At 45.1% G+C, this 57671-nt stretch carries 43 protein-coding genes and 1 tRNA gene (1 of these 44 cut by a window edge); 28 read left to right on the forward strand and 16 right to left on the reverse strand.

Going from position 1 to position 57671, the window contains the following annotated elements; genetic code table 11:
* The 4 genes in view from BMX69_RS19430 to BMX69_RS19445 are tightly spaced (at most 16 nt apart) and all read left to right on the forward strand, a layout consistent with a single transcriptional unit that may run on beyond the window.
* On the forward strand, positions 1 to 2009 hold the 3' portion of the coding sequence (locus BMX69_RS19430) for a phosphoenolpyruvate synthase (protein WP_100043276.1). It extends 469 nt beyond the left edge of the window; only the last 2009 of its 2478 coding nucleotides appear in the window; its start codon lies beyond the left edge, outside the window; the stop codon is at positions 2007 to 2009.
* Positions 2010 to 2025: 16 nt separating this feature from the next.
* Positions 2026 to 2898: an ABC transporter ATP-binding protein gene (locus tag BMX69_RS19435; protein ID WP_100043277.1), complete on the forward strand. Its 873-nt coding sequence runs from the start codon at positions 2026 to 2028 to the stop codon at positions 2896 to 2898.
* 9 nt (positions 2899 to 2907) lie between these two features.
* On the forward strand, positions 2908 to 3705 hold the full coding sequence (locus BMX69_RS19440; protein ID WP_100043278.1) for an ABC transporter permease subunit: 798 nt from the start codon (positions 2908 to 2910) through the stop codon (positions 3703 to 3705).
* Between the two features lies 1 nt (position 3706).
* Positions 3707 to 4507, forward strand: coding sequence for an ABC transporter permease subunit (locus BMX69_RS19445; protein ID WP_100043279.1), 801 nt, complete (start codon positions 3707 to 3709; stop codon positions 4505 to 4507).
* A gap of 35 nt (positions 4508 to 4542) precedes the next feature.
* On the opposite strand, the gene BMX69_RS19450 is transcribed toward BMX69_RS19445, so the two are convergent.
* From BMX69_RS19450 to BMX69_RS19460, 3 genes are all read right to left on the reverse strand, one after another.
* Positions 4543 to 5181: a lactate utilization protein gene (locus BMX69_RS19450; RefSeq protein ID WP_054791158.1), complete on the reverse strand. Its 639-nt coding sequence runs from the start codon at positions 5179 to 5181 to the stop codon at positions 4543 to 4545.
* Positions 5114 to 6046 (reverse strand): DMT family transporter, encoded by a 933-nt coding sequence (locus tag BMX69_RS19455; protein ID WP_100043280.1) that lies wholly within the window; start codon positions 6044 to 6046, stop codon positions 5114 to 5116. Before BMX69_RS19455 ends, BMX69_RS19450 begins: the two co-directional genes overlap by 68 nt.
* A gap of 189 nt (positions 6047 to 6235) precedes the next feature.
* Positions 6236 to 7594 (reverse strand): citrate/2-methylcitrate synthase, encoded by a 1359-nt coding sequence (locus BMX69_RS19460; RefSeq protein ID WP_100043898.1) that lies wholly within the window; start codon positions 7592 to 7594, stop codon positions 6236 to 6238.
* Between the two features lie 275 nt (positions 7595 to 7869).
* Between BMX69_RS19460 and BMX69_RS19470 the strand changes: the two genes are divergently transcribed.
* The 5 genes from BMX69_RS19470 (at position 7870) to BMX69_RS19490 (ending at position 12774) form a co-directional block, all read left to right on the forward strand.
* On the forward strand, positions 7870 to 8520 hold the full coding sequence (locus BMX69_RS19470) for a trimeric intracellular cation channel family protein (protein ID WP_054791160.1): 651 nt from the start codon (positions 7870 to 7872) through the stop codon (positions 8518 to 8520).
* 20 nt (positions 8521 to 8540) lie between these two features.
* Positions 8541 to 9242: a TIGR01906 family membrane protein gene (locus BMX69_RS19475; protein WP_100043281.1), complete on the forward strand. Its 702-nt coding sequence runs from the start codon at positions 8541 to 8543 to the stop codon at positions 9240 to 9242.
* A 160-nt stretch (positions 9243 to 9402) separates the two neighbouring features.
* Positions 9403 to 10956 (forward strand): D-alanyl-D-alanine carboxypeptidase family protein, encoded by a 1554-nt coding sequence (locus BMX69_RS19480; RefSeq protein WP_100043282.1) that lies wholly within the window; start codon positions 9403 to 9405, stop codon positions 10954 to 10956.
* The gene (locus BMX69_RS19485; RefSeq protein WP_242941304.1) at positions 10953 to 12071 is read left to right on the forward strand and encodes a sensor histidine kinase; all 1119 of its coding nucleotides are present in this window, start codon (positions 10953 to 10955) and stop codon (positions 12069 to 12071) included. The genes BMX69_RS19480 and BMX69_RS19485 overlap by 4 nt, the downstream gene beginning before the upstream one ends.
* The gene (locus tag BMX69_RS19490; protein WP_025230591.1) at positions 12064 to 12774 is read left to right on the forward strand and encodes a response regulator; all 711 of its coding nucleotides are present in this window, start codon (positions 12064 to 12066) and stop codon (positions 12772 to 12774) included. Before BMX69_RS19485 ends, BMX69_RS19490 begins: the two co-directional genes overlap by 8 nt.
* Here BMX69_RS19490 and BMX69_RS19495 read toward each other — a convergent pair.
* From BMX69_RS19495 to BMX69_RS19510, 4 genes are all read right to left on the reverse strand, one after another.
* Positions 12771 to 13763: a 3'-5' exonuclease gene (locus BMX69_RS19495; protein ID WP_054791161.1), complete on the reverse strand. Its 993-nt coding sequence runs from the start codon at positions 13761 to 13763 to the stop codon at positions 12771 to 12773. The two genes, BMX69_RS19490 and BMX69_RS19495, sit on opposite strands and share 4 nt — an antisense overlap.
* 20 nt (positions 13764 to 13783) lie before the next feature.
* Positions 13784 to 13996: a DUF3006 domain-containing protein gene (locus BMX69_RS19500; RefSeq protein WP_054791162.1), complete on the reverse strand. Its 213-nt coding sequence runs from the start codon at positions 13994 to 13996 to the stop codon at positions 13784 to 13786.
* Between the two features lie 29 nt (positions 13997 to 14025).
* Positions 14026 to 15117 carry a ComEC/Rec2 family competence protein gene (locus BMX69_RS19505; protein ID WP_100043283.1) on the reverse strand — a complete coding sequence of 364 codons (1092 nt, stop codon included), beginning with the start codon at positions 15115 to 15117 and terminating at the stop codon, positions 14026 to 14028.
* A gap of 125 nt (positions 15118 to 15242) precedes the next feature.
* On the reverse strand, positions 15243 to 16196 hold the full coding sequence (locus tag BMX69_RS19510) for a cell wall-binding protein (protein ID WP_054791163.1): 954 nt from the start codon (positions 16194 to 16196) through the stop codon (positions 15243 to 15245).
* A gap of 473 nt (positions 16197 to 16669) precedes the next feature.
* Between BMX69_RS19510 and BMX69_RS19515 the strand changes: the two genes are divergently transcribed.
* The 4 genes from BMX69_RS19515 to BMX69_RS19530 all read left to right on the forward strand — a co-directional run bounded on the left by BMX69_RS19515 (position 16670) and on the right by BMX69_RS19530 (position 21857).
* Positions 16670 to 17533 carry a carbohydrate ABC transporter permease gene (locus BMX69_RS19515; protein ID WP_025230596.1) on the forward strand — a complete coding sequence of 288 codons (864 nt, stop codon included), beginning with the start codon at positions 16670 to 16672 and terminating at the stop codon, positions 17531 to 17533.
* The gene (locus tag BMX69_RS19520; protein ID WP_100043284.1) at positions 17533 to 18348 is read left to right on the forward strand and encodes a carbohydrate ABC transporter permease; all 816 of its coding nucleotides are present in this window, start codon (positions 17533 to 17535) and stop codon (positions 18346 to 18348) included. Before BMX69_RS19515 ends, BMX69_RS19520 begins: the two co-directional genes overlap by 1 nt.
* A 66-nt stretch (positions 18349 to 18414) precedes the next feature.
* Positions 18415 to 19818, forward strand: a complete 1404-nt coding sequence (locus tag BMX69_RS19525) for an ABC transporter substrate-binding protein (protein WP_054791164.1) — start codon at positions 18415 to 18417, stop codon at positions 19816 to 19818.
* Between the two features lie 224 nt (positions 19819 to 20042).
* Complete coding sequence (locus BMX69_RS19530) at positions 20043 to 21857, forward strand: methyl-accepting chemotaxis protein (RefSeq protein ID WP_100043285.1); 1815 nt, start codon at positions 20043 to 20045, stop codon at positions 21855 to 21857.
* A 98-nt stretch (positions 21858 to 21955) separates the two neighbouring features.
* On the opposite strand, the gene BMX69_RS19535 is transcribed toward BMX69_RS19530, so the two are convergent.
* From BMX69_RS19535 to BMX69_RS19550, 4 genes are all read right to left on the reverse strand, one after another.
* Positions 21956 to 22789, reverse strand: a complete 834-nt coding sequence (locus tag BMX69_RS19535; RefSeq protein WP_330387482.1) for an alpha/beta fold hydrolase — start codon at positions 22787 to 22789, stop codon at positions 21956 to 21958.
* 93 nt (positions 22790 to 22882) lie between these two features.
* A complete protein-coding gene (locus BMX69_RS19540) occupies positions 22883 to 23572 on the reverse strand; it encodes a hypothetical protein (RefSeq protein WP_100043286.1) in 690 nt (229 codons plus the stop codon).
* Positions 23556 to 24965: an AAA family ATPase gene (locus BMX69_RS19545; protein ID WP_157724440.1), complete on the reverse strand. Its 1410-nt coding sequence runs from the start codon at positions 24963 to 24965 to the stop codon at positions 23556 to 23558. Before BMX69_RS19545 ends, BMX69_RS19540 begins: the two co-directional genes overlap by 17 nt.
* A gap of 128 nt (positions 24966 to 25093) precedes the next feature.
* On the reverse strand, positions 25094 to 25459 hold the full coding sequence (locus BMX69_RS19550; protein ID WP_054791173.1) for a NusG domain II-containing protein: 366 nt from the start codon (positions 25457 to 25459) through the stop codon (positions 25094 to 25096).
* Between the two features lie 305 nt (positions 25460 to 25764).
* Here BMX69_RS19550 and BMX69_RS19555 point away from each other — a divergent pair, with 305 nt between their 5' ends.
* Genes BMX69_RS19555 through BMX69_RS19600 form a run of 10 tightly spaced genes read left to right on the forward strand, consistent with a single transcriptional unit; the run spans position 25765 to position 36689 of the window.
* Positions 25765 to 27792: an NAD(P)/FAD-dependent oxidoreductase gene (locus BMX69_RS19555; RefSeq protein ID WP_100043288.1), complete on the forward strand. Its 2028-nt coding sequence runs from the start codon at positions 25765 to 25767 to the stop codon at positions 27790 to 27792.
* Positions 27785 to 28771, forward strand: a complete 987-nt coding sequence (locus BMX69_RS19560) for a polyprenyl synthetase family protein (RefSeq protein ID WP_100043289.1) — start codon at positions 27785 to 27787, stop codon at positions 28769 to 28771. The genes BMX69_RS19555 and BMX69_RS19560 overlap by 8 nt, the downstream gene beginning before the upstream one ends.
* A 32-nt stretch (positions 28772 to 28803) precedes the next feature.
* On the forward strand, positions 28804 to 29919 hold the full coding sequence (locus BMX69_RS19565; protein ID WP_100043290.1) for a hypothetical protein: 1116 nt from the start codon (positions 28804 to 28806) through the stop codon (positions 29917 to 29919).
* Complete coding sequence (locus BMX69_RS19570) at positions 29909 to 30982, forward strand: FAD:protein FMN transferase (protein ID WP_100043291.1); 1074 nt, start codon at positions 29909 to 29911, stop codon at positions 30980 to 30982. Before BMX69_RS19565 ends, BMX69_RS19570 begins: the two co-directional genes overlap by 11 nt.
* An 8-nt stretch (positions 30983 to 30990) precedes the next feature.
* Positions 30991 to 32721: a menaquinone biosynthesis decarboxylase gene (locus tag BMX69_RS19575; RefSeq protein ID WP_100043292.1), complete on the forward strand. Its 1731-nt coding sequence runs from the start codon at positions 30991 to 30993 to the stop codon at positions 32719 to 32721.
* Entirely contained in the window at positions 32690 to 33568 is an 879-nt protein-coding gene (locus BMX69_RS19580) for a UbiA-like polyprenyltransferase (protein WP_054791178.1), read from the forward strand. The genes BMX69_RS19575 and BMX69_RS19580 overlap by 32 nt, the downstream gene beginning before the upstream one ends.
* Positions 33569 to 33595: 27 nt before the next feature.
* On the forward strand, positions 33596 to 34180 hold the full coding sequence (locus tag BMX69_RS19585; RefSeq protein ID WP_054791179.1) for a UbiX family flavin prenyltransferase: 585 nt from the start codon (positions 33596 to 33598) through the stop codon (positions 34178 to 34180).
* 35 nt (positions 34181 to 34215) lie between these two features.
* Positions 34216 to 35190, forward strand: coding sequence for an ABC transporter substrate-binding protein (locus tag BMX69_RS19590; RefSeq protein ID WP_100043293.1), 975 nt, complete (start codon positions 34216 to 34218; stop codon positions 35188 to 35190).
* 27 nt (positions 35191 to 35217) lie between these two features.
* A complete protein-coding gene (locus tag BMX69_RS19595) occupies positions 35218 to 35955 on the forward strand; it encodes an ABC transporter ATP-binding protein (RefSeq protein WP_100043294.1) in 738 nt (245 codons plus the stop codon).
* Entirely contained in the window at positions 35952 to 36689 is a 738-nt protein-coding gene (locus BMX69_RS19600; protein WP_054791182.1) for an ABC transporter permease, read from the forward strand. The genes BMX69_RS19595 and BMX69_RS19600 overlap by 4 nt, the downstream gene beginning before the upstream one ends.
* Before the next feature lie 190 nt (positions 36690 to 36879).
* On the opposite strand, the gene BMX69_RS19605 is transcribed toward BMX69_RS19600, so the two are convergent.
* The 3 genes from BMX69_RS19605 to BMX69_RS19615 all read right to left on the reverse strand — a co-directional run bounded on the left by BMX69_RS19605 (position 36880) and on the right by BMX69_RS19615 (position 39978).
* Positions 36880 to 37356, reverse strand: a complete 477-nt coding sequence (locus tag BMX69_RS19605; protein ID WP_054791183.1) for an SAM-dependent methyltransferase — start codon at positions 37354 to 37356, stop codon at positions 36880 to 36882.
* Between the two features lie 116 nt (positions 37357 to 37472).
* The gene (locus tag BMX69_RS19610) at positions 37473 to 38288 is read right to left on the reverse strand and encodes a MerR family transcriptional regulator (protein ID WP_054791184.1); all 816 of its coding nucleotides are present in this window, start codon (positions 38286 to 38288) and stop codon (positions 37473 to 37475) included.
* 124 nt (positions 38289 to 38412) lie between these two features.
* The gene (locus BMX69_RS19615; protein WP_054791185.1) at positions 38413 to 39978 is read right to left on the reverse strand and encodes a methyl-accepting chemotaxis protein; all 1566 of its coding nucleotides are present in this window, start codon (positions 39976 to 39978) and stop codon (positions 38413 to 38415) included.
* A 301-nt stretch (positions 39979 to 40279) separates the two neighbouring features.
* On the opposite strand from BMX69_RS19615, the gene BMX69_RS19620 reads away from it, so the two are divergent.
* The 5 genes from BMX69_RS19620 to BMX69_RS19640 all read left to right on the forward strand — a co-directional run bounded on the left by BMX69_RS19620 (position 40280) and on the right by BMX69_RS19640 (position 46952).
* Positions 40280 to 41368 (forward strand): extracellular solute-binding protein, encoded by a 1089-nt coding sequence (locus tag BMX69_RS19620; RefSeq protein ID WP_054791186.1) that lies wholly within the window; start codon positions 40280 to 40282, stop codon positions 41366 to 41368.
* A 96-nt stretch (positions 41369 to 41464) separates the two neighbouring features.
* Complete coding sequence (locus tag BMX69_RS19625) at positions 41465 to 42565, forward strand: ABC transporter ATP-binding protein (protein WP_100043295.1); 1101 nt, start codon at positions 41465 to 41467, stop codon at positions 42563 to 42565.
* Positions 42562 to 44226 (forward strand): ABC transporter permease, encoded by a 1665-nt coding sequence (locus tag BMX69_RS19630; protein ID WP_025230618.1) that lies wholly within the window; start codon positions 42562 to 42564, stop codon positions 44224 to 44226. Before BMX69_RS19625 ends, BMX69_RS19630 begins: the two co-directional genes overlap by 4 nt.
* Positions 44227 to 44443: 217 nt before the next feature.
* Positions 44444 to 46168: a cache domain-containing sensor histidine kinase gene (locus BMX69_RS19635; protein ID WP_100043296.1), complete on the forward strand. Its 1725-nt coding sequence runs from the start codon at positions 44444 to 44446 to the stop codon at positions 46166 to 46168.
* A complete protein-coding gene (locus BMX69_RS19640) occupies positions 46161 to 46952 on the forward strand; it encodes a response regulator transcription factor (RefSeq protein ID WP_100043297.1) in 792 nt (263 codons plus the stop codon). Before BMX69_RS19635 ends, BMX69_RS19640 begins: the two co-directional genes overlap by 8 nt.
* 209 nt (positions 46953 to 47161) lie before the next feature.
* Here BMX69_RS19640 and BMX69_RS19645 read toward each other — a convergent pair whose 3' ends face one another.
* Positions 47162 to 56983 carry a doubled motif LPXTG anchor domain-containing protein gene (locus tag BMX69_RS19645; protein WP_100043298.1) on the reverse strand — a complete coding sequence of 3274 codons (9822 nt, stop codon included), beginning with the start codon at positions 56981 to 56983 and terminating at the stop codon, positions 47162 to 47164.
* A 481-nt stretch (positions 56984 to 57464) separates the two neighbouring features.
* Positions 57465 to 57541: transfer RNA gene (locus BMX69_RS19650), tRNA-Arg, on the reverse strand.
* Between the last annotated feature and the right edge of the window lie 130 nt (positions 57542 to 57671).

The following is a 57671-nucleotide window of genomic DNA, read 5'->3' on the forward strand; positions in this document are numbered from 1 at the left end:
TTGTCGTCCAAAAAATGGTGGATGCTAAGGCAGCCGGAGTCATGTTTACCGCCGATCCCATCACCTCCGACCGTTTTACAATAGCGATTGAAGCGGTGGAAGGCTTAGGAGAGGAACTGGTATCCGGGCGCAAAACCCCTGTTACCTGGACGGTCAAAGATGGCATAAAGCAAACAAGCGGCGGAAAGCCCTGTCTCACCAAAGAACAGGTAACCGCCCTTGCCGCCCTTGGGAAAAAGATCGAGAAGGAATTCGAAAGCCCCCAGGATATTGAATGGTGTTTTGACGGTATGAAATTCTATATTGTCCAGTCCCGCGGGATTACCACTCTTTACCCCTGTGCATCTACCACGGATGGATTTAAGCGCTGTTTTATTTCCGTCGGCCATCTTCAGATGATGACAGACACCATGCTGCCCCTTGGAATATCCCTTTGGGAATTGATGTCCAAAACCGTGAAGGTTACGGAAATCGGCGGGCGGCCCTATATGGAGATTACCCATAACTTAAACAGTCCCGTGGGAAGGGCTCTGGTACGTCAAAAGCTGTCCAACTCAGATGAACTGATGAACAGCGCATTTAATAAAGTCCTGACAAGAAAGGATTATATCAAATCCATTCCAAAAGGACAAAAAAGCGACTTCGCCATACCAAAGGATGTGGGAAAGTGCATCACCGCAGGATTAAGGATCTACCGGAAAAATGATCCGGCCATCATTGATGGCTACAACCGCCGTATGGAAGCGGCAATCCAAAAGACTAGAAAAGGACTAGCAAAATTATCTGGTAAGGAGATCATCGATTTTATTGTGAGCGACACGGATGATCTGATGAAAGGCCTGTTTGATCCGGAGGGCCTGGGACCGCTCCTGGTGACATTCTTCCTTACAAAGCCGATTGATAAAGCAGGAAAGCTCCTCCTTGGACAGGACAGTATAAGCGTTGAAGTGTCAAAATCCATAAATGGCAACATTTCCTCGGAAATGGGATTTTACGTAAGCCGTATCGCAGATGTTTCCAGTGATTTTCCGGAGGTAGTAAAATACCTTGCAACAGCAGGGGACTCCTTTTGCATTGACGAATTGAGAAAACTGCAAGGCGGGGAAGATGCTGCAAAAGCCTTTGAGGAATTTTTCCTGCGGTACGGAATGCGCTGCCCTGGGGAAATCGACATTGCAAAACCCCGGTTTGCCGAGGAGCCAGGAAAGATCCTCCCCACCGTGCTGGCAGATATAAAGCTTCCCAAGGGCCACGCGGAACAAAAGCTCCTTCAGGGAAAACAGGAAAGCAATGATGCAGTAAAATCCATGGTTTCTACTGCCAAAAAGAAATGGGGAGCCAAAAGAGCCAAGAAGTTAGCAAAGCAGTTATCCTTCTACCGAAACTTTTTAGGGCTTCGGGAATCTCCCAAATATTACTGGATGAAACGGTATTGGGAATACAAACAGGCCATCCTTAAGGAATCCGAAAAGCTTGTCCTCCAAGGCCGGCTAAGAAGTGTGGAAGATGTTTTCTATCTTCACCTTCCGGAACTTGCAAGCCTGTTTGCCGGAGAATATGAACCCGATTATAAAAAGATTGATGCTTTAAAGGCGGATTATGAAAAGTACGCCTCTCTTACTCCACCCCGCCTCATGTTTTCCGACGGAGAAGTGGTGGAAGGAGAATATAGCCGCCAGGTTCCGGAAGGAGCACTGCCCGGGCTAGCCGTATCAGGCGGCGTAGCAGTGGGCCGGGCAAGAGTCGTCCTGGATATAAAAGAGGCAGGGAAAATAGGAAAAGGCGATATCCTGGTGACAAAATTTACGGACCCAAGCTGGACGCCGGCCTTTATCTCTGTTGGCGGACTTGTTACAGAAGTAGGCGGTATGGCAACCCACGGAGCCGTGATCACCCGGGAATATGGCCTGCCCGCTGTTGTCGGTGTGACCGATGCCACAAAACACATCAAGGACGGAGATCAGATCCGCATAGACGGAAACTTTGGATATGTTGAGTTTTTGAAATAAGAAAGGAGAATCACCGGTGAACGCAATTCAAATTAATAACCTGTCCAAAAGCTACGGGGAGCACAGGGGGATTGAAAACATCAGCTTCTCCGTGGAGGAAGGCGAGATATTTGGCTTTATCGGCCCCAACGGGGCAGGGAAATCCACTACCATCCGTACACTTTTGGCATTGATCCGGCCCACCTCTGGCAGCGCAGAGATCTTTGGCAAGGACTGCATCAGGCAGGCTGCAGAAATTGCTAAGGATGTGGGCTATCTGCCCGGTGAATCCGCCTATTACGATAACATGACGGTAAGGGAGCTGGTGCAGTACGCGGCGGATTTGTACGGCGTAAAGGGAGATGAAAGAATAAAAGAGCTTTCCAGGCGCTTAGATCTTGACTTATCCCGTAAAATCGCCGACTTATCCCTTGGAAATAAAAAGAAAGCCGGAATCCTGTGTGCCCTGCTGCACTCGCCCAAACTCATTGTACTAGACGAACCAACCAGCGGTTTAGACCCGCTGATCCAGCAGGAGTTTTTCACCATATTAAAAGAGGAAAACAAACGGGGGGCAACAATCTTCTTCTCTTCCCATGTCCTGTCAGAGGTCCAGAAAATCTGCGACCGCGTGGGGATTTTAAAAGAGGGAAAAATGATCGGCGTACAAAAAATAAGTGAGCTGCGGGCGGGAAGCCATAAAAAAATAAACGTTACCGCTGAGGAAATACCCACAGGGTATTTTGATCTTGGAGGCGTAACCAGCTACCAGCAGGACGGCAATACTGCCACATTCATGTATATGGGGAGTATTGGGGAGGTTCTTGCAAAGCTTTCCGCTTTGCATGTCCGTGATCTTTTCATCGAGGAACCGACGCTGGAAGAAATCTTTATGCACTATTACAGGTGAGGTGAAGAGATGACTGTATTAAAGTATGAACTGAAGCAGTTAAAGAAAAATATCATTATATGGTCACTATCCATGGGCGGACTGATCTTCCTGATGCTGCCGGCTTACCTTGGCTTTATCTCAGGGTCTGATGCTCTGGTGACAGAGGCAATAAAAAACAACCCAATATTTGAAGCTTTGGGAGTCAGCGCCGCTTTCGTAATGACCCCTCTTGGCATGTTCAGCTTTTTAAACAGCTTTGCCATGACAGCGGCGGCAATCCATGGAATGGGCATTGCCTTTTCCTCTCATACAAAGGAATATGCGAACAAATCAGCGGAATTTCTGCTGACGAAGCCTTATTCCCGGAACAAAGTTTTCTGGAGTAAGGTTCTTGCCTGCATGACAGACAGCCTGATCGTAGGAGCCGCCTACACCGCAGGAGCCGGGCTGGCGCTTTTGACCGTCAAGGGCATCCGCATTGATTGGCCTGCGTTTCTGCTTATTGGGATATCCCTTGTGCTGGTTGAGCTGATGTTTGTGGTATTGGGAACAGCCGCAGGAACATTCTTCCCAAATGTGCGGACACCTGTGCTCATATCTTCCTGTGTTATGTTTGGCCTTTTTTGCTTAAGCTCCATGTCAAAGAAGATCCATCAGCCGGCACTGGGCTATTTTACTCCTTTTGCGTTTTTTAATCCGGTGAGCATCACGGATACCGGATTCTACCAGTGGAATTATGTGATGTGGTACGTAGCTCTTGGTGCCGGACTGCTGTATATCAGCTGCAGGACATTTCTTAAAAAGGACGTTATATTCGGAGGCTGACATGAAAATGATCTATTTAAAAGAACTGAAGCTTACGCGGAAAATGCTGATGATATGGCTTGTGTTAATCGTGATGCTTACAGGATTTGCAGCTATAGAATTTATTGTGTTAAAAGATGCCATGGGAGAAATTGCCGCTCTGGCTGAAAGCTTTCCCAAAATCATATTGATTTTATTTGGATTAAATGGAGTGAGAATCGACACCCCCCTGGGCGCTTATCAGTGTATGGTATTCTGGACCAACCTGCTTGCCTTCTTTTATGCGGGATTTTCAGGGGTATTTGCCGTTTCCAGAGAAGAGAGGTTCGGTACAAGTGAATTCTTATTCTCAAAACCCTATAAGCGTTCCACAATTGTCTGGGCAAAAATCTGGGCAGCTGTAACAAACCTTATGGTATTTTCTCTTACCGTCGGAATAATGTCATATTTATGCATCATCCTCCCTCTGGGCGATCTAAGGATAACCGGTACTCATATCATCACAACCCTTGGGATCCTTCTTACCCAAATCGTGCTGTTTTCCATCGGACTTTTCATCTCAGGCCTTACAAAAAGCTATAAAGCCGCAAGCCTTTATACATTGCTAACGGTTGCGGCATTTTATGTGATCAGCTTTGCCCTTGATTATACCGGTATCATGGCTTTTTTAAAGGTACTGACACCCGTAGGTTATTTTAATGTGGTTTCGGTTTCGGAAAACGGATTAAGCCCTTTTTATATCCTCCTTTCCTTGATCATTACTCTGGCCGGTTGTTTCATGACAGTCAGGCTTTACGAAAGAAAAGATCTGCACGCTTCGTAAAAGCGGCTGTAAATATAATAAAGGAACCGGGCTATTTAATAGCCCAGTTCCTCATTAACAAGGATCACTTTAATCCTGTCTTTTATAAATTGGCCTGTAATCAAAACAAAATCATTACAGATCCTCTCCCTGTGTCCGCAGTCAATGCAGCGGCCAAGGGTGGTACAGGGAGTTGACTTGTTGAGACGCTTTGCATCCAGGGGAGCCGCGACCTGCCTGGTTCTTTTTACAGCTGCCTCCACATGTTCCGTTATCTTGTTCGTACCTGCAACAACGATGACCTGCTCTGGCCCGTACAGCATGGGGGCCACCCTGCTTCCATTGCCGTCAATGTTAAAGATCTTCCCGTCCCCGGTAATCGCGTTGGCTCCGGTGATAAACGTGTCTGCCGAAAAATTCTTAAGGTATATCTCCCGTTTTCCTTCCCTGGTAAGAGAAGGATCATACTTATCCAGAAAATCCACATCCCTTTTTCTTAAATCTTCAAACACTCCCGTCTGTTCCAGTGTGACAGAATCTCCGCATCCTACAGTCGTCCCATCCGGGATAAGCCTTCTTAGAAGCTCCAGAAGTTCATTTTTATCCTGAACCAGATAACCTGCCATGTTATTCCGCTCCAGACGTTTTATCAATAAGGGAATGTCCGGCCCGTTTTTTTGTGAATAAAGATCCATTGATTTTTCCTCCAAAGTTAAACATAAGGATCCCAGACAAAATGATTGCGCCGCCGGTGAGTGTCGCCTTGTCCGGAACCTCATGTATCATTAGAAAACCGAAAACACTTGTTAAAAAAGGAGTCAAAAACATATAATTGCTGACCTGTGACGTCTGTTTTGCCTTCGCAAATGCCTTTGACCATGACACATAGGCAATAGCGCTGGAGCCTATTCCCAGGGTCACAACATAGAATATCTGGATTCCGGGGGCATGGACCGCCTCATTTACAGATGACGGAAGAAATATGGCAAGAAACAGCGTACCAAAGAAAATACTAAAGGCGCAGGATTGCAGCGCCTGATAAGTTTTTGTCAACTTTCTCTGCAAAAGATTGTAAATACTGACCAGCAAAGCTGCAAGGAACAGCCAGAACAAGCCGGAATTAATGGAAAATACCCCATTCATCAAGGTCAGTACCAATACTCCGATGAACTGGATCCCAATGGCTGCCCACTGGAAGCCCAGCAGCCTTTCCCTGTAAAAAAAACGGGCCAGAAGCGCGGTAATAACCGGAACCGTGGCGAGAACAACGCTGCCGGTGGAAGCCGTTACCATATTCTGCCCTTTGTTAAAGGCAATCATGTAAAAGAAAAAACCGGTTGCCCCGGAAGCCATGAACCACCAGACATCTCTCTTTTGGGGCAGCCTCATCTTCGTAACGACCACCACCGCAATCAGAGCGAGAGACGCCACCACATATCGGAGGAATCCCAGGGAAAATGGAGAAAAATACTGAAGAGCCAGCTTAGTGAACACATAGGCCAGTGACCAGAAAAAAATGGTTATGGCCGCATAGGGATGAAAACTTTCTTTCCATTTCATTTTTGCACCTTGCCTTTAGCCGTAAATTATAGTTACATTTCTGTTTCCTTATAATTTACCACGGAATTGCCATAAAGAAAAGAAGAAATGAAACGAGATTATGGAATCCTAACGGTAACTATCACAAAAAACAGGGCAGCCTGCTATCAGGCTGCCCAATATAAAATCCATATATATTTCCCGCATGACCTATCGGTCACCCAAAGATTTATACTCTTCTTCCTGCATCACACTGATGTAGGCAGGACGGATGATCTTATCCATGTTGATAAGCTCTTCGATCCGGTGGGCACTCCATCCCACAATTCTTGCGATGGCAAAGATCGGGGTGAATAATTCATTGGGAATATCCAGCATGCTGTACACAAAGCCGCTGTAAAAGTCCACGTTCGCGCTTACGCCCTTATAGATCTTTCTTTCATCTGCAATGACTTGAGGAGCCAGACGCTCGATCATGGAGTAGAGGTTAAAGTCATCCAGACGTCCTTTTTCCTCTGATAATTGCTTAACAAAGCCTTTAAAAATTTCTGCACGGGGATCAGACTTGGAATAAACCGCATGTCCCATACCATATATAAGACCTTTCCGGTCAAATGCTTCCTTATGAAGAAGCTTTCTCAAGTACTTCTCCACTTCCTCTTCATCCTTTAAGTCATGGACTTCCTTCCTCAAATCCTCCATCATTTCCACAACCTTAATATTGGCACCGCCATGCTTGGGCCCCTTTAAAGAGGCAAGTGCAGCTGCAACCACGCTGTATGTGTCCGTACCGGAGGAAGTGACCACATGAGTCGTAAAGGTGGAGTTATTTCCTCCTCCATGCTCCATATGAAGGATCAGGGCCAGGTCAAGAACATGGGCTTCCACCTTAGAATACTTCATATCCGGCCTTAATAGCCTTAAAATATTTTCTGCCGTGGACAGCTTTTCATCCGGCCTGTGGATATACATGCTTCCCCCTCTCTCATAATGGTTAAATGTATGATATCCATAAACTGCCAGCATTGGCATAACGCTGATTAACATCAGACTCTGGCGAAGCACATTGGGAACAGATATGTCACTGGCCTTATCATCATAAGAAGACAGAGTAAGAATACTTCTGGCAAGGCAGGACATCATATCCTGGCTCGGCGCCTTCATAACCACATCTCTGACAAAATTGGTAGGCAGAGTCCGGCTGTAGCCCAGAGTTTTGGTAAAGCGCTCCAGCTGGCTTTCGTCTGGCAGATCTCCGAAAAGAAGGAGGTAGGCAATTTCCTCAAAACCATAACGCCCTTCCCTGACGACGCCGTTTACCAGGTCATGAATGTTATATCCCCGGTAAAACAACTGGCCTTCACATGGGACCTTTTCTCCATTAACGGTCTTGTTTGATAAAATCTTTGATACCTTGGTTAATCCTGCTACAACGCCATCGCCGCTTTTATCCCTAAGCCCCCGCTTTACCTCAAATCTGTCGTAGGCTTCCAAGTCAATTCTTTCGTCATTCAAACAGATATCAGACCACTCTTCCACATTTTTCATAAATTCTTTCTGGTTCATCAGGCACACCTCTTTCTGAAATCAGGTTGTCTAGTTCCACTTTATTCTTCCCATTGGGCTTTCTAAGCCAGCGTCAACCCCTTTCCTCTGCTGCAGAATCTTTCTATCGTTAAATTTTGAACTTTTCAATATAATATAAAATTTTATAAAAAAAAGCAAGATATATTTATGTGTTGTGCCAAGCGCTATATTTGTGAAGGCCTGATATATTGACAAATACTCTTTCAAATCTTATACTTTCCTTAATTTCCCATTGAGGAATGTACCGGAGGTTGTTCATGAAAATAGAATTTTCCCTGTTTTTCTTTATAGAAGTCATAGGAACCATAGCCTTTGCATCATCCGGAGCCATGGTTGCCATTAAAAAACAGCTGGATCTGCTTGGAGTCATTGTTTTAGGTGTCACCACAGCCGTAGGAGGCGGTATGCTAAGGGATATTATCATAGGAAATGTACCTCCTGCCCTTTTTAAAGACCCAATCTATGTATTGCTGGCCTTTATAACGGTTATGCTTTTATTTATTATAGTAAGGCTGAACCAGAAAATCCTGGATGGACGCTCCATTGAAACTTATGAAAAGGTTATGAACATATTTGATGCAATCGGACTTGGTGCTTTTACCGTAGTAGGAATCGATACAGCTGTGCTTTCCGGCTATGGAGATTACCATTTTCTCATCATCTTTTTAGGCGTCATTACCGGAGTTGGAGGAGGCATTCTGCGGGACATTATGGCTGGACAAACCCCCTATGTCCTTAGAAAACATATTTATGCCTGTGCTTCCATTGCAGGCGCTCTCCTTTATGCCTGGCTTTTGAACTGCATTGATGGCAATATCGCCATGCTGATCGGCGCCTGCTCCGTCGTTTTGATCCGCCTGCTTGCAACCCACTTTTGCTGGGACTTACCTACCGCAACAAAAAAATAATTCTCTTAAGGAGGAATTCCATGAACCGTTTGCTTCAAAATACTGCTGGAATCATATTTACCTTCTGCCTTATGATCGTGCTCTTATTTACCTCGGTGGAGGCAGCCGTTTACTGGGTTCCAGGATACTTTGAAAAAGAATATAACAAATATCAAGTGACTCAGGCAGTCTCCATGACAATGGATGATCTCCTTGATGTTACCGGTGAAATGATGTCTTACCTGCGGGGAAAGAGGGATAACCTTCACGTAGATACCACCATGGGAGGCGTAGAACGGGAATTTTTTAATGCCCGTGAAATCGCCCATATGGAGGATGTCCGCGGACTGTTTTTAGGCGCTCTTTCCATACGGAGAGGCTGCCTTATGATTATGGTATTATGCCTCATCATTCTTCTTTTATTAAAGACAAGCTTTACGCGAACCTTTCCCAAAGCCGTGTGCGCGGGAACTGGGATCTTTTTTGTCCTGTCCGCTGTCATAGCTTTCATTATTTCCACAGATTTTACCAGATATTTTATCATGTTCCACCATATATTCTTTAAAAATGACCTATGGGTTCTGGATCCTTCCACCGATATGCTCATTAACATCGTTCCGGAAGGCTTTTTTCGGGACACGGTTGTTCTCATCGGCTTTATCTACCTTTTCTCTATCCTGCTTATCTTAGCTGTCTGTCTTTTTCTTATTGGTAAGGTTAAAAGAAAACATCATGCAGCTTAAATGTAAATCAGCTGGATAAATAGGCATATTCAGCTGGTTTTTTCGTATATAAATACGGGAAAAATAGCAAATAACCTTTACTTGTTACAACAAATAACCTATACTGTAGATTGAAGTATTGTCTGAAACCGAACGAAAGCTTATGGAGAGATTACTCAATATGACTCAATATATAAAAAAGATTTTTATTTTTTTTCTGTGCCTGCCTTTTTTTGTCTCCTCTTTTACCGGGACTTCACTGGGGGCCGCAGACTGGCCTTCCGGCCCGTCTGTTCAGGCACAGGGAGCCATTCTGATGGATGCAGACACCGGAACCGTTCTGTGGGGACAGAACATACACAACCAATATTTTCCGGCCAGCATTACAAAGGTCATGACTGCGCTTATTGTCATTGAAACATGCAGTCTTGACGAAACCGTAACATTTTCCCATAACGCTGTATTTAATGTAGAATCCGGAAGCAGCAATGCCGGGATCAATGAAGGGGACAAGCTGTCTGTCAGGGACTGCCTCTATGCCTTGCTGCTTAAATCAGCCAATGAATCAGCCAACGCCCTTGCAGAGCATGTGGCGGGAAGCACAGAAGCTTTTGCCGATATGATGAACGTACGCGCCAAGGAGCTTGGATGTACCAATACTCATTTTGCCAATCCCAGCGGTTTAAATAACCCGGAGCATTATACTTCCCCCTATGACATGGCCCTCATCGCAAGAGCAGCCTTTAACAATCCTGTTTTTGAAGATATCGACTCCACAACCTTTTATAAGCTTCCGCCTAACTCCATTAATAAAGAAGGGCTTACCATCTATCCTGGTCATAAGATGATGAGAAAAAGCACTCCTTTCTACTATCCGGGCATCATCGGCGGCAAAACAGGCTATACCACACTGGCCGGCAATACCCTGATAACCTGTGCGGAAAAAAACGGGATGAGGCTGGTTACCATAATTTTAAAGGGATCTACTCCCCAGTATTGGACAGATACTAAAAATCTCTTGGACTTTGGTTTTACAAATTTTGTCTCCTTAAAAGCTGCAGATTACGAAAAAACCTATAGTTCCATTACCAGCGATTTAAATTTCAGCGGTTTGTCAATCACCAGACCAGAAGCCCTGATTTTAGATCCTGACAGCAGGATCATCCTGCCTAAAACAGCTGATTTTTCTGATGCAAAGGCGGAACTCAGTTATGATATTTCATCGGGTGACCCTCCAAATTCCATCGCGAAAATAAATTACCGGTATAATGACCGGGTCGTTGGAAGTACCTTTCTGGAGGTGAATGACGCCTTATTCCAGAACAAGGAAGCGGAAACCAGGATCGCCACCGCTCCCCAGGCCGAAGCGTCCTCCGGATCCGGCGAAGCATTAGACCCGTCTGCAGCCCAGACTTCCGTAACTCCTTCCGGAAAACGATCGGAGAAAGAAACGGAAGATTACCGGGAAAAGGCTCTAAGGCCCTTTGAGATCCCTTTAGCCGCCTGGCTGATATTAGGTAGCGTGGGAGCAATCACTGTAATAGGAGGCGCAGCTGCCTTTTTCATATATTGGAAACACAAAGACGCGCAGGATTTCCTTATCAGGCGGGAGCAGCGCATGAAACGCCTTCGGGACTCCGGTGTTTCAGCCGATGAATTCTACAGTATTCTGGAACAAAGGCGCAGTACCTATTCATCAAAACGGAAAAGACGGCGGGGAGGCCGTTTCAAATGACCTTAGATAGCAAGGGGTTTTCCATGAGTAAACAGAAAAAATTATCCAAAAAAGATCTGCTTCGAAATTGTATAATTACCTTTATTTCTCTCCTGCTTGCCACCATCCTCTCCTACATGATGCACATACTGGGAGGATATACTAACAATGTAGGAATCATCTATATGATGGCAGTGGTGGTGATTTCCCGTTATTCCAGCGGCTATATTCCGGGAGTCATTGCCTCCTTTATTAGTGTGATCTGTGTAAACTATGTGTTTACTTACCCATTTATGGCGTTTAATTTTATAATGGAAGGATATCCCGTTACCTTCCTTGCACTACTGGTCATTTCAACCATTACAAGCGCTACTACGACAAATTTAAAGGAACAAAGCCGTATTTTAAACGAACGGGAAAAGTTATTAATGGAAGCAGAAAAAGAGGCCTTGAGAGCAAACCTTTTACGGGCTATTTCCCATGACCTTCGGACTCCTCTCACAGGTATCATCGGCGCCAGCAACACATACCTGGAAAATACAAACACTATGGCTGAGGCAGAAAAAACCAGCCTGGTCTCCAATATCCGGGAAGATGCCAACTGGCTTTTAAATATGGTGGAAAATCTGCTCAGCGTAACCAGGATACGGGATACCGGAGCTCAGGTATTAAAGCGGCCGGAGCCGCTGGAAGAGGTAGCTTCTGAAGCTATTGAACGCTTTCACAAAAGACTTCCTAAATCCATTGTCCGTGTGACGGTTCCTGATGAGTTCATCATGGTTCCCATGGATGCAACTTTGATTGAACAGGTTATCATAAATCTACTGGAAAATGCCGTCTATCACTCCAATTCAACGGATCCCATCAGCCTGTCGATCTTCGTACAGGATGGATATGCCTGGTTTCAGGTCCGGGATCAGGGCGTGGGAATTTCCCCGGAACGGCTGAAGACTTTATTTGACGGTTACACCTCATCGCCCAACAGCAGCTATGATTCCCATAAAGGAATGGGAATCGGGCTTTCTATCTGCAAAGCCATTGTTACTGCCCACGACGGGAACATCACAGCCGCCAATGAAGAACATGGCGCAGTTTTTACATTTACATTACCATTAGGGGAGAATGCTTATGAGTAAGTTTACAATCGTCATGATTGAAGATGAAAAGAATATCTGCAACTTTATTGAAAGTGCATTGGAAAGACATGATTATAAAGTAAATACCGCATACAACGGACGGGATGGGCTGGCTCTGATCAATTCCCTTTGCCCTGATGTGATCCTTCTGGACTTAGGGCTTCCGGACCTGGACGGAATCGATATCATTAAAAGCGTCCGAAGCTGGACTTCGATTCCTATTATCGTCATCTCCGCAAGGACCCAGGAGCATGAAAAAGTGTCCGCTCTTGATTTCGGTGCCGATGATTATATAACCAAGCCCTTTGGAACCAGCGAACTTTTAGCCAGGATCCGTACAGCCCTGCGTCATGGAAGACCTACCGTCAGCACCGTGGATGGTTCTGTCATTCCCACCCCATACAGCAGTGACGGCCTTTTCATTGATTTTGCCAAGCGGTTGGTCACACTGGACGGACATAAGATCCATTTGACTCAGATCGAATATAAGCTGGTTTCCCTTCTTGCGGAAAACTCCGGCAAGGTCCTGACCTATGACTACATTATTAGTCATATCTGGGGACCTTACGCTGACAGCAACAATCAGATCCTCCGCGTCAATATGGCGCATATCCGCAGAAAAATAGAAAATAATCCGGCGGAACCAAAATATATCTTTACGGAAATCGGGGTTGGATACCGAATGAAGGAAAGCGAAATTTAGGAAAGGGGGGAATCCCCCTTCTTTTTATTCTGCTTTCTGGTCTTCGTCTTTTGAACCCGTTTCTTTTTGGTTTCTTCCTTTTTTTCGTAAATCTCACGGACGTCTTCCTCACCCACCAGCCTCATGGTCTTAACCACGTAGATACGTCCGTCATCGCTCCGCCTCATGCGGATTTTGCCTTTTACATTTCCATGCTCAGGACAGGTACCAAGAGCCGTGTAAAACTTCTGGTTCACGGAAAACCATCTGATCTTTTTCCGAAGCATCCGGTTGCACTTGCAGCAGATCAAATCGGTAACGGTTTTATCCTCAATGGCATCCTGCTTCGTCTCAAAGGGCCTTGAAATATATTTGGAATACCCGGGAAACACCAGATATACCTCTTCCTCTTTATTTACCGGCAAGCGGTAATAATCCGTAGACAAATATTCCCGGACCTTATCAAAATCCATTTGGTTCATAACGCGCCCGGTATAATGGGCATCGTCAAGAGCCCGGTGAAAAGGCCGCTCTTCCATGATCTGCAGCTCTAATACTGCAATGTCAAGGGATTGCCTATCCTTGCCGTCCCCATAAAGCAGGCTGTAGAGTTTCTGCACATCATAGTAGAGAAAGGGCTTGGGAAATGGGTTTGGAATTCCGTAAAAAGCAATGTTCCGCTGCAGCTCCGTTAAGTCCATGGAGCCCCAGGTACAAAACACGGCTTCCTCGCCGCACCACATGAGAAACTCCCTTACAGCTTCCTCAAAGTTACAGCCCTCTTCCATCAGAGTCTTTTGATCCATGTGGGTCACTTCTAATATCTTTTCATGAAGCTCGGGATAAATTCGAGGCCTTATAAGCCGCTTAAATTCCTCCACTTCCTCCAGGGCCTCATTAAGCTTTACTGCCCCGATCTCTATAATTTCAAAGGGAAGGTGCTCTACCGTCTCCTCCTTCCCTCCGGCGCTCTGGTTCCATTCCAGATCCAGTACAATATAATTCTTCATAGTTTGCTCTCTTTAATCCTTTATTCAGTCAGCCCTCTCAGCTTTTCACGAATCCTCTGCCTGCGCCTCTCCGTCTCTTCTTTCTCAAGTGTCCACGTCCCTTTAGTCTCTGTAAGGATATCTCCCTCCCTTACACCTTCCGGCAGTTCAGAGGCTTTAACCTTTAACATATCTCCGTTCTCATCCTCACAGATAATTACCGTTTCCCCGATTCTGTCAATGGTATACTTCATAACCTTTTCCCTTCCCTTTCTGTGCCAGGCTAAGGGTTGCAGCTTTGGCACGGCTCATATCCCATCTGTATCAAATTCTCTCTGGAGCCATTATAGGTTTTCCGGTTCTCTTCCTTCATGGAAGCTGCAGACTTGCAGTCCGGCCGGTGAAATTTTTTGGTATTGGTATTTATTACATAATCCTGGTCTGCAGCCGTGCTTTGCGTCCTGTCTCCATCGGTTCCTTCTGTAATTCCAGGGAAAGTAACTTTTAAACCGTCGCTCACTGCCACTATGGTTCCAAGCTGGTCTGTCCGCAAAACCTTAATGTTCCGTTTTTTTAACATATCCAGAATTTCCTTGTGAGGATGGCCATAATCATTATTTTTTCCGCAGGAAATCACTCCATATTCAGGATCAACCAGATCCATAAAGCCTTTCGATGATGAAGTGGTGCTTCCATGATGGGAAAGCTTCAATACATCTGCCTTTAAAGGAAGGCCGTTAGCCACCATATCCTTTTCTGTATCTTTTTCTGCATCTCCGCATAAGACAAAGCTGTTCTTTCCATAAACCAGGCGAAGGCCTATGGACCAGTTATTTAAATTATCTCCATAATCCCGGTTGGGAGCGATGATCTGGAAAGATGCATCTCCTAAGGAGTAGCTTTCCCCTGGCTTTGGAAGGGTTATTTTTAAATTTTTATCAGCAATGGCATCTAACAGGCGTTCATAAACCTTTGTGGTATGTTCTTTCTCCGGTAAAAAGACTTTTTGCACATCAAATTTCCGGATGATCGTCTCCAACCCGCCGATATGATCTGAATGAGGATGGGTTCCGATCACGTAATCCAGTTTCTTCACTCCCTGTTTCTCCAGATAAGAAGCGACTGTCTCGCCCTGGTCCCGTTCCCCTGCGTCTATCAGCATATAATGACCGTCTTTTTCTACTAAGGTGCTGTCTCCTTGGCCCACATCAATAAAATGAACCCTTAGATCTGTCCCCGCCTCATTTCCCATTTCTCTTTGGGTTAATGGGGAAGAGCTTGCAGTTGGGCTGCATCCTGCCATACAAAGGGCCAGGAGGATTGCCGCCGCTATCAATACCCGCTTATAAAATTTTTCTGTCTTTTTCACTGTCATTTCTGTATGCCTCCGCCCTGTTATTATATGATAGAATCTTTAATCCTACAAGTATTTTTCTAATGGTCCGTCTCCAGGCGGTAAAAAAGGCGGACCGCTAAAAGCAGCCCGCCAATTTTTTAATTCTAAGGAAGTTTCGCTCCGTCAGCTCCAACATTAGCCCCATCAGGCGTTATGGTGTTTGCCAGCATCTGCCCTCCTGTGAGATCGCAGTAATACTGTTTTCCGTTCCATGCAACCCAGCCTTTAGCCATATAGCCATTCTCATTGAAGAAATACCACTGTCCTTCGATGTTCTGCCAGGTGCCGACCGGATAACTTCCGTCGGGATTCACATACCACCAGCCGGTTCCGTCCTGTTTCCAGCCGCCGCTGCTTTGGGAGAATGTACGGTTTAGCTCCGCCGCTGCCCCATCAACATAATTGACAGGAGACTCAACCCATTCCCCTTTGTTCTCGGCATTCTGCTTGTTAACCGGACGCACTTTAAACGTGTAGCTTCCAGTTTTCCCCATTAAAAGCCCGAGATCCAGACTCGTCCCCACGGTGGTCTTTACCCCTCCCGTGTTCTTTCCGTCACGGAATACCTTTACTTCATAACTTCCCGCCCCGGCGGCAGGACTCCACACAGCCATAGTTTTAGACCCCCATGCTGCGCTTTCTATGGACTGGGTAAACTCACTGACCTTGGGAAGATCTATGGTCACCGTCAGGGTCTGGCTGAAATCTTCCCTCGCCTGCTTTACGTAGGTTCCTCCATCAATTGTGAAACCGGATTCTGCTACAGAAAAATAATATCCTTCCTGCGCATACAGCTTTACTTCCAACCTTGGTATATCCTGCTCAGACCACTGAAATCCGCTGTTAGTAAATTCGCATTCTCCCACATCGATCTTGCTGTTTTTTGCGGTTATCTCAGCCTGCTGTCCAAAGACAGAACCGCCCGGCATAATATCCGCTGTCACGGTTAAGTTTACTGTTGTGATTTTCTTTCTGGTTGCTGCCATGGAAGTCATGCAGCTAAGCCCTGTTGCCATTGACACAGCAAGCACCAGAGACAAAATTTTCTTACCATTCATAAACAATCCCCATCTTTCTATATCATTTCTGATTGCGGTGCAATAGGCTCATTATACCCCATCCCCGGGCGTTTGTGAATAGCCATTCGGGTTTCGTAAGGTTTTGCGGCTATTCCTGACGGCAGAAGACCGGATCAGCAGCTGGATAATCCACCCAATTTTGAAAAAGCAAGTCAGCCAAAAATCTTAATTGTATACTAAGTATATTTTTATACCTTTATCTCTCAATATTTTTATTAAATTTAATTCATATTTTCACTTGTTCGTTAATAATATATCAAAATATTACTAATTATATGGCTAATTAAGGTAAATATATGTTGCATTATAACAATTAATATGATAAACTAACGTCAATGAAACATTTGCTAGAGAGCAAGAGAAATCAGACGTTACATTTCCGCCATTATCTCTAAGGCGAAATGTAATACTGGTTCTTTTTTTCTTTTTAGGAAAAGGAGGATAATTTTTTCATGAAAAAGAAGCAGTTTTTCCGGGCAATCGAGCCTTATCTGTATTTGCTGCCCGCCATGTTTTTCTTCTCGGCTTTCCTGTTCTGGCCGTTCCTCAAAACCATTTGGCTCAGTTTTGCCATGACGACTCCCCTAGGGGCAGTCTCCTCCTTTGTCGGCCTTGGGAATTATCTTACGATCTTCACCTCCCAGGCCTTTCAAAACAGCCTTCTGGTATCCTTTCAATATGCAGTGATGACAGTCGCCTGCTCCATTGTGATCGGGTTTATCCTGGCCATAATCAGCAATGAGGATATTAAGGGGAAGAATCTGTTCCGGACTGTTTATGCCCTACCCATGGCCATTTCCGCAGCAGCGGCTTCGGTTGTTTTCATGTTCATCTTTCACAGCAGCCTTGGCATCATCAATAAGGTACTGGGAACCCACATCGGATGGCTTACGGATCCCAAATACGCCTTAAGTGCGGTGACCCTTGTGACCGTATGGATGAACATCGGATTAAACTTTATATTCCTGACCGCCGCTTTACAAAGTGTTCCAGTGGATCTCTATGAGTGTGCGGCCATTGAAGGAGCCGGATTTTTTGCCAAGCACAGGCATATTACCATCCCATGCATATCCCCTACCCTGTTTTTCCTTTTGATCATTAACGTCATCAACGCCCTTCAGGCTTATGCTCAGGTCAAGCTGATGACTCAGGGAGGTCCTTCCGGAAGCACCAATGTCATTGTGTACCAGATTTATCAGGAGGCATTTATGAACAGCCGGTTCGGCATGGCCTGTGCGGAATCCATCGTCCTGTTTATAATCCTGATGGTCTTGACATTGATTCAATTCAGACTGGAAAAGAAGGTGACTTATTGATGAAAAACAAACTGGTTAAATATTTACTTTATGCCTTAAATATCCTTTTTGCAGTCATCATTATCTCACCAGTGGTTTACTGTTTTAACGTCAGCATGATGACCATGAAGGAAGTGTTTTCCGGGGGCTTTTGGCCAAAACAGCTGATCCCGGACAATTACATAAAAGCGCTGCAGCTGGCCCCGTTTTTTACCTTCATCAAGAATTCCCTGATCGTTTCCTGTACCGTTACCTTCGGACAGATCGTTACCGGGGCTTTGGCAGCCTATGCATTTTCCATGATGAAATTCCGTGGAAGGAATGCACTGTTTTTATTGATGCTTGCAACCATGATGATCCCAAGCCAGGCCATCATCATTGCAAACTATTTAATCATCTGCGATCTGGGGCTAAAGAACAGCTATACGGCCCTGATCCTTCCAAACGTGGCATCAGCATTTGCAGTATTTAACATGAGACAGGCGTTCCTGCAGCTTCCAATGGAGATAAAGGAGGCAGCGGATATAGACGGATGCGGGAACTTCCGTTTCTTCTGTTTCATTGCCCTTCCCCTTGTAAAACCTTCCATGGGCGCGTTGGGGATTTACACATTCCTTCAAAGCTGGAACCACTATTTATGGCCGCTTCTTGTTACAGATTCGGTGAACATGAGAACCGTCCAGATCGGTCTTGGAATGCTTCAGGGTGCGGAATCCACAGACTTCCGTCCGGTCATGGCCGGGTCCATGATCATCCTCGTCCCTTCGATCCTGGCATTCATGCTGGGACAGAAGCAGCTGATTTCCGGCCTTACCTCAGGTTCCGTAAAAGGGTAAGTATTTCATGCATGCCCTAAGGGCAATGTATAGAGATAAAACTATATCATTTAAAGGAGGATATCTATGAAAAGAAGAAAAAGGTGGCTTGCGGCGATTATGGCTGCTGTCATGTCCATGACTCTTGCTGCATGCGGTGGAAGTGCTACTTCCGGGGGAACCACAGCGGCAGGTTCCACGGAAGCCGCTACCACAAAGGCGGCAGCTGACGCAAAAGCTCCGGCTGAGGGGGGCAAAACAGTCATTACCCTCTGGCATGCTATGGGAGGTGTAAACGGAGAGGCAACCGAAGCTCTGGTTAAAGCCTTTAATGAGTCCCAGAACGAGATTGAAGTAAAAAGTGAATATCAGGGAAACTATGATGACCTGATCACCAAGCTGAAAGCAGCCATGCAGAGCGGCAGCATGCCGGACGTATGCCAGATGTACGACATCGGCACAAAGTTTATGACCGACAGCGGTCATGCCATTCCGGTACAGGATATGTTTGCCTCCACAAACTTTGATCCTTCTACGGTTATGAATATCATCACAAGCTACTATACGGTAAACGGAAAGCAGATGTCCATGCCATTTAATGTTTCCACTCCAATGCTGTATTACAACAAGGATGTTTTTAAGGCAGCTGGTCTGGATCCTGACACCCCGCCCAAAACATTTGACGAAGTATTGGAATTCTCCAAAAAAATCGTGGAAAGCAAAGCAGCTCCTGTGGGCTATGCACAGGCCATCTATGGCTGGTTCTTTGAACAGCAGATCGCCGGCCAGGGAAAATTTTATGCAAACAATGAAAACGGACGGAAAGCGCCGGCAACCGAAGTGGATTTCGTAAACAACGGAGCTGGACTTAAGATTTTTGAAACATGGAAAAAGCTTATGGATTCCGGTTATGCGGATAACTACGGCAGCACCACTGCTGATACCCAGACCGCATTCTTCTCAGGCCAGACAGCCATGATCATTGAATCCACAGCTATTCTTAAAAATGCTACGGCAAGCAGCGACTTTGAGATCGGTACCGGATTTCTTCCAAAGATCGATGCATCTGCTGCCGATGGCGGTGTCATCATTGGAGGCGCATCCCTTTGGATGATGGACAATAAGGATGAGGCGAAAAAGAACGCTGCCTGGAAGTTCATCGAATTTACCACCACACCGGATTCCCAGGCCAACTGGAGTATGTCCACCGGATACTTCGCAGTTAACCCGGAGGCTTATGATACTCCTGCCATGAAGGATTTCATAGCTCAGAACCCCAACTTTACCACTGCCATCAACCAGTTAAAGGCTACCCCTGTCAATGGATACACCGCAGGTGTATTATCCGGAGTAGCAACCGAGTCCAGAAAGATCTTTAACGAAGCAATGGAGAAGACCTATGACGGCACCTATACACCGGAGCAGGCGGTAAGTTTCCTGGCTGAAAAAGTAAATGCAGCCATTGAAAACTATAATTCATCTACAAAATAATGTTCAAAAAGCCTTCGGCACAAAAGCCGGAGGCTTTCTTTTCTCTATCCCTTTCCTTTCGGAATCCTCCTTCTTTAACAGATCATGAAAGTAGTTTGTACAGTTTAAAAAATAACAAGTGAATTCTTATGATTAGCTTTATCGTTCCGATATATTATATAACGCATGACGCAATTTCCAATCCATATACATTCCGGTAAATAAATCGGGAAAGGAACGATAAGATGAAAAAAAAGAATACAAATGCCGATGATTCCGGCAAAGAAGCAGGTTCTCTGATAAAAAACCTATCTGTCGGCAAAAAACTGATTCTAGGTTTTGGCATAATACTGCTGATCATTATAGCATCCACTTCAATATCCGCATGGAACACGAAAAATCTCGGATTCCAGGTGGAACGCTATTACCGCTATACCGTACCAAACTCCAACAGCACATGGACCATGAGATCCGGGCTGGCTTCGGCACAAAAATATCTTCTTCAGGCAATTCTTGACGATAATATCCAGTCTGTACAGGATAGCCTTGCCAGGGCCCAGGAACAGGAAGAAAGCGTTTCCGGCGCATTGGAGACATTTGCAGGCAACCAGTCTTCCAGTGCAAGAGATAACGATATCGCACAGATAAGAGATTTGTTATCAAAGACCAAGTCTGCCAGAGAAGAGATTTCAGGGCTGCTTCAAGCTTCCTCCAAAGGAAACAGCAGCAAGGCCTATGAGTCATATAAAAATAATTATTCACCTGCCATTGATCAGGCCGAAGAAATCCTGTCTGGTTTTTCAACAATCCAGCTGCAGTTTGCTGTTTCCCAAAAGGAGGAAGCGCAGAACTTCATGAAATCAGCCTGGTTTTCCTTTTCCTTGTCGCTGTTGATTTCTCTTCTGTTTACCCTTTTCATCACCATGATCATCAGAAAATCAATTTTGGATCCTGTGAAAGAAATCGAACTGGTTTACAAGGAAATATCAAAGGGAAATTTACAGGCCCAGATTACATATGTAAGCAAAGATGAGCTGGGAAGCATGGCTGAAAACATCAGAAATACAAATGCTGCCATAACCTCCTATATCCGTGACATTACGGAAAAGCTAAATCTTCTGTCACAGGGAGATATGCGTTTTTCCATGGATTTAGACTATGTGGGGGACTTTGAAGCCATTAAAAAGGCAATTATAAAAACCGTTTCCTCTTTAAATCGTACCCTCATTATGATCGATGTTGCCGCACAACAGGTAAATACAGGAACAGAACAGGTATCGGCAGGAGCACAGCAGCTTGCAGCCGGTTCCACAGAACAGGCCGCCTCTGTAGAGGAACTCTCCTCCTCCATTGCAAGCATCACGGAACAGGCTGCAGAAAATTCAAAAAATGTTATAAAAGCAACCGAATATGTGGCTCAAACCAGCCATAACGTTAAAAACGGCGGTGCACATATGAAGCAGCTTACAAAAGCAATGGACAATATCGCCATCTTTTCCGATCAGATAACCAATATAACAAAGGTGATTGAGGACATTGCGTTCCAAACCAATATCCTCTCCCTAAACGCAGCCATTGAAGCCGCCCGGGCAGGAACCGCAGGAAAGGGCTTCTCCGTAGTAGCTGACGAAGTCCGTAATCTTGCTGCCAAATCTGCGGAGGCTGCAAAACAGACAGCGGAGCTGATACAGAATTCCGTAAACGCGGTACAGGAAGGCACTGAAATCACTGAAAAAACCGCTCAGATTCTGGATGATATTGATAAAACCACCGGCTTTATCAATGATATCGTCAATAAGATCAACCAATCGGCTTCTGAGCAGGCCTCTTCCATTGATGAGATCCGCATAGGGCTGGAGCAGGTATCGGCAGTTATACAGGCAAATGCAGCAACAGCAGAGGAAAATTCGGCCTCCAGCGAGGAAATGAGCGCTCAGGCCAATACACTGCGGGAAGAAGTGGACAAATTCCAATTGGATACTGAACAAAAGACAGAGATAAAAAGAACAAAAGAGTATGAATATGAGGCCAGGACGGAATCGTCTTTTGAAAAGTATTAATTAAAACAGAAATCCATAATGCCATATGAAAGGGCGTTGATCTATTAAAATCAACGCCCTTTTTTATGTCCTTAACAATGGTACTGTTTTCCCTTTTTCTAACAATCCACGCTGGCGAATTCGGAAAGAACCTTATTGAATTCGTCCTTTTGGTCATAGAAGGTCGCATGACCGCTGAATTCAAAGGATTCCAGCCTGGAGTTTTTAATGCATTGATGCTGGATCTCACCCAGATCATAAGGGACAACCTGATCATGGATCCCATGAATGATCAGAGTTGGAACATCAATTGCCTCCAGATCCGAAAATAATACCTCTTCGAGCCAGGTATTAGCAATGGCTGCCGTCGCCCAGCCAGCTGCCTGCAGACCAAGCTGGAAAAACCATTGGGAGAACGGATAAGTAATATGCTGGAAGAAAAAAATATCTCCAAAATTATTTAACATGTTGGGACGGTCGGCGTAGGTTCCGTTTATGATTTGAGTTACTACGTCTTTATCAAGTCCATATGGGAAGTTCGGCCGTTTCACAAGGCTTGGCGCTGCAGCAGCGAATAAAGCAAGTCTTGCTACCCCAAAGCCCCTGTGCCTTGCCATGTACCTTATGGCAATCGCCCCTCCGGTGGAATGCCCAGCCAGGGTAATATTCCTAAGATTCAGTACATCAATGACCACTCTGACATCATCGGCCAGCCGGTCATAATCATACCCACAAAACGGCTTATCAGAATCCCCGAATCCTCTTGTATCAATGCCGATACACCGGAACCCCATGGCAGGAAGCACATCAAACTGGTATTCAAAAAGCTTATGGCTTCCCGGCCATCCATGAAGAAATAAAATGGTATTTTCGCAATCCGGATTAAGATCCTCTACGTAGATGTTTACATTCTTTTCAACGGTTATATAGTATCCCATGATCTCGCTCTGCACAATATGTTTATTCTATGTTATTCCCTCTCCTTAACCATCGTTCCGGTTTTTTCAAATAAATACTTAGTGCAGGGCGCAATCAAATTCTTCCTGTTAACCTTCCTTAAGAAGCAGATGGAGATTACAGTGCCGGTGTAATGAATTGAGACCCTGCATAATAAAGTTCCATGTCTCACGAAAATCCCCCGGTACTGCAAAATCATCCGATGAGATAAATGCCTGAAAGCCTTTCTGATCAGAACCATACTTATCTGCAAAAGCATCTGCATAATTTACCTTTTCATCGTCAGTCAGATTCCCATGATTGTTGTGAAGCACATGCTCAAGATTCCGGGAAAAATAAAAAATAGAATACGGAATTTTACCCACTGCGTCGGCCGTACTAAGCCGGTACAGCACCTGGGATTTTCTTAAATTCCGGTCAATGACCCCCTCAGGATCTGCCGATTCGATCCGGTCATCAAAATATCGGATTGTCCCCGTTGAGCTTTTTACAACCTTGTCCGCCGGAATAAACGCCCCGTCAATGTCAACAAGATGAATCACCTTAAGAATGTCTTTTTTATTAAAGCCATACCGTTTTCTTTCCACCTCTATGTGCTCATTGACCGTTTTAACGGCATTGTTGCCTGATACCGACCAGTTGCTTGTCATATCGCCGTGAACCACATGGAAACGGACATCTTCCCTCTGAAATGCTTTTTTAAGAACCGGACTTAATGTCTCCTCGTCAGTGGGCCCTTCAACGATAAACAGGATTACTTTTTTAGTCTTGGCCGCCATCCCTTACCGTCTTTCCGGCACGCCTGAATGCACGGCCAATTTCCACACTGTCTGTCTCTTCATAAATAGCTTCTTTTTGACCGCCCAATATGATGCTCCGCAAATACATATCCCGCAAATTATGATTGCTCTTTATGTTCTGCAGACGGATATACCGGTTGGATGGATTTGTGGTGGAAAATACAATGCTGCTTTTATGAATCATTTCCAATGCCCGCAAGTTATGTGATGTGAAGATCAGCTGCCCCCTCGCACCCTTTTCAAAGACAGAAAGCAGTTCCCCTAAAAGATATTCATATACACCTGCATCCAGTTCATCAATAATCAAACACATGGAAGCATTGTTATAAACGCACATGAGGGCATTAAGAACGGAAATGATCTTAATGATCCCTTCCGACTCATATTTCAAGGGAATTGTAATTTCTCCGCGTTTTGAAATTAATTCGACTCTGTGTCCTTCTTCCCCCCGTTCAAGAAGCTGCTCACCAAAGTCATAAATTCCAATGGAGAGGCCGGGAATCATGGCGTCAAGAACCACATTCATCTCATGAAGGATCTTCCTGGCCATTTCAAAATGTTCTTTACTGATCACTGACGGTTCATCAAGCCTTATAAGCAAATCACCTTTTGCGATCCTTTCACCGAGATCCAGGCGGAACGCAAACGGGATCATGAAATCCATACTGATTGCTCCTGCACGGGCATTGGAAATTACGAACAGGTTCATGCCTGCATATTGATAAAGGGATTGGATGATATAAGCATAATCCTCAGACGCGCCTTCAGAAGCGGATAAAAATACCCCCCTGCCTTCCGGTCCGAAGATAAAAGAAACCAGATCTTTCCGGGCAATTTTCTTTGCAACGCTTAAATTTACTTTATTTTCATCATTCTCCCGTATTAAATCTTCCAGCCGGTATTTTGGCGTAAATGTTGGCCCTTCTGAATGCAGTCCGTAATCGATCAAGGCTTTTTTGCTTTCAAACTTTTCTCCGGTCCAGGCTGCGGAACAGAGGGCTTCGTGTTCTATCTCGAACTCACTTTTGGAAATCCTTTTTAACTGGACAGAATATTCAGCCATGGTTTTTTTACTGTCTGTCTGGATTATAAACTTAACGGTAATTGTACAGGTTTCCATGTCTTTGGAAATATAATGAACCACTTCCCTGGACAGGGGCCGCCCCGTTAGTAAAGTCTGAACGAACTCCATTGCTTCAATAACCGCGGTTTTCCCTGAACCGTTCTGGCCATAAATGCCGAGAATGTCCGCTGTTTTTGAGAAATAATCCTTATTCCCTGCAGACGGCATTATAATTCTGCCATACTGGGTATTCTTAAATCCTTTTAATTCAATCTCACTTACGCGAACCATCGTCTGAACCACGCCCATATCAGCTCCTTCCCTGATCCCCAGGATCATTTAGCCCCTAAAACCTGTAATTATTTTTACATAACGATACATTTTATTCCGATATTGGATATGATTCTCCAGAAACAGGAGATATATTCGGCGATTCCTTATTCTTCCCCTTCGATTGTGACTACCACCCGATTAGGCAGGCAGACAATCAGTTCCCCGCTTCTGTGGATCTTGCCCGTGCGGACACATACCTTATCAGGGCAGGAAGCATCCGTAATGCTGGCATAACCGTCTTTAATGATCAGATGATCCGTACCGCCATACCCATCAATAACCATGTCAGCATCTTTATGAAGATCCAGGGTTGCCACTATTTCGCCGTCTACAGTGACCACCACCTGCTCCGCCGGCTTTCTGTTTTTGACATAAAATATCCCTGAGAGCAGTCCTGATATCACCAGAATGGCAGCAATCAGGATCAGCTCTCTCCTTTGTATTACTGTTAATTTTTTTACAAACTTCATCTGTTACCTCTTATTTCTCTTAAATGTAATATCCTGAGATTTCATTATAACATAACAGTCTTGTTTATAAAATAAAAATTAGTCTAAAATCATTATAGAACACCTTGTATTGCCAGCCCGATTTGGATATCCGGAAACGAATGACCGGCTCCTTTTGACAGGCAATTCTCTATCTATGTAATAAGTTACAAAAAGTGGAAAAAGTGATCGATTTGCGATAAAATTATGGTAAAAATCATTCCCTTATGTTATAATAATGTCAAAGTGGCATTTTGCGTGCCGCTATCATACAAGGAGGGGAAGACTTGAAAAGAATAGTAGTGTTAGGTGCCGGTTATGCCGGTATTTTAACTGCCAAAAAATTGGAAAAAAAATTCCGCAAGATGAAGATGGAGGACGAGGTAAGTATCTCCATCATAGACAGGCATCCGTTCCATACCATGCTAACAGAACTTCATGAAGTGGCCGCTGGAAGGGTAGAGGAAGACAGTATCCGCATCAGCCTGAAAAAAGTATTTGCCGGAAGGAATGTGGAAATCATTACTGACACCATCAGTCATATTTCCATTGAAGAGAAGAAATTGACGGGAAACAAGGGCGAATACGATTATGACTATCTAATCCTGGCCGCAGGCTCTAAGCCCACCTATTTCGGTGTGGAAGGTGCAGAGAAGAATTCTTATAAGCTTTGGTCTTATGAAGATGCTGTTTTATTAAAAGAACGGATTCACCATGTATTCCGCAAAGCGGCCTGTGAACCGGACGAGGCAGAAAAACGCCGCCTTTTGACGTTCTACGTCGTAGGCGCAGGTTTTACCGGTGTGGAAATGGCTGGAGAACTGGCAGAATATGTGCCCTTCTTATGTGATGAGTATGAAATAGAACCGTCTCTCGTCTCCATGTACAACGTAGATGTTTTAAAGCGGGCAGTGCCCATTCTTCCGGAAAAGCTGTCCGGCAAGGTAGAAAAGCGCCTGACAAAGATGGGCGTAAAGGTAATGATGGAAACCGGCGTGACCGCCATTGGCGAGGATTTCATCGAACTGAATCAGGATGGAAGGAAAAACCGTTATCCATCCGGTACAACCATCTGGACCGCCGGTATTGAAAGCGCAGATATTACAGGAGAAGCGGCCAAGACGCTTGAATCCGTAGGGCGCGGAAGAATCCAGGTAGATTCTTTCTTAAGAGCCAAAGACCACGAAGAAGTTTACGTAGTCGGTGACAACATGATGTATGTACCTCAGGGAGAAAATGCACCTGTTCCCCAGATGGTAGAAAACTGTGAGCAGAGCGCTCATACAGCCGCCCATAATCTGGTATGTGCCATTGCTGGTACCGGAGCGATGGAGGAGTATAAACCGTCCTTCCATGGCGTTATGGTTTCTGTAGGAGGCCGCTACGGAGTGGCACGGGTAGGACTTCCCAATCTCATGTTTAACCTGTGTTCCTTCTTTGCCATGCTTTCCAAGCATTTTATCAATGTTATTTATTTTATTCAGGTATTGGGTTGGAATAAAGTGTGGAGCTATGTGTGCCACGAATTCTTTACCGTACGCAACCGCAGAAGCTTCCTGGGAGGCCATTTCTCCAACAGGACTCCAAGCTTCCTGCTGATGCCGCTGCGTGTATGGCTGGGTGCCGTATGGGTATTTGAAGGCGTTATGAAGATTGTTGAAGGCTGGATGGATCAGCCCATGCTGAGCGGATTCTTTGGAGGAGCCAATCAATTCTTCAATAACATTCTGGCTCCCTACGGGATCAGCGGAATCGGAGGAGCAGTTCCTTCGGCTGATGCGGTCTCCAGTGCAACTTCTGCTGCTGCAGATGCGGTAGCCAGTGCCACTGGTGCTGCTGCTGGTGCTGCAGATGCAGTTTCCAGTGGTGTAGCAGTTTTCTCCTATCATATTTTAGGATTAATCGACGCTACCCTTGTCAGTTCCAAAGGCATTTCCCATTCGACTCTGTCTGATTATGCCTTTAAACTGGATTTTGCTCCTATGAACTGGTTTGTGAATACTGTGATCCTGCCTAACGGCGGACTTCAGCTGTTTATGCAGCGCGGTATCGTAATCGCGGAGATCCTGATCGGTCTTGCTTTAATGGCAGGATTATTCAACTTCCTTTCCTCAGCAGCCTCCCTGGTGCTTCAGTTCATGTTTGTGTGCACGACTGGTCTTTACTTAAACACGTTCTGGATGATTTTCGCCGGTATCGCAGTGTTAGTCGGCGGCGGCAGAACCCTTGGCCTTGATTATTATTTCATGCCCTGGCTTAAGAAAAAATGGAGAAAACTTCCCTTTATAAGGAAGTGGTATTTATACAATGACTAATAGAGAATTGTTGGAGGATGCAGACAGCCTGAGGTATGGTTTTGAAGAGGCCTTCCAATTAATGGCATCGGCTGTGGAAAAGCATTTATCTTCAGCGCCTCCTGTCATCAGGACTTATACGGCCCATCTGGCAAAGTCCACAGGTAAATTCATCCGTGCTTATGGGCTGATGGCCTGTTCCATGGATGAAGAGGATAAAGTTCCTGCAGATGCCATTACCCTGGCTTCTGCAGTGGAACTGCTGCATTTGGCCACCCTGGTCCATGATGATGTAATCGATGACGCTGATACAAGGCGGGGGATCGATACGCTTCAAAAGAGATTTGGCAAAAAAGCGGCGGTCATTTGCGGAGATTACCTCTTATCCCTGGCACTTAAACTGGCGGTTTCCATTCCTAAAAGAAAAGAATACGAAGCCCTGGATATGTCCAATTATCTATGCAGAATCTGCATGGGAGAATTACGCCAGGAAATCAACAATGGGAACCTGGATCTATCCGTTTACCGCTATCTAAGCATCATCAAAGGAAAAACAGCGGCGCTTTTTGAAGCATCCTTTCACGGCGGCGCCATGCTGTCCACAACGGATGAGAGAAAATTACGCATGTACCGTAAGGTCGGCAATGATGTTGGCATGATTTTTCAGCTCATGGATGACTGTATTGATTATGAGATGGATGAAAATGATGCTAAGAAAAACGTCCGGTCCGATTATGAAGAAGGAGTTGTCACCTTGCCTCTCATTCATGCCATGAAACAGGATGAGAACTTTTTAATGCAGGTTAAAAACGGCCTGGTTTCCGCGAAGGAACTCTATGACAGAGTTTTGGAAGCCGGCGGAACCGCTTATACAAAAGCAATGGCTGGCAGATACTATACAAAAGCAGTAAGCACCATCGGAGCACTTAATTTATCCGAGGCCAAGATGGCCAGGATCATGACCGTGGTGGATAAATCTTATTATGGTATTAAAAAATAAAATATAAAGCAACATAAGGAGGAGTTTTAACTATGAAAAAACGTGTTTTAGCTTTAGGCTGCGGTCTTATGGCGGCAGCAACTATCCTGGCAGGGTGTTCATCTAATTTAAAACAGGCACCAACTACTGCAGCACCGACAGAGGCAGCAACAACAGAAGCACCTACCACACAGGCTGAGGCCACCACAGAAGCTGCAAAGACTGAAGCAGCAGGCGGCGCTCTCTCTACCGGTTATGCAGCAATTTCTTCCATCGGCAAATCCACAGATGCTGGCGAAAAAGATGGTCTTGCAGAAGTAGATACCATGTTCGCAGCTGTATTAGTAGATGGCAGCGGTAAGATTGTAGACTGTAAAATTGATTCCGTTCAGACCAAAGTGAATTTCTCCAAAGAAGGAAAACTGCTTACAGATCTTGGTACCGTTGTGGAATCCAAGAATGAGCTGGGAGAAAAATATGGTATGAAAAAAGCTTCCGGTATCAGCAAAGAGTGGAACGAGCAGGCTGATGGCTTTGCTAAGTATGTAATCGGAAAAACTGCCGATGAAGTAAAAGGAATTGCCGTTTCTGCAGATGGTGTTGCAGATGATGCAGACTTAAAGGCTACCATTACTGTTCATATCGGAGACTTTATCAATGTTGTTGAGCAGGCTGTTGCAAATGCTAAGAGCGCAGGAGCTCAGACAGGCGACAAGCTGGGTTATGGTATCGTAACAGGCATCAGCAAGTCCAAAGATGCAGCTGCAGATGCTGACGGCGTGGCTCAGGCATATTCTACCTACACAATTGCAAGCTTTGGCGCAGACAGCAAGATTACAAGCTGTGTGATTGACGCTTCTCAGGTCAATGTAAACTTCGACGCTGCCGGTAAGATCACCAGCGACTTAAAAGCTGCTGATTTCAAGACCAAGAATCAGTTAGGTGAAGCCTATGGCATGAAGAAAGCTTCCGCAATCGGAAAAGAATGGAATGAGCAGGCTGCTAGTTTCGCAGCTTATGCAACTGGCAAAACAGCCAGTGAGATCACAGGTCTTGCAATTGATGAAAAAGAAGGTGCTCCTACTGATGCCGACTTAAAAGCCAGCGTAACTGTTGGTATTGGTGACTTCCAGGCAGGCATCTCCAAGGCAGAAGCTAATGCAAAATAAAAAAGTTATAACTTTTATAATGATTGCCGGAACTCTGGCAGCGCTTACTATGGCGGCGGTTAATACCGCCGCCATAGGAGCTAAAAAGGATCAAAGATTTCACGCCGAGTTCCTGAAACTCTTCGATACCGTCACCCAGATCGTCGGATATGCAAAGAATAAAGAGGAATTTACCCAGATTGCCACGGACGTTCATGATGAGCTGGAGACGTACCATGAGCTATATGATATTTACAATGATTATGACGGTATAAACAATATTAAGACCATCAATGATAATGCCGGTAAAAGTCCCGTGAAAGTCGATCAGAAGATCATCGATATGTTAAAGGTTGCGGAAGAAGCCTATGAAAAAACAGACGGCAAAGTAAATGTAGCCATGGGAAGTGTTCTGTCCATCTGGCACGACTATCGCACAAAGGGCATAGATAACCCGGAGACCGCCCAGGTTCCCCCTATGGACAAACTGAAAGAGGCAGCCCTACATACGGATTTCTCAAAGGTCATCATAGATGAAGATGCCTCCACCGTATACCTGGAGGATCCTGAAATGCGCTTGGACGTGGGGGCCATTGCAAAAGGCTACGCCACGGAACTGGCAGCAAGATCTCTGGAAGCCAAGGGGATTGACCATGTTCTTCTCAGTGTTGGAGGCAATATCCGTGCCATCGGTATCCGGGGAGACGGAAAGCCCTGGAAGCTGGATATCCAAAATCCGGATCTTGACAGTGATAAAAAGTCCATTGATACTTTGGATTTAGACGGCTTTTCTCTCGTCAGCAGCGGTGATTACGAAAGGTATTACATTGTGGATGGGGTGAAATATCACCACATTATCGACCCTGAGACACTGATGCCTGCAGCATACTTCCGGGCAGTCTCCGTTGTTTGTAAGGACTCTGGCTGGGCAGATGCGCTGTCTACCGCTATATTTAACATGTCCTATGAAGAGGGACTGGCTATGATCGAAGATATGAAGGGTGTTGAAGCGATGTGGGTTCTGCCGGATAGCACCATTAAAACCAGCAGCGGCTACGAAGCGTTCCGCAGCCATGACCGTTAGGAGGCCATATGTCATACCGAGGACTACAGGATTTTATTCATAAATTGGAAGAGAGAGGGGAACTGATCCGGGTGACGGAGAAAGTATCCCCTCTCCTGGAAATAACAGAGATTACAGACAGGGTCTGCAAGTCAGAAAGTAATGATGGCAAAGCGCTTTTGTTTGAACATGTGGAGGGCTCTCCCTATCCGGTGCTGATGAACGCCTTTGGCACCGATAAGCGGATGGCCCTTTCTCTTGGAGCGGATAACTTAGACGATATTGCAGCGGAAATAGGTGCCTATCTGGATTTTGGGAATTATACATCGCTTTTAAAGCTGATCTCCTTTTCGCCAAAGCTCCTGCGCCTGTTATGCTGCTTTCCTTTCAGGAGCCGTTTTCATGTCAAAAGGCCCAGCTGCCAGGAGGTTATAGAGAGGGAACCAGACTTAGAGCAGCTGCCGGTTCTGCATTGCTGGCCTCATGACGGAGGGCGTTTCTTTACACTTCCCCTTGTTTTTACAAAATATCCTGATACAAAGCTTCAAAACATAGGCATGTACCGGATGCAGGTGCTGGATTCCAAGACAACGGCCATGCACTGGCAGAAACACAAGGATGGGGCCGGTATTTACGAAGCATACAGAAAGAAGGGCTGTCCTATGCCCGTATCCGTTGCACTTGGATGTGACCCGGCTGTGACATATGCTTCCACAGCTCCTCTTCCGCCGAAACTGGATGAGATGATGCTGGCCGGATTCTTAAGAAAAAGGCCGGTAAAAATGGTGAAATGCATTACCAACGATCTCTATGTGCCGGAGGATGCAGAATTTGTACTGGAGGGCTATGTAGATCCTCAGGAAGAACTGGTCTGGGAAGGACCTTTCGGTGATCATACCGGATATTATTCCCTGGCGGACTGGTATCCTAAATTTCATGTTACAACGATTACCCGTAAAAAACATCCTGTCTATCCTGCCACCGTAGTGGGCAAACCTCCTATGGAAGACTGCTATATGGCAAAGGCTACAGAACGCATCTTCCTTCCCGTATTAAAGACAGCGATTCCCGAGCTGCAGGATATCCATTTACCATTTGAAGGAGTCTTCCATAACTGCGCAGTGATATCGGTGAAATCATCCTATCCGGGAGCTGCCAGAACTGTCATGAACGCCATATGGGGCATGGGACAGATGAGAACGGCAAAGATGATCGTGGCGGTCGATGAAACCATAGATCCCTGTGATGCGGCAGCTGTCTGGCAGGAAGTCTTGCGCTACGCCCATCCGGAGGAGGATTTTGTAGTCAGCAAAGGGCCGTTAGACGCTCTGGATCACTCTTCCGATTATCCATTGTATGGCGGACGGCTTGGTATAGATGCCACCAGCAGAGGGAAAGAAGCCTTTACAAAAGGAGCACTTGAAATCGTTCCTATCAGCAAGGAACAGCCCTGGGGAGGAAGGAAAAAAGCCCTTTCCATGCTGGAAGAAAAAAAGGCTTCTCTCATTTTAGTTGTGGACGAGGATGTAGACCCGTCAGATCATTCCACAGTCATGTGGCGGGTATTTAATAATATCGACGTTACCAGAGATATGTTTACGGATGGCAGGCGGGCGGCTTTCGATGCTACAAGAAAGCGTCTGGAGGAGGGACTTTCCCGTCCCTGGCCGGAAGATATCGTGATGACGGATGAAATCAAAAATAAGGTGTCAGCGAAATGGAGTGCTTATGGGATTGATCATAGGAAAAATAGTAAATAAATTAAATGAATACGGGAAGCTGGTCATGTTCAGCCATACCATCTTTTCCCTGGCCTTTGCTGCAGTGGCCCTGCTTGCTGTTTCCGGCGGCCTGCCGGATCCAAAAGTCGTATTCTGGGCTGCCCTAGCCTTTTTAAGCGCCAGAACAGGTGCTAATGCCTTAAACCGGGTAGTGGATGCCAGGATCGACGCCAAAAACCCCAGAACAGCAAGCCGCCAGATTCCAAAGGGACAGATCGGAAAAAAAGAAACCCTGGTCCTGGTGGCAGCCTGCTTTCTGGTTATGGTATTCAGCGCCTCCCGTTTAAACCTGCTATGTCTCCTCCTTTCCCCTCTGGCTTTGTTCCTGATGACAATCTACTCCTACACGAAACGATTTACCTGGACATGCCATCTGGTTCTGGGTATCACATGCGCCTGCGCTCCCGTAGGAGCCTGGCTGGCGGTAACGGGGAAGTTTTCCCTGATACCGCTTTTCTTTGGTGCTGCCAACTGCCTATGGACTGCGGGATTCGATATTATCTACGGCTCTCAGGATTATGAATTTGATAAGGCAAACGGACTCCATTCCATTCCTGTGCAGTTTGGCGTGAGAGGCGGGTTATGGATCAGTACCCTGTTCCATGTGGCTGCACTGCTTTGCCTGTGTATTGCCGGAGTACTGCTCTATCCCCAGTTTGGTGTGCTCTATGGAACCGGCCTGGGGATTATCGCGGTTCTTATGGTGATTCAGCACCGGCTGGTATCACCGGATCATCTGGAAAATGTCAATATTTCGTCCTACAGCATCAGCCAGATCACCAGTATCGTGCTTCTGGTCTTCGGAACTCTGGATGTATACTTATAACGCAATGGAAAGGGAAAGAGACAGACTATGAAACAATATGTAGTTGGAATTACAGGCGCCAGCGGCAGCATTTACGGCCTTCGGACAGTAGAAGCCCTGCTGGAAGGCGGAGCCAGAGTACGGCTCATCCTGACGGGAACAGGGGAAAAGGTCTTAGCCTATGAAACCGGACGGGAAGCTGGTGAATGGATCGATGATTTTAAGAAACGTTTTAGAAATCAGCTTATCCTGGAAGATAACAACGATCTGTTTTCCGCTGCAGCCAGCGGTTCCCATCTGACAGATGGAATGATTATCGCACCATGCTCCATGTCAAAGCTGGCCCACATTGCGGCAGGAATTACACCGGATTTAATGACCCGGGCTGCCGATGTGGCGTTAAAACAGCGGCGTCCTCTGGTGTTAATGCCCAGGGAAACGCCCCTGTCCCAGATTCATTTGAAAAATATGCTGACTCTGGCAGAGTGCGGTGCATTTATCGTTCCTGCTATGCCGGCCTTTTACCAGAAGCCAAAATGTCTTGACGACATGGCGGATTTTATGGCCGGCCGGGTACTTGATTGCCTGGGGGTTGAAAATCGCCGGTACCCCAGATGGAGAGAAGAAGAATAAGAAATAAAGCGAACGAATAAACCTAAGGAGAATTTATGAAAAAATCAGAAAAAAGTGCTAAGAAACATTATTTATTAGGCCGCACGGGAATTCTTGCGGCATTGTTTGGCTGTACAGCGGCGGTTATCCTGGGCGGATGCGCCGCCAAAGAGAAGACACCCGTGGATAACACTGTTCATTTAGGTGTCATGTATTCTTCCGATATTGTCCCCCTTACCATCATAACGGAACAGGAGCTTGACAAAAAGTACGGAGTCCAATTGGATATGCAGGTATTCTCTTCTGCAAAGGACCGGGATGCTGCTCTTCAGGCAGGGGAATTAGATGGGGTGTTTACGGACTTCATCGGCCTGTGTATGTATCAGAATGCGGGACTTGACGTAAAAGCAACCGGATGCACTGACGGAGATTATGTGCTGCTGGCAGGAAAGGATACTGGAATCACTTCCCTGGAGAACGCGGCGGGAAAAAGCATTGCAATCTCGGAAAACACGCTGATCGAATATTCCCTGGATTATATTTTAACGAATGCCGGGTTAGTTGATACATATTTGGACAAGCAGGTGGTACCGCGGATCCCAGACAGGCTTGAAATGCTGCGAAACGGCAAGATCGATCTTGTTCTTCTGCCGGAACCATTCTCCACTCTGGCGATCAAGGATGGCGCGGTAGTTCTTGGGAGTGCCAATACTGACGGACTGTATCCGGCCGTATCTGCATTTACAAAGAAAGCCATTGATGAAAAATCCGATACCATAAAAAAGATGTATCAGGCATACGATGAAGCAGTTGATTATCTGAATACCACTCCGTTAAAAGAGTATGAAGCCACGATCATCAAGGCGGCAGGCTATCCGGAAGAACTCACCGGAAATATTAAGCTGCCGGACTATCGGAAAAATGAACTGCCAAAAGCGGCTGACTTACAGGCAGCTGTGGAATGGGCAGCTAAGAAGGGATTATGCAGCCCGGATTTAAAGCCTGATGAACTGGTGGGTGAATTGAAATAGAGACTTAAGAAGAACGGAGGGAGCCAGATGCTGAAAGTAAAAGATATCTCTGTCACATATGGGAAAGGCGGGATGAATAAAATCATTGACCAGATGTCCTGGCAGCTGGAGACCGGAACGGTCCTGGCTGTTGCAGGTCCCTCCGGCTGCGGAAAATCCACCATGGTTCACGCACTGGCAGGTATACTGCCTTATACGGGCTCCATCACCCTGGATGGTAACGGGCTTGACCCCAAAACGTGTTCTATCGGGCTGATCCCTCAAAACTATGGGCTGCTGCCCTGGAAGACAGTAAAGGAAAACTGCCTGTTTACAGCCAAAATCCGTGGAAATACCCATGACCTGGAGATGCAGCTTTCCAGCCTGTGCAAAGACCTGGGGATTGACGGGCTATTGGAACGTTATCCAGGTACATTAAGCGGCGGCCAGGCGCAGCGTGTGGCTCTTGCAAGAGCCTTTCTTATGAATCCGGAGCTTCTCCTGATGGACGAGCCTTTCGCTGCACTGGATATTGTGGCGGCTCTTGCTGCAAGGGAACTGTTTCTGAGGGTCTGGAAGGAAAAAAAGCCCACTGCAGTCATAGTCACCCATCGGGTGGAAGACGCCCTTTACCTTGCCCATAATATCGCAGTTATGAAACGGGGCGGCGGCTTAAATTTTTTCTGTGAAAATCCATGGCAAGGTGTAAAACGTCCCTCAGAAGCAGCATATGCTGAGCTTGAACAGCAGATCACGGAGAAAATCATAAAGGCGGATGAGATATGAGAAAAAAAATGTGGGTCTTTATAAAAGGCTTTTTACTTGTAAATTTACTCTGGTTCCTTCTCGCTGCCCTTCTGTCCACCTCTGTGCTTCCAGGGCCGCTAACGGTCTACTACAAGTTCAGCCAGGTAATAAACGGAGGGCTTTGGCTTCATATAGGAGCCAGCTTAGGCCGTGTAACGGCAGGCCTAATCCTTGCCCTCCTCATCGGCGTACCTGTTGGAATCCTTATGGCCTCCTCTGCCATCGCCAGCCGCGTTCTTCACCCTCTGGTGTACTTTTCCTACCCGGTTCCCAAAACAGCGCTGCTTCCGGTCTGTATGCTGCTTTTAGGGCTTGGCAATGGCTCTAAAATTCTCATCATCGTCCTGACCACGGTATTCCAGATCATTGTGGCTGTCCGGGATGCGGCGGAGCATATTGATCAGGGAATTTATTATGTGGCAAAAAGCGCGGGCGCCCGCAAACGAAGTATCTTAAAGGATATTACCCTGCCTGCGGTGCTGCCGGAGCTGTTCACCAGCATTCGGATTGGAACAGGAACATCCTTAGCCATCCTTTTAATTGTAGAAGCTTATGGAACCCGCTGGGGGATGGGCTACTACATTCTGGACGCATGGTCCAGGATTAACTACATTCAGATGTACGGCGGCATTGTCATCATGTCGGTGGTAGGAGCAGCATTATTCTGGATTTTGGATGGAATTCAGTGGGCGTTGTGCAAGGGAACGAAGTAACGCTTAAACTTATTATCAGCTTCTGAGATCTGCCGCAGGATATTCGGTATCCTGCGGCTTTTTTCATGCCCTGCCCGCCCCTTTTCCGCCCGTTCCATTGGACTGAATTTGCTGCGAACGTAATTGCCATGCCGTTGGAGCAGGCTAAATTCAGCCCATACCATGGTGTGATTCTGTTTGCAGCGGTATGTTAAAAATTAAATTCATCTTCCCAATGAAAGGTTCCTGATTCCTCCAAACTCATGGGCCAGTGGCAGCACCAATCTGGTACACTGGGAGTTTCCACCCTGTCCAGGCTCGGCGTATATGGCTTTATATCAAGTACAGGTGTGCCATCATTCGCATCAATATACGCAATTTGAATAATGCCCGTTTCATAATCTATATGAATAACTTGTGCGGTTGACAGTGCAATCGGATTAGGGCGAACTGGCGATCTTGTAGCGAATATACCCATTACTGCAGGAGATTTTTTATAAGGTTGCGAGGTTTCAATGGTATTCCTCATTTGCTCGTTATCAAAGTCGCTGAACCACCAAATAACACTAAGATGGCTGAACCCATCTAACGCCTGCAAGGCGGGAATATACTTCGGTTCAAGCTCAATGAACATTCCATCTTCGTTGACATTGATTTTACCAATAGGGGTTACATGAAAATTTTGCATCGTACGTTCCTCCACATTTTTTTATTTTACCTGTAAATCCAATGTAAACCCTCACATCATGTGAGAGTCAATATGAAAAAAAGCGTCCTGCAATTATTTTTGCAAGACGCTTTTTGCTATATTCTTTCCAGCGGGATTTGTATTTCAGTCAGGTATTTATCGGGGCATTCCTCATTCCATGGTCCACAGTGAACAATTTGCCTGCTTTGCCCGATCATTTTATACTGGTTATGTTCCTGCAGCCAGCTTGCAAAAGCAAGAAATGCCCCCGCAATATTTTCAAAAGGTCCATAGACCATCATACAAGCCATATTGGGAACGGGTTCCGTATTACGAAACACAAACCCGTTTATATTTTCCCCCATCCGGGCCACAGGCGCACATATTTCCATATCTACATCCTTTTCTCTGTAATCCCTATCATGATATATGGTAAAAGTATCGCTCGAAACAGGAATGTTATTTTTATCTGCAAAGGCCGACATTTCTTTCCACAACTGCCCCTCTGCATAATAATCGGGAACAATGCGTCTTAAAGAAAATACCTGATAACTGGGAATGGATTTAATCGAAACATTATAGTTTATTGCCATCTTTTCTCTTAGAATATCATTCTTAGCTAACTCAATTTTTGATAGTTTCTCCTGTTCTGCTTTAATTACATTCTCGATTTCCAGGCGCTTATCTTCAAGCAGCTTTGAAATAAACCCATCTTCCCAATGATTAAGGGCAATCGCAATTTCAGAAACATTAAAACCTAAATCCCTCAAGAAGATTATTTTATTCAAAGCGGGAATCTGCTCCGCAGCATATAACCTGTAATTGGTGAACCGATCGGTTGCCGCAGGCGTTAGAAGACCTGCTTCATCGTAATACCTTAACATACGGATTGATACTTGCGTTAATTTAGAAAACTCGCCTATTTTAAACATTCGACCACCTCTATATTGAAATTATATCGTGTATATCCTTAAACTGCAAATAAATACACGACTGAAGTAAATCCAATAAAAAAGGCATTCTGCCGGTTGTCAGCAGGACGCCTTTTTATATCAATCACATTCTCTTTAAGGTAAACTGATTCGCCAGACCGCTGAGTACCTTTGCCTGCGCAGACAGCTCTTCGCTTGCAGCGGCGCTCTCCTGAGCGGTTGCTGAATTGGATTGTACCACTGCGGAAATCTTATCCACACTGTCAGTGATGTGGGATACAGAAAGGCTCTGCTCTTTAGAGGCCGACTGGATCTCCCCGATACCTGCTGCAATTTCTCTGGCATCCATTAAAACAGTGCTTAATATCGTGGCCATGGAATCCGTTAAATCCTTACCCGTTTCAACCGATCTGACAGAAACGTCTATAAGTTCCGAAGTGTTTTTTGCCGCCAGCGCACTCTTTGCCGCCAGATTCCTGACTTCATCTGCCACTACGGCAAATCCCTTTCCTGCATCACCTGCTCTTGCTGCTTCTACAGCCGCATTTAATGCCAGGATATTGGTTTGGAATGCAATGTCCTCTATGGTTTTGTTAATCTTAATAATTTCCTCTGAATTTTTCTGGATCCCTTCCATAGCCTGTAGCAGGTGCCGCATCTGCTGCTCACTCTCATCAAGGCTCACACCCATTGTCTGGGCTTTGGTGTTAAAAACACTGGCGTTTTCCGTAGTATAATCTATTTTTGTTACAATGGTTTCTACTGCATGGGATAAATCATCAATCGCGCCGTTCTGCTCTGCAGCTCCCACAGCCAGAAGCTGGGAACTTGCCGCAACATGCTCTGCGCCTGCAGATACCTGCTCGGAGGTCTGGTGCAGCTGGTCCAGGGTCTCTGAAATCTGCGCGGTAAACGTTTCAATGGAGTGCCCGATATTGGTAAAATCTCCAATATACTGCTGGGAGGGCAAATCAAAATTCCCCTGTTCCATCTGCTTCATGGAGTCTCCAATGCGGGAAATATAGTCGGACAGCGTGTTAATGGACATTCTCATGCTGTTTGCCAGCATCCCCAGTTCATTCGTTGATGTATAATCGATCTCGCTCTGTAAATCACCCTGTGACAGGCGCTCCATTCCATTTTCCAGGGTTTTTACCGGAATCAGGATTTTTCTGCGGATGATCATCAGAATAAAGTAAATGGAGATCAGATTGATTACCAGGGTAATGGCGCTTATAGCCTTAAGCTTTATAATTCCCTGGGCGGAGTATTTTTCAGCCTGAGAAACAGCGGCATTGCTTTTGTTAAAAAGCTCCTCACTGTTTTCCAACAGCTTTTCATTCTGTCTATCATTTAAAAGAGGCAGGATCTGCTCTTTCCAATATGTACGGATCTCCTGCATCTGTGAAACCAGCTCTTTGTCTCTTGGCACTGGAAGCCCAAGCGCTTTGTCGCCTGCGATGATTCCATCCATGGCCTTCTCTACCTTAGCGATCTGCTCTTCCACCGGCTGATCAAGTAAATGAAGCTTCATAATGCGCTGTGTTGCACCTCTTACAACACCGCAATAATTTACAATCGTTCCGTTGCTTTGGTTTTGGTCCAAAAACAGAAACATCAGGCCAGTACTTAAAATGCTTAGAATTGCGAGGCAGGCCATTATGTTGTATATAAGTTTCTTAATGCTCACGTTTTTATCTCCTTTAAGATTAGTAAATGCGTTATTTAGCAGACAATCATATGACACTCCTTGGCTATAAAATATTTGTCATATTTTGTCAATTATGGAGATATCTTACTCTAAATAATATAGCTAGTCAAGCAGATTACGAACCCGCATAAAGCGAGCCTATATTAATAACAACAATCATTCATAAGTTGTGTATTTTACACCTTTGTGTGATATTGTCGGATTTACATTTCTGACCCCCACAGCTAAAATGTAATTATCAGATAAACCAGTGAAACACCAACAGGGAGGAGAGAATCACATGAAGAAAACAGTAAAAATTTCAGCAGTCTTATTAGCCATGGCATTGGCAGCTACCGGCTGCAGCTCCGGGAAACCGGCAGATAACAGCACGGCGGCAGATACCGGAAAAACCGAAGCCGCCGCTCAGACAACAGGGGAGGAAGATCCTGTTCTGGTCGTTTATACCGCCCGCGGCGAATCCTTAAACAATGCCGTGATTCCTGAATTTGAAAAAGACACCGGCATTAAAGTAGAGGTGGTCGTCGCCGGAACCGGAGAGCTGTTAAAGAGAGCTCAGTCAGAAAAAGCCAATCCGCTTGGCGATATCTTCTGGGTCGCCGACCAGACCATGTTATCCGCATCCAAAGACCTGTTCATGGAATATGTATCTTCCGAAGACGGCAACATGATCGATGCTTTCAAAAACACCACCGGTTATTTTACCCCTGCATTTGCAGATCCAACTGTCATGATCGTAAACAAGGACTTAAAAGGCGATATGAAGATCGATGGATTTGAAGATTTATTAAATCCTGAATTAAAAGGAAAAATTGCATTCGGCGATCCTGTAAACTCCAGTTCCGCATTCCAGTCATTACTGGCTATGCTTTACGGTATGGGCAAAGACGGCGATCCCCTTTCAGACGAAGCATGGGCCTATGTAGACAAGTTTATCGCGAACTTAGACGGCAAGATGTGCAACAGCTCCAGCCAGGTATATAAAGGCGTGGCTGAAGGGGAATATGTGGTCGGCTTAACCTGGGAAGATCCTGCTGCCAACTATGTTAAGGAAGGTGCCGCAGTAGAAGTTATATTCCCGGTAGAAGGAGCCATCTTCCCCGGAGAATCCGTACAGATTCTAAAAGACTGCAAGCATCCGGAAAATGCAAAGAAATTTGTAGATTACATGCTGTCTGAAAAGATTCAGAATGCAGTCGGTTCCACACTGACCGTAAGACCGCTGAGAAAAGACGCCACTCTGGCTGACTATATGAAACCTCAAAGCGAGATTAAATTATTTGATAACTATGATGAAGGATGGGTAGCAGAACACAAATTAGAGATCACCAATCTGTTCAGTGAGCACATGGAAACATCTATGGATTAATTAACTTCATCGATCCAAACAAAAGACTGCCTGAGACTCAGTCAGGGGCAGTCTTTTTGTACCAAAAAATACGGATTACGTTAGGAGACAGAAATTATGGGAGTAGCTATCAGTATAGAAAACGCAGTAAAACGATTTGGAAAAGATACCATTATCAATGGATTATCCCTGGATATTAAACCTGGAGAGTTCTTCACCCTGTTAGGGCCATCCGGCTGCGGCAAGACGACCCTGCTTCGAATGATCATAGGCTTTAACAGCATCGAAGGCGGTGAAATCAAGGTAGACCAGAAGGTAATCAACAACATCCCCACCAACAAACGAAACATGGGTATGGTCTTCCAGAACTATGCCATTTTTCCTCACATGTCAGTCAAGGACAATGTGGCTTTTGGACTGAAAAACAGAAAAATACCTGCATCACAAATCGATGCCCAGGTGGATGAAATCTTAAAAATTGTTAAAATTGATCATTTAAAAAATCGTATGCCCGCCAAGCTGTCAGGCGGCCAGCAGCAGCGAGTCGCCTTAGCGCGTGCCATCGTCATCCATCCCGAAGTTCTTCTGATGGATGAACCGTTGTCAAACCTGGATGCGAAACTTCGTGTGGAGATGAGAAATGCCATTAAGCGGATACAGCAGCAGATAGGCATCACCACCGTATATGTAACTCATGACCAGGAGGAGGCTCTGGCTGTATCAGACCGGATCGCAGTCATGAACGGCGGTGTTATCCAGCAGATCGATACGCCTAAGAACATCTACCAGCGCCCTGCAAACCTGTTTGTATCTACCTTTATCGGCTTATCCAATATCCTGTCCGGCATAACATCGGTGAAAAACGGTGAAACTTCCATTCAGATTCAGGATTATACCGTTCCTATGGATCATTTAAGCAATGAGGTAAAAGACGGTCAGAATATCAAGGTATCCGTTCGCCCCGAAGAATTCATCATCAATCAGGCAGACGGCGACGGCATCCCTGGGACAGTAAAAAGCAGTGTATTTCTTGGCATTACCACCCATTATTTTGTTACCCTGGCAAACGGCCAGGAAATTGAAGTCATTCAAAATTCCGATATCTGGGATATCATTCCGGATGGCTCTGACATCCGTCTTGCTGTACAGCCTCAAAAGATCAACGTTTATACCGAAGACGGAAATAAAAATCTTGTGGTTAGGAGGGATCAGGTATGAGATATGCCGGCGAAAAGAAGTTCAATATCTGGGTAGCTATGGCACTGGGGATTCTCGGCCTTTTTCTCATCTTCGTAGTCTACCCCTTAATTCTGATATTATATAAGAGCGTGCTGTCCGAGGATGGTTCCTTCAGTCTTGCATATTTCGGTAAATTCTTCGCCAGAAAATACTACTGGAGCACCCTGGTAAACAGTTTTAAAGTCACCATTGTTTCCACCCTGCTGGCGGCTGTTCTGGGTCTGGTTATGGCATATGTTTTGCGAAGTGTACGAATCAGAGGAAGTAAGTATTTAAATATCCTGATCGTCATGTCCTATCTTTCTCCACCATTTATCGGAGCTTATGCCTGGATCCAGTTACTGGGGCGCAATGGATTTATCACCAAAATCTTAAATGATCTGTTTCATGTGAAGTTAAACGGCATTTATGGATTTGCAGGAATTGTACTTGTATTCTCTCTGCAATCCTTTCCACTGGTTTATATGTATATCTCAGGCGCTCTTAAGAACCTGGATAACTCCTTAAATGAAGCCGCTGAAAGCCTGGGCTGCAGTGCTATGCAGAGAGTGGTTCAAGTGATCGTGCCACTGGTCATGCCCACCATGCTTGCCAGTTCCTTACTGGTGTTTATGAGAGTCTTCTCCGACTTTGGTACCCCTATGCTGATCGGTGAAGGTTATAAGACATTCCCGGTTTTGATGTACAGCCAGTTTATGGGCGAGGTCAGCACCGATGACCATTTTGCTGCTGCTCTCTGCGTCATTATCATCGGCATCACCCTGCTGTTATTTTTCTTCCAGCGCTATCTGGGAAACCGATACACCTATTCCATGACCGCACTAAAACCCATGGAAGCAGAACATTGCACTGGTCTTAAAAATGTATTATCCCATTTGTTTGTATACCTGGTAGTCCTCATCGCCATTCTTCCGCAGCTGACCGTTATCTTCACTTCCTTCCTGGCTACCGGAGGAGGAAGCGTATACACCGGAGGCTTCTCGCTTGATAACTACCGAAACACACTGTTTTCCAAGAATAACAACGGTGCTATTTTCAACACCTATTTATTCGGACTGTGTGCCATCGCTATTGTTGTGGTGCTGGGAATATTGATCTCGTACCTGACTGTACGAAAAAAATCAATATTAACTAATATCCTTGATACGGTCACTATGTTCCCCTATATCATACCAGGCTCTGTACTGGGTATCTCATTTTTATATGCTTTTAACACAAAACCGTTTCTCCTCAGCGGCACCGCCCTCATTATTGTCATCTCACTGTCCATCCGGCGTATGCCCTATACCATCCGTTCCAGTACTGCCATCATCGGACAGATCAGTCCCAGTGTGGAGGAAGCCGCCATCAGTCTGGGCTGTTCAGAGACGAAGTCATTTGCAAAAATTACAGTTCCAATGATGATGTCCGGTGTATTATCCGGCGCCATTATGAGCTGGATCACTTTGATCAGTGAGCTGAGTTCATCCATCATACTCTATACCAGCAAGACCCAGACGCTTACCGTAGCTATATACGCGGAGGTTATAAGAAGCAACTTTGGTAATGCTGCTGCTTACTCTACTATCTTAACTCTGACCAGTATTCTATCGCTGCTTTTATTCTTCAAACTAACGGGCAGCAATGATATCAGCATTTAGCGAAAGCAATGAGCAGTGGGAAATAAGTCATGAAAAGATTTTCGTTGTGCTTGCACATAAGAAAATCTTTTCATGACTTATTTCATAGGGCGAATGCCCGTTATCTCATAAAACCGCAGGTTTTATGAGATACACTGCGGACTTATGATATAATACCTATAACCCCACACGCTATCCCCCCCTCAGCCATCACCAACATACAATCGGAGGCCCCCTCATGAAAAGTAATCAGTACAAAGACTATATCAAAAAATCCTTTATGAAATACGCACTATCCATCATCTCACTATTATTTGTGCTGGTGCTTTTATTCCTACTAATCAATGTACAATGGATAATCTCCGGTCCAAATAAAAGAAATCACATTCACTTATCCGGCATCCTGGATCAACAATTCCTTCTCTATCAAAAAGGACTGACCGAACTCACCCAAAATCCGGATCTTCAGACCGCACTAAACAGCACAGACCCTGCCGACATCACCGCAAACAACCGGCTTCTTTATGACTTTACCAACTCCCAGACCATCCGTTCATCATTTACACTCTTAGACCAGAATGGACGCATCGTCAGCAGCAACCTATTTGCCGGCAACCAGGAGATTTTCCATGAAAGTGATATCTTTCGCCGAATGACCAGTCAGATGCAGGAACAGCCCGAAAAGATCTTCACACTGCCAAGCCGGTTAAACTATGCCAATGAACAGGCAGGGGATTTAATTCTTGGCAAAGCTGTGATAATGGACGGCACTCTTACCGGCTACCTGTTTTTTGACCTGCTGGATACCTATCTTTATGAGATCATCCGCGAATATCCTCTGGATGATGTTATCATCACGGACCGATATGACAATCTTATCTTTTCTATCAGCCGCCAGCAGACTGACCCCATAGACAAATACCCTTCCGGAAAATACCGGATGGACTGGCAGGAAGGAAGTGTGGTAAAGGTCAATGGAAAACATTATCACATTCAAAAAAGCTCACTTCCCGGGAGTTCTTTAATCCTATATACACTGGTTTCCACTGAATATCAAAAAGATCTCCTGTTTTACGGCATTGTATTCATGCTCATTGTAGGCATCCTACTGGTCATTATTTCATTGCCTGTAACCGAACACATTACCCAGAAAAACCTTCTGGCCATCAATGAGCTCCAGAAATCCATTGAACAGATGGGAAAAGGAAATATGGACTATCAGCTCCGTTCTAAAGTATTTGATGAATTCCAGAAGCTGGATGATGCATACCGCCACATGGTAATACAGCGGGAAGAGCTGCTGAAATATAACAGTGAACTGTCCGAACGAAAACGGACCATGGAAATCAAGCAATTAGAAGAACAATTTAACCCTCATTTTATTTTCAATGTGATGGAGACCCTAAGGTATGAAATTATGATTGATGCGGCAAAAGCCTCTGATATGGTTCAGTCCTTCGCCAGACTCATGCGCTACAGCATCTATTATGGCAGCACCATAGTCTCCCTCAGAACGGATATTGAATATATCAATGATTATCTCCTGTTACAAAAAATGCGCTATAACCGACGCCTAAAATATCATATTGATATTCCGGAGGAACTGCTGGAATACCGGATTCCCAAGCTGCTGCTGCAGCCGGTTGTGGAGAATTCCCTGGTTCACGGCATGAAAAATACCCACTCCATCTCCATTACGATCACAGGCCGAGTGCATGGAGACCTCCTGGAGCTGTGTGTGGAGGATGACGGAAGCGGGATTGATGGAGAACGCCTTGCCAGTCTGCGGGCCGGACTGGAATTGGAGGACGGATATAAGGAGCATATTGGTCTCTATAATTCCCATCGTGTTGTCCGTCTGTTATATGGTCCTGGATACGGTGTGACCATCGAAAGCCAGCCAGGTTCCGGCACACGGGTCACAGTAACCATGCCGGCAGATATGGAGGATTATTATGTATAAGGTTCTACTTGTAGAAGATGAAGATATCATCAGAAAAGGTCTGATGTTCATGGTAAATTGGCAGGAAATCAACTGCGTAGTCGTAGGCGAAGCCATAGACGGAGTCGATGGCATCCAAAAGATCAAAGACAATGAGCCCGACATCGTAATTGTAGATATCAATATGCCCATCATGAACGGTCTGCAGATGTTGGAAGAAAGCATTAAAGAATACGGTTATGAAGCCATTATCGTATCCGGATACAGTGAATTTGAATTTGCAAAAAAGGCGATCCGCCTTGGCGTCACAGAATATCTGTTAAAACCCGTGGATTTTACAGAACTTTATGATGCGATTCTTAAGATAACCGAGAAACTGGAAGCGAATACACGAATAAAGGGATACATCCGGCAAATCGATCTGGAGAAGAAAAAGCTTGGCATATTAGAAACAGATATTTCTGAAACCGTCACCTTCAAAAATAAATATGTGAGCTCCATGGTAAAGTATATCGAAGAGCATTATTCTTCCCGTCTTTCCTTAACCGATTTAAGCGAAGTATATAATCTTTCCTGTACCTATCTGAATACGAAATTCAAAAGCGAGACCGGCTACACCTTCAATGATTTTTTGAACCGTTACCGGATGCAGAAAGCTGTGGAACTTCTGAAATCAGATCAATATAAGGTATATGAAATTGCTGAGATGGTGGGATTTTCTGAATATAAGTATTTTATTAAAGTGTTTAAGAAATATATAGGCTGCTCTCCTGCTAAATTTATGGAGGCAGGGGATGGGAAGTAATAGTCCCTATCTCCTACTGCCGTTTCCATAGGAAAACGGACCACAGAAAATTCTTCCGTGGTCATATAAAAAAATATTCGCTTAGGGTACACCTTGAATTTAATTAAGCGTAATGAAAACAGGACAGAACCAACCGATTCATCGGAAAGTTCTGCCCTGTATTTGTTTATAATTTACTTGCCGGCTGCTTGAAAACCAAAGCCTTTCTTTTACCGGTTCTCCCTCTTGTTCCTGCTGCTTAATGCCGCATAAGCAGCCAGCAGGAATCCTGACAATAATGCCACAAGTCCCTGTACATGCATTTTGTCTCCTGTCTTCGGCAGACCTGCTAATGGAATATTGCCGTCATCAATTATCAGAAGGCTGGTTTCTATGTCATTCTCAACCGGTAAATTTGATAATGGTACCGCATCAGGAGTGATTGTCACAAAGTTATCACCCGGGCCGCCCGGTACAAAGGGACGTTTCGTGTTCGGAGAGGAGCCTCCGCTGTTACCGCCTCCTCCGCTGTTACCGCCTCCACTGCTTACATAGGTCACTGTCAGTCTGCCTGCAACGTAGGTGATCTCATAATTCGCGGTTACATCAAGGTCTCCGGATGTGATCACCGCATCGCTGGCAATATTGTCACTGCTGCCAACCGACTTCTGAGCTCCTGTCAAGAGAACGCTTTTTAAACTATGGCCTTCTGCCAGCTGTCCATGGGTGATCTTAGCAGCATTGGCACTTAGATCAGTTCCATCATACCTCTTTTCCGCACTATCCGCAGTAATGGTAACAGGTCTTCTGTTAATTGTTACGGTACCTTTCACTACATCTGTTTCTGCATAGTTTGGATTTTGGGCTTTTACATATACAAAGTAAGTTCCTGCATCTGTAAAGGCCGGCTTTTTCTCGCTGAATGTTACCTGATCCAAAGAGTATAATAAGGTGGACCCGGCTTTTATCGCTGCTGCATCTTTTAAGCCGTATGCGTGGCCGTCATAGGTCACTGCCTGCCCGGCAACACTTACTCCGTTGTTATTCCCAGCATAGATCTTCAATTCCCCGTTAATAACAGTAACCTTGTAGTTTTCATTTGCGTTATAAGCTGCTGTTAATGTTATCTGATCAGAGGCATCTTCTTTCTTTTGGTCTGCCTCAAGCCTGTGATAACGAATGGTCCCTAAGTCCCCTTCCGCAACCAGACCATCAGCCTGACCGGTAAACTCCGGATCTGCCGTACCATATTCCTTGCTCTTATTGTCTACCCGGATGGTTATATCCTTTGCTGCCACCCTGATGATTACGGCTTTCGCTTCCAGATCCACGTATCCAGACCTCGTTGCCTTTATCTGGACAGTTACAAATCCTTCTGATACATTGGTTACGCTTGGCGGGGTTTCCGTCCACTCGCCGTCTCCTGTCTTGTAGAATGTCGTGTAACCAGGTGCATTCTCCAGCGTCGAACCTGCCTCATGAGGAGCTCCGTCATATTCCCAGGTACCGCCTGTTCCTGTTAAGGAAGCATTTAAAAGCGATGCTGTCCTGATCTCAAAGTCTCCATTTTTCGCAGTAACAATATAGTTGCTATTCTCTGTATACGCCGGTACAATGACATCCGGATAGCTTCCTACCGCCTCAGCTTCATTGCTTCTTATGTAAGCGATATTCCCCAGATCCATCTGGCTGATCAGACCCTCCACCGTTCCAGAGAATTCAGGATCTGCATCATCATAGTACTTAAATGCATGATATGCTGTGATAAATGCCTCTTTTGCATTTATTTTCAGCGTCACATCATCTGCAGTCAAATCCTCGTAACCGACTCTCGCTGCTTTTACAGATACTGTTACCATTCCGTCTGATACATTGGTCACACTTGGCGGTGCGGTACTCCATTCACTGTCACCGGTCTTGTAATACATGGTATAGCCATCGGCATGATTCAATAAGCCCTTTGCTTCGTGGGCAGCTCCATCATAAGTCCATTCGCCGCCTTCCGCTGTAAGGACTGCTCCTTCCATGGTTGCCGTCCTAATCTCAAAATTGCCCTTCACAACGGATACGGTATAGTTCTTATTTTCTGTAAATACTGCTTCCAGAACTCCCGTGTATACAGCCACATCGTTCTCTTTGTTTGTTCTGATATAGCTGATTGATCCCAGATCTCCTTCATTTACAAGGGGATCTACGGTTCCTGTAAAGATTGGATCCGGCTGATCATAAAACCTGGAGCTGCTATTCACATGAATGGCAATTGCCTTGGGAATGATCTGAAGTGTTACATCATCTGCGATCAGATCCTCATAACCGTTTCTCATTGCTTTTACAGATACCGTCATTAGCCCTTCCGATACATTGGTCACACTTGGTGGTGTGATGCTCCAGTCGCCCTCACCAGCTTTGTAATAAATGGTATAGCCATCTGCATGATCCAATAAACCTTTTGCCTTATGAGCCGTTCCGTCATAAATCCACTTGCCGCCTTCCGCTGTCAGTTTAGCACCTTCCATGGTTGCCTTCCTGATCTCAAAATTCCCCTTGGAAACAGTAACTGAATAATTGGGATTCGCCTCGTACCTGGCATCTAAAACTTCCTCATAATTCCCTACATCTTCCGCCTGATTTGTTCTCACATAGCTGATCGTCCCCAAATCTCCTGCATTTACAAGCTCCGGTCCCGGTCCGCTAAAAGCCGGGTCATCGCTGCCATAATATTTCCAGGCATCTGCTATGGTAATGGTCACAGCCTTGGGAATAATCTTTATTTCTACCGGATCTGCGGTAAGAGTCTCATATCCGTTCTTTACAGCCTTCACAGATACGGTTACAGTACCTTCCTTAACGTTGGTTATGCCTGGAGGTGTTGTCGTCCACCCTTTATTTCCTGCCTGGTAGTAAATTAAGTAGCCGTCCGCATTCTCTATGCCGGCAGTTATTGCATGTAAATTTCCGTCATAGGTCCATTCACCGCCTGCAATAGTTACTTTCGCTCCTTCCACGGAAGCTGTTTTAATTTCAAAGGTTCCCGGAATTACGGTTACTTCATAGTTGGAGTTCTCTGTGTATTTTGCATTCAGAACTCCCGGATATACATCGACTCCTTCTGCATCATTGATTCTCACATAGCTGATTGTTCCCAGGTCACCGTCTGTCACAAGGCCACTTAAATTTCCTGTGAACGCCGGATCCGGCTGGTCAAATGGTTTGGAAGCATCTTCTACGGTAATGGTGACTGCTTTTGGAGTGATGCTTAAGGTTACTTCGTTTGATACTAAGTCCTCATATCCGGTCCTTGTTCCTCTGGCAATCACTGTCAGGGTTCCATCATCTACATTTTCTACACTTGGAACATCCTCGGACCAGTTCTCACCTTTGTCTATACTGTATTCGATCTTGTATTTCTGCAGTTTTGTCAGGATCCCATCGAATCCATCCAGCGATGCCTTGTGAGCCTTTCCATCATAGGGCCAGCTTCCGCCTTTTATTTTTAAAGTCACATCCAGATCCTTGGCTAACCGGATCTCGAAATCGCCTTTTGTAATGGTTACGTTGTAGTTACTATTTGAAGTGTATTGAGCATTTAAAACCTCTTGATATTTACCTACTCCCTCGTCATCATTGGTTCTGATATAACTGACTGTACCTAAGTCTGTTTTGTTTACAAGACCGCTTACCTTACCGTCAAAGACCGGATCCGCCAAATCAAAGTATTTCCAGTTATTATCTACCTTTATGGATGCTTCCTTCGGTGTTATCCTGATTATGACTGGTTCTGCTTCCAGAGTCACATATCCCGTTCTGACTGCCTTTACATAAACGGTTAATGGACCATCGGATACATTGGCTACTCGTGGTGGTGTTTCTGTCCATTTACCATCTCCCAGCTTATAGAAAACTGTATACTCAGGCGCATTCTTAAGCTCTGCTCCTGCTGCATGAGAAGATCCGTCATACACCCACTCTCCTCCGATTCCTACTACGGAAGCGTTTGGAATTGATGCTGTCTTGATTTCAAAGCTGCCATATTTCTCAGTTACAATGTAATTGTCATTTGCAGTATAGGCCGGTACGATTACATTTCCATAAAATGCTACGCTTTCTTCCCTCTCATTACTTCTTATGTAAATGACCTTTCCAAGATCATTCTGGTTTATCAAACCATCCACCGTTCCGGTGAATACAGGATCCTTTTCACCAAAGTTCTTGGAGGAATTATCTGCAGTGATGGTCACTGGCTTTGCATTGATCTTAAGAGTTATATCCTTTGATGACAGGGGCTCATAACCGGTTCTTTCCGCTTTCACGGATACGGTAACCAGTCCATCGGATACATTCGTCACGCTTGGTGGTGTGGTACTCCAGTCACCATTTCCAGCCTTGTAATATACGGTATAACCTTCAGCATTGGTAAGCTTTGCTTCAGCCGCATGAGAGACTCCGTCATATACCCAATCGCCACCGACTCCTTCTACGGAAGCGTTGGGAATCGATGCTGTTTTAATTTCAAAATCACCCTTTGTAACGGTTACGGTATAGTTGGAATTCTCTGTGAATGCTGCGTCCAGTACTCCCGGATATTTCTTTACATCTTCACCATTACCGGTTCTCACGTACTTGATTTCTCCAAGATCTCCGGCATTTATAAGGCCGTCTGGCATTCCGGTGAATGCAGGATCTGCCTCTCCATAGAATTTCCAGATACTATCTACCTTAATGGAAGCTTCCTTGGGATTGATCTTAAGAGTCACATCATCTGCAGTCAGGTCTACATAACCTCTCTTTACTGCCTTAACAGATACGGGTACCGTTCCCTCGGACACGTTGGTCACGCTTACAGGTGTCATGCTCCAGTCGCTGTCTGCGGTTTTGTAGTAGATGGTATAACCGTCCGCATTCTTTAATAATCCTTTTGCTTCATGGGCCGTGCCATTATAGATCCACTCGCCGCCTTCTGCCATCAGTTTGGCACCTTCCATGGTTGCCGTCCTGATTTCAAAGTTTCCTTTAGAAACAGTAACCGAATAATTGGGATTCACCTCGTACCTGGCATCTAAAACTTCCTCGTACTCCCCTACATCTTCCGCTTGATTTATTCTCATATAGCTGATCGTCCCCAAATCTCCTGCATTTACCAGTTCCGGTCCGGTTCCGCCAAAGACAGGGTCATCGCTGCCATAATATTTCCAGGCACCTTCTACGGTAATGGTCACAGCCTTGGGAATAATCTTTATTTCTGCCGGCTCTGCGGTAAGGGTCTCATACCCGGGCTTAACGGCCTTCACCGATACGATTACGGTTCCTTCCTGAACGTTTATTATGCCCGGTGGTGTTGTCGTCCACTCTTCATTTCCTGTCTGATAGTAGATTACGTAGCCGTCCGCATTCTCTAAATCAGCGGTTATTGTATGCAAATTTCCGTCATAGATCCATTCACCGCCTACGGCATTTACTTTCGCCCCTTCCACGGAAGCTGTTTTTATTTCAAAGGTTCCCGGGATAACGGTTACTTCATAGTTGGAGTTCTTTGTGTACTTTGCATCCAATACTCCCGGATATACATCGACTCCTTCTGCGTCATTGGTTCTCACATAGCTGATTGTTCCCAGGTCGCCCTCTATCACAAGACTGTTTACATTTCCTGTGAACACCGGATCCGGCTGGTCAAACGGTTTGGAAGCATCTTCTACGGTAATGGTTACTTCTTTTGGAGTAATGCTCAAGGTTATTTCATTTGATACTAAGTCCTCATATCCAGTCCTTGTTCCTCTGGCAATTACTGTCAGGGTTCCATCATCTACATTTTTTACACTCGGAATATCCTCGGACCAGTTCTCACCTTTGTCTATACTGTATTCAATCTTGTATTTCTGCAGTTTCGCAAAGATCCCATCGAATACATCCAGTGATACCTTGTGAGCCTTTCCATCATAGGGCCAGCTTCCGCCCTTAATCTTTAAATCCACATCCGGATCCTTGGCTAATTTGATCTCAAAATCTCCTTTCATGACAGTTACGGTGTAATTGTCATTTGGGGTATAGTTCGCATTTAAAACCGCTTGGTACTTACCCACTCCCTCTTCAGAATTGGTTCTGGAATAAGTGACCGTACCTAAGTCTGCGCCATTAATAAGCCCGCTTACCTTACCATTAAATTCAGGATCCGGCTGATCAAATTGCTTGTTGCTGTTTTTTACCTTTATGGTTGCTTCCTTCGGAGTTATCTTGATCGTTATATCACTTGTATACAGGTCCACATATCCTGTCCTCGTCGCCTTTACTTGAACGGTTTTCACTCCCTCCGATACATTGGTGACACTTGGAGCAGTCGTAGTCCAGGGTCCGTCTCCTTCCTGATAGAAAATAGTATAACCAGGTGCATTCTTAAGTGTTGCTCCTGCCGCATGAGAAGCTCCGTCATATTCCCAGGAACCGCCATTTCCTGTTAAGGAAGCATTTTCAAACGATGCTGTCTTGATCTCAAAATTTCCATTTTTCACGGTAACGGTATAATTGCGATTCTCTATATACGCCGGCACAATGACATTCGGATATCTTCCTACCGCCTCAATCCCTTGATTACTTCTCTTATATAAGACGCTGCCAAGATCATTCTGGTCGATCAGACCGTATACTGTTCCGCTGAAAGTCGGATCTGGGGATCCATAGGGCTTGGAGGCATCGTTTACTTCAATGGTTGCTGCCTTCGGTTCAATCGTCAGTTTGCCTGAAGCCGTAGTAAACTTAAACTGATTTGTTACATTATTTCCACTATCATTAAGGATCTGGGGACTACCGGAAAGGGTGATCAGATAACCGCCGTCCTTTACATCCGTTCCTGAACCTACTGCCGTAATACCAGTCAATGTATAACCTGCCGGAAGACCGCTTGTTGTGAAAGAAGACCCATCGACTGACTGCTGCTGGCCGTTGTAAGTTTTAATCACCTGATCCGCAGTAATAGCCACTGTGGTTTTAGCCTTCCACTGTGCATAAACAGTCTTATTCTCAGATACGATAGTTTTATCTGTAAAAGCGGCTCCTTTTCCATCAGGAGAGGTATTCCAGCCCATGAAAATATAGTCATCATCCCTTGCCGCCTTTGCAAGTTTATCTCCAAGTGCTGTATCCCTCGGAATTGTAACAGTACTGACAGAAGGAGTACCTCCATTTCCATCAAATGTTACCGTAACATCTGAAATGAACTGATAGCCAAAATATAGATTAACGGCCTTATTCTGGGCGTTTAAGCTGACATCGGACGGATTTGGTGATCCGTTCTTACCGGTACCTGCACTGGCGGCAACGTACTGATATTTGCTGTCTTCATATTGAATCACTGCCGGAGCGGAGACAGCGTAGGTTCCAAATGGCAGCGAATCGCTTTCGTATAAATCGGTTCCTAATACAACACGTTTGTTGAATTCAACGATCTGACCCGTTGCTTCAGTGGAACTGATAGGATATCCATCTTTATTTACCAGATAGTAGTTCCTTGTGATATTTCCTACTTCTCCCACAGGTAATCGTGGGTTTGGGATATCTTTCGTTTTGATCACATAATTTGGATCCTTATAAGTTACATCCGCATTCTTATTCGTATACGGTGATGTGCCTCCCTGTACGTTTTTTTTCACTCGTATGTAAATCTTCAGGGTTTCCTTATTTTCTGAAATATTTCCAAAATTCCATGTAACTGTACGGCCGTCCGCTGACCTGGTTGTAGTACCTGTAGATGCGTCATACCATGTACCGCCATTGTAATCTGTGACAATATCAAATGCATCTGTATTGATTACGTCTGTAATCACAGCATTTGTACCTGCAATTTTAATGGAGCTTGCAATATTGTTATATACCTCTGGCAGCTGGTTGATATCCTTAATATTTTTAGCATAAGTGTTCTTCGGATCGCTGGCTAATGGCATGATAAAGCGGTTAAATGCTGAATTTCCAATATCAAGTCCCAGAGAATAGATCGTAACACCATCGTTTCTCAGCCTTTCCGCTCCTGCCTGTCCCGTACGGTAAGGGCTCCACTCATTATCCCTTGGTTCCCCATCACTCATGAATACAATATACGCAGGCCTTGATGAATCCCAGCGCCCATTAATAGCCTCTTCTGCTTTCGCAAAGGCTACATCATAATTAGTACCACCTTGCGCCGACATTCTCGAAGCCAAGACATAATCCGTAAAATACTTAGCTGCTGAATACGTCGATTGATTGACCCTGATGGTATCGTCTGCCTTTATGAAAGAATCCCCGGACCCTGATGGATACCTTGCCGCACTGGAATCAAAATCAACAATGGCCAAGCGGTTATCTGAATCTACACCATCTTGCGGCTTATACAAATTCGTGATAAAGGCTTTGGCTGCATTTACGGCTAACGTCCACTTTTTACCCGCCATACTTCCGGAACTGTCTATTACTAATACAACATCACTGCCCTGGCGAATCGGATTTCCGAATATGGAAAATTCAATTTTGGCGATTCCATTGTTTTCATCTACCCATTGAGCAGTCTTTGTTGGAAAAACCATTCCAGGTGTTGTACTGTCTTCGCTAAGAAGGCTGAAAGCGGATCTGGCTCTTAATGACACATAGGATTTGGGCTGAACCACTACGTCTTCCTCTTCCTTATCCGGAACAATCTCTTCATAATAAAGATCAAGTTTGTTCTCTTCCTGTTCCCCGATTATGATATGATCCTGAGGGCCTCCCAAATATTCTAAGGTATCCTTATTCCAGCTATAATCTCTGGCAAAGACCTCTTCCCCAGCATCAAAACCTGTTAAGGTCTCAGTTTCCACCTTCTCCTCATCATTATAATAAGCGTGGTGATTAACGATAAGTGTAAGGCCGTCTTTCTGAGCAGCCGTTAAGTCCTTTAAGGTTACAACATAAGCCTTAGCATAATAAGACTCATCCACGATAACATGTCTGTATTCATCTCCCTTAGTGGCCTTTTTTGTGTTATTTTGAGGGTCAGATCCGTTTTTCTCCTCTTCCTCCACGGTTTCGCTGGCATTACCCGGTGTGGCAACATCATCAGAAACAGTATCTTCAACAGGAGCTGTCAATACATGCACCAAATGTCGGGACATGGAGATCTGTTCTGTTTTTGCATCCGTATTTTCTACGGCAGCTTCCTTAGGCTCGCTAACCTCTGAGCCATGGTCAGAATTCTGATCTTTGCTCTCCGACGTTTCCTTTGATGCAGCGGGTATCTCTGCGTTCTCTTTGCTTTCATCCGGAGCTGACAGTTCATCCCGTGTATTATCCGATGTATTATCCGATGTTTTATCCGTTGTTTTATCCGTTGTTTTATCCATTGTTTTATCCGTTGTTTCTTCTGGAGCCTCCGTTGCTTCCTCTGGTGCAACGGCAGACTCTGTGTTTTCTTCGGTTTCACTCGGTGCAATTGCTGTATCCGGTATTACATCCGGTGTTTCTTCTGTAACAGTCGTTTCTTCTTCAGCACCTTTCCCGGGGGTCTGATTTTCTCCCTTTTCATTCCCGCCTGGTACCGTTATTTCCTTTTCCAGTAAAAAAGTATTTCCTTTGACAGTAACTTTTTCTGTTATATATCCGTCAATATCAGTACGGAATTTAATCGTTCCTTCTGAATCATTCATATACAGAAAGATTATCTTTTCATTTCCGGTAAGCTGATATCCTTCCTTTTGATCCTTTACTTGGATAAACATCCTTAAAAGCGCTCCATCAGCGACTTCATTCTCATCCGTATCATAAGAAGGCATGAATTCATATACGGAACCACCTTCAAATAATTTCTTATATTCCTTTGATGTACTTTCTTCCGAAGTAATGCCCAGATCATCAAAATCCAGTGTATTTCCTTCATCAACTGCTGCCTGAGCAGATTCCTTTAGATCCTCTCCGGACATTATAAATGTAACATTTTGAGTATCTAAAGCATTCCCTACATCCGCCCATGACACCGTATTAAATGATGTGGCGGTTACACAGAAAGCAAGGAAACCTGCCAGGCTTCGCCTGAATTTACCTCTCACTTTTTTCATAAAAAGTTCCCCTCCTTAGCTAATATTTATTCATCTATCTTATCCTGACCTATAAAATCAGGGTTGCCATATTAAGAACTCCATATTAAATCTATTTTCACCGCTGCTGCCTCGAATCCGGCAGTAAATCTTACCTGTAAGTTGGAGTTTGCCTATGCAGGACTTTTTCAGCGAATAAAGGTTACAAAACATAGTAACAATTAGGACTTTGCCTCTGATTGGTATGTTTTTTCCATTATAAATCTCGATGGTTACAGAGTGGTTACTTATCCCATTTTACTTCACATCACGCTTAAATATTTTACATTCTTTTTTAAGGGTATTACTAATCCTTAAGAACAGCAAAAAAAAGCTGTGGACCCTTTAAAACTAAGGTTCACAGCATAATCTTCTAATAAGCATATTAATATATCACCATATCGGGGAATTCTCTATAAAAAAAGCCGAATACTTGATAAAATCAGGCCTTCGGCGAAAATTCTGGCGTTCCTGAGCGGATTCGAACCGCTGGCCTTCCGCTTAGGAGGCGGACGCTCTATCCTGCTGAGCTACAGAAACACTTATGAAATTTTATGTGGGGCGAATCCCCAAAAGTGAACGCTTTAACTCCCTTGGAAGGCATTCACTCGATCCCGCTGAGTGCGGTCCGACTACTATTATATTCACAATCACACTTTTCGTCAAGACA

The organism is Lacrimispora sphenoides JCM 1415, assembly GCF_900105615.1.
GTDB classification, from domain to species: domain Bacteria; phylum Bacillota; class Clostridia; order Lachnospirales; family Lachnospiraceae; genus Lacrimispora; species Lacrimispora sphenoides.

Bases quoted from the DNA above. Each gene is read 5' to 3' on its own strand.
- BMX69_RS19490 (WP_025230591.1), top strand. From the start codon at position 12,064: ATGAGTAAGTTTACAATCGTCATGATTGAAGATGAAAAGAATATCTGC.
- BMX69_RS19540 (WP_100043286.1), bottom strand. From the start codon at position 23,572: ATGGCGGCCAAGACTAAAAAAGTAATCCTGTTTATCGTTGAAGGGCCC.
- BMX69_RS19635 (WP_100043296.1), top strand. From the start codon at position 44,444: ATGAAAAGTAATCAGTACAAAGACTATATCAAAAAATCCTTTATGAAA.
- BMX69_RS19450 (WP_054791158.1), bottom strand. From the start codon at position 5,181: ATGGATCTTTATTCACAAAAAAACGGGCCGGACATTCCCTTATTGATA.
- BMX69_RS19580 (WP_054791178.1), top strand. From the start codon at position 32,690: ATGGGATTGATCATAGGAAAAATAGTAAATAAATTAAATGAATACGGG.
- BMX69_RS19645 (WP_100043298.1), bottom strand. From the start codon at position 56,983: ATGAAAAAAGTGAGAGGTAAATTCAGGCGAAGCCTGGCAGGTTTCCTT.
- BMX69_RS19485 (WP_242941304.1), top strand. From the start codon at position 10,953: ATGACCTTAGATAGCAAGGGGTTTTCCATGAGTAAACAGAAAAAATTA.
- BMX69_RS19440 (WP_100043278.1), top strand. From the start codon at position 2,908: ATGACTGTATTAAAGTATGAACTGAAGCAGTTAAAGAAAAATATCATT.
- BMX69_RS19520 (WP_100043284.1), top strand. From the start codon at position 17,533: ATGAAAAACAAACTGGTTAAATATTTACTTTATGCCTTAAATATCCTT.
- BMX69_RS19595 (WP_100043294.1), top strand. From the start codon at position 35,218: ATGCTGAAAGTAAAAGATATCTCTGTCACATATGGGAAAGGCGGGATG.
- BMX69_RS19500 (WP_054791162.1), bottom strand. From the start codon at position 13,996: ATGAAGTATACCATTGACAGAATCGGGGAAACGGTAATTATCTGTGAG.
- BMX69_RS19510 (WP_054791163.1), bottom strand. From the start codon at position 16,196: ATGAATGGTAAGAAAATTTTGTCTCTGGTGCTTGCTGTGTCAATGGCA.
- BMX69_RS19590 (WP_100043293.1), top strand. From the start codon at position 34,216: ATGAAAAAATCAGAAAAAAGTGCTAAGAAACATTATTTATTAGGCCGC.
- BMX69_RS19495 (WP_054791161.1), bottom strand. From the start codon at position 13,763: ATGAAGAATTATATTGTACTGGATCTGGAATGGAACCAGAGCGCCGGA.
- BMX69_RS19475 (WP_100043281.1), top strand. From the start codon at position 8,541: ATGAACCGTTTGCTTCAAAATACTGCTGGAATCATATTTACCTTCTGC.
- BMX69_RS19455 (WP_100043280.1), bottom strand. From the start codon at position 6,046: ATGAAATGGAAAGAAAGTTTTCATCCCTATGCGGCCATAACCATTTTT.
- BMX69_RS19625 (WP_100043295.1), top strand. From the start codon at position 41,465: ATGGGAGTAGCTATCAGTATAGAAAACGCAGTAAAACGATTTGGAAAA.
- BMX69_RS19610 (WP_054791184.1), bottom strand. From the start codon at position 38,288: ATGTTTAAAATAGGCGAGTTTTCTAAATTAACGCAAGTATCAATCCGT.
- BMX69_RS19565 (WP_100043290.1), top strand. From the start codon at position 28,804: ATGAAAAAACGTGTTTTAGCTTTAGGCTGCGGTCTTATGGCGGCAGCA.
- BMX69_RS19620 (WP_054791186.1), top strand. From the start codon at position 40,280: ATGAAGAAAACAGTAAAAATTTCAGCAGTCTTATTAGCCATGGCATTG.
- BMX69_RS19600 (WP_054791182.1), top strand. From the start codon at position 35,952: ATGAGAAAAAAAATGTGGGTCTTTATAAAAGGCTTTTTACTTGTAAAT.
- BMX69_RS19525 (WP_054791164.1), top strand. From the start codon at position 18,415: ATGAAAAGAAGAAAAAGGTGGCTTGCGGCGATTATGGCTGCTGTCATG.
- BMX69_RS19445 (WP_100043279.1), top strand. From the start codon at position 3,707: ATGAAAATGATCTATTTAAAAGAACTGAAGCTTACGCGGAAAATGCTG.
- BMX69_RS19575 (WP_100043292.1), top strand. From the start codon at position 30,991: ATGTCATACCGAGGACTACAGGATTTTATTCATAAATTGGAAGAGAGA.
- BMX69_RS19545 (WP_157724440.1), bottom strand. From the start codon at position 24,965: ATGGGCGTGGTTCAGACGATGGTTCGCGTAAGTGAGATTGAATTAAAA.
- BMX69_RS19605 (WP_054791183.1), bottom strand. From the start codon at position 37,356: ATGCAAAATTTTCATGTAACCCCTATTGGTAAAATCAATGTCAACGAA.
- BMX69_RS19530 (WP_100043285.1), top strand. From the start codon at position 20,043: ATGAAAAAAAAGAATACAAATGCCGATGATTCCGGCAAAGAAGCAGGT.
- BMX69_RS19470 (WP_054791160.1), top strand. From the start codon at position 7,870: ATGAAAATAGAATTTTCCCTGTTTTTCTTTATAGAAGTCATAGGAACC.
- BMX69_RS19515 (WP_025230596.1), top strand. From the start codon at position 16,670: ATGAAAAAGAAGCAGTTTTTCCGGGCAATCGAGCCTTATCTGTATTTG.
- BMX69_RS19630 (WP_025230618.1), top strand. From the start codon at position 42,562: ATGAGATATGCCGGCGAAAAGAAGTTCAATATCTGGGTAGCTATGGCA.
- BMX69_RS19560 (WP_100043289.1), top strand. From the start codon at position 27,785: ATGACTAATAGAGAATTGTTGGAGGATGCAGACAGCCTGAGGTATGGT.
- BMX69_RS19640 (WP_100043297.1), top strand. From the start codon at position 46,161: ATGTATAAGGTTCTACTTGTAGAAGATGAAGATATCATCAGAAAAGGT.
- BMX69_RS19585 (WP_054791179.1), top strand. From the start codon at position 33,596: ATGAAACAATATGTAGTTGGAATTACAGGCGCCAGCGGCAGCATTTAC.
- BMX69_RS19570 (WP_100043291.1), top strand. From the start codon at position 29,909: ATGCAAAATAAAAAAGTTATAACTTTTATAATGATTGCCGGAACTCTG.
- BMX69_RS19505 (WP_100043283.1), bottom strand. From the start codon at position 15,117: ATGACAGTGAAAAAGACAGAAAAATTTTATAAGCGGGTATTGATAGCG.
- BMX69_RS19550 (WP_054791173.1), bottom strand. From the start codon at position 25,459: ATGAAGTTTGTAAAAAAATTAACAGTAATACAAAGGAGAGAGCTGATC.
- BMX69_RS19480 (WP_100043282.1), top strand. From the start codon at position 9,403: ATGACTCAATATATAAAAAAGATTTTTATTTTTTTTCTGTGCCTGCCT.